Annotated in this window: 51 protein-coding genes and 2 tRNA genes (2 of these 53 cut by a window edge); 21 read left to right on the top strand and 32 right to left on the bottom strand. The window is 67.1% G+C overall.

The window, feature by feature from the left end; all coding sequences use genetic code 11:
* From guaA to guaB, 4 genes are all read right to left on the bottom strand, one after another.
* On the bottom strand, positions 1 to 1,470 hold the 5' portion of the coding sequence (gene guaA, locus BXA03_RS04975; protein WP_076504501.1) for a glutamine-hydrolyzing GMP synthase. The gene continues 150 nt to the left of window position 1, outside the view; 1,470 of the gene's 1,620 nt are visible here — the first part of the coding sequence; the start codon lies at positions 1,468 to 1,470; its stop codon lies off the left edge, out of view.
* A gap of 44 nt (positions 1,471 to 1,514) precedes the next feature.
* Positions 1,515 to 1,931, bottom strand: coding sequence for a type II toxin-antitoxin system VapC family toxin (locus BXA03_RS04970; protein WP_076504499.1), 417 nt, complete (start codon positions 1,929 to 1,931; stop codon positions 1,515 to 1,517).
* Entirely contained in the window at positions 1,918 to 2,262 is a 345-nt protein-coding gene (locus BXA03_RS04965) for a type II toxin-antitoxin system Phd/YefM family antitoxin (protein ID WP_076504496.1), read from the bottom strand. The genes BXA03_RS04970 and BXA03_RS04965 overlap by 14 nt, the downstream gene beginning before the upstream one ends.
* 96 nt (positions 2,263 to 2,358) lie before the next feature.
* Positions 2,359 to 3,825: an IMP dehydrogenase gene (guaB, locus tag BXA03_RS04960; RefSeq protein ID WP_076504493.1), complete on the bottom strand. Its 1,467-nt coding sequence runs from the start codon at positions 3,823 to 3,825 to the stop codon at positions 2,359 to 2,361.
* 59 nt (positions 3,826 to 3,884) lie between these two features.
* Between guaB and BXA03_RS04955 the strand changes: the two genes are divergently transcribed.
* Positions 3,885 to 4,367 (top strand): DUF4124 domain-containing protein, encoded by a 483-nt coding sequence (locus BXA03_RS04955; RefSeq protein WP_076504491.1) that lies wholly within the window; start codon positions 3,885 to 3,887, stop codon positions 4,365 to 4,367.
* Positions 4,368 to 4,437: 70 nt separating this feature from the next.
* Here the strand turns inward: BXA03_RS04955 and BXA03_RS04950 are convergent, their stop codons facing one another.
* Both BXA03_RS04950 and BXA03_RS04945 read right to left on the bottom strand, forming a co-directional pair.
* On the bottom strand, positions 4,438 to 4,767 hold the full coding sequence (locus tag BXA03_RS04950; protein ID WP_076504489.1) for an RnfH family protein: 330 nt from the start codon (positions 4,765 to 4,767) through the stop codon (positions 4,438 to 4,440).
* The gene (locus tag BXA03_RS04945) at positions 4,764 to 5,222 is read right to left on the bottom strand and encodes a type II toxin-antitoxin system RatA family toxin (protein ID WP_076504487.1); all 459 of its coding nucleotides are present in this window, start codon (positions 5,220 to 5,222) and stop codon (positions 4,764 to 4,766) included. Before BXA03_RS04945 ends, BXA03_RS04950 begins: the two co-directional genes overlap by 4 nt.
* Before the next feature lie 62 nt (positions 5,223 to 5,284).
* Here BXA03_RS04945 and smpB point away from each other — a divergent pair, with 62 nt between their 5' ends.
* The 4 genes from smpB (at position 5,285) to BXA03_RS04925 (ending at position 7,659) form a co-directional block, all read left to right on the top strand.
* On the top strand, positions 5,285 to 5,764 hold the full coding sequence (smpB, locus tag BXA03_RS04940; protein ID WP_076504485.1) for an SsrA-binding protein SmpB: 480 nt from the start codon (positions 5,285 to 5,287) through the stop codon (positions 5,762 to 5,764).
* Positions 5,765 to 5,894: 130 nt separating this feature from the next.
* A complete protein-coding gene (locus tag BXA03_RS04935; RefSeq protein ID WP_076504483.1) occupies positions 5,895 to 6,419 on the top strand; it encodes a sigma-70 family RNA polymerase sigma factor in 525 nt (174 codons plus the stop codon).
* A 16-nt stretch (positions 6,420 to 6,435) separates the two neighbouring features.
* Positions 6,436 to 7,164 (top strand): anti-sigma factor family protein, encoded by a 729-nt coding sequence (locus tag BXA03_RS04930; protein ID WP_143476210.1) that lies wholly within the window; start codon positions 6,436 to 6,438, stop codon positions 7,162 to 7,164.
* A gap of 93 nt (positions 7,165 to 7,257) precedes the next feature.
* Positions 7,258 to 7,659, top strand: coding sequence for a COG4315 family predicted lipoprotein (locus tag BXA03_RS04925; RefSeq protein ID WP_369822394.1), 402 nt, complete (start codon positions 7,258 to 7,260; stop codon positions 7,657 to 7,659).
* Positions 7,660 to 7,770: 111 nt separating this feature from the next.
* Here the strand turns inward: BXA03_RS04925 and BXA03_RS04920 are convergent, their stop codons facing one another.
* The 12 genes from BXA03_RS04920 to BXA03_RS04865 all read right to left on the bottom strand — a co-directional run bounded on the left by BXA03_RS04920 (position 7,771) and on the right by BXA03_RS04865 (position 24,061).
* Positions 7,771 to 8,706: a DMT family transporter gene (locus tag BXA03_RS04920; protein WP_076504481.1), complete on the bottom strand. Its 936-nt coding sequence runs from the start codon at positions 8,704 to 8,706 to the stop codon at positions 7,771 to 7,773.
* Positions 8,675 to 10,501: a translational GTPase TypA gene (typA, locus tag BXA03_RS04915; protein ID WP_076504479.1), complete on the bottom strand. Its 1,827-nt coding sequence runs from the start codon at positions 10,499 to 10,501 to the stop codon at positions 8,675 to 8,677. Before typA ends, BXA03_RS04920 begins: the two co-directional genes overlap by 32 nt.
* Entirely contained in the window at positions 10,498 to 11,490 is a 993-nt protein-coding gene (gene truB / locus BXA03_RS04910; RefSeq protein WP_076504477.1) for a tRNA pseudouridine(55) synthase TruB, read from the bottom strand. Before truB ends, typA begins: the two co-directional genes overlap by 4 nt.
* 4 nt (positions 11,491 to 11,494) lie before the next feature.
* Entirely contained in the window at positions 11,495 to 11,866 is a 372-nt protein-coding gene (gene rbfA / locus BXA03_RS04905) for a 30S ribosome-binding factor RbfA (RefSeq protein WP_017760210.1), read from the bottom strand.
* Positions 11,867 to 11,890: 24 nt separating this feature from the next.
* On the bottom strand, positions 11,891 to 14,884 hold the full coding sequence (gene infB, locus BXA03_RS04900) for a translation initiation factor IF-2 (RefSeq protein WP_076504475.1): 2,994 nt from the start codon (positions 14,882 to 14,884) through the stop codon (positions 11,891 to 11,893).
* Positions 14,885 to 14,907: 23 nt separating this feature from the next.
* The gene (nusA, locus tag BXA03_RS04895; RefSeq protein WP_076504473.1) at positions 14,908 to 16,395 is read right to left on the bottom strand and encodes a transcription termination factor NusA; all 1,488 of its coding nucleotides are present in this window, start codon (positions 16,393 to 16,395) and stop codon (positions 14,908 to 14,910) included.
* A gap of 25 nt (positions 16,396 to 16,420) precedes the next feature.
* Complete coding sequence (rimP, locus tag BXA03_RS04890; protein WP_076504471.1) at positions 16,421 to 17,035, bottom strand: ribosome maturation factor RimP; 615 nt, start codon at positions 17,033 to 17,035, stop codon at positions 16,421 to 16,423.
* A 316-nt stretch (positions 17,036 to 17,351) separates the two neighbouring features.
* On the bottom strand, positions 17,352 to 18,488 hold the full coding sequence (locus BXA03_RS04885) for a YbfB/YjiJ family MFS transporter (protein ID WP_076504868.1): 1,137 nt from the start codon (positions 18,486 to 18,488) through the stop codon (positions 17,352 to 17,354).
* Positions 18,489 to 18,553: 65 nt separating this feature from the next.
* Positions 18,554 to 20,170, bottom strand: coding sequence for an ABC transporter ATP-binding protein (locus tag BXA03_RS04880; protein WP_076504468.1), 1,617 nt, complete (start codon positions 20,168 to 20,170; stop codon positions 18,554 to 18,556).
* 3 nt (positions 20,171 to 20,173) lie between these two features.
* Positions 20,174 to 21,217: an ABC transporter permease gene (locus BXA03_RS04875; protein ID WP_076504466.1), complete on the bottom strand. Its 1,044-nt coding sequence runs from the start codon at positions 21,215 to 21,217 to the stop codon at positions 20,174 to 20,176.
* Positions 21,218 to 21,219: 2 nt separating this feature from the next.
* Positions 21,220 to 22,254, bottom strand: a complete 1,035-nt coding sequence (locus BXA03_RS04870) for a microcin C ABC transporter permease YejB (RefSeq protein ID WP_076504464.1) — start codon at positions 22,252 to 22,254, stop codon at positions 21,220 to 21,222.
* 10 nt (positions 22,255 to 22,264) lie between these two features.
* The gene (locus tag BXA03_RS04865; protein WP_076504462.1) at positions 22,265 to 24,061 is read right to left on the bottom strand and encodes an extracellular solute-binding protein; all 1,797 of its coding nucleotides are present in this window, start codon (positions 24,059 to 24,061) and stop codon (positions 22,265 to 22,267) included.
* A gap of 37 nt (positions 24,062 to 24,098) precedes the next feature.
* Here BXA03_RS04865 and fabI point away from each other — a divergent pair, with 37 nt between their 5' ends.
* From fabI to BXA03_RS04850, 3 genes are read left to right on the top strand one after another with little or no spacing between them, the layout of a single operon-like run.
* The gene (fabI, locus tag BXA03_RS04860; protein WP_076504461.1) at positions 24,099 to 24,893 is read left to right on the top strand and encodes an enoyl-ACP reductase FabI; all 795 of its coding nucleotides are present in this window, start codon (positions 24,099 to 24,101) and stop codon (positions 24,891 to 24,893) included.
* Positions 24,894 to 24,921: 28 nt separating this feature from the next.
* Entirely contained in the window at positions 24,922 to 25,758 is an 837-nt protein-coding gene (locus BXA03_RS04855) for a DNA ligase (protein WP_076504867.1), read from the top strand.
* Between the two features lie 5 nt (positions 25,759 to 25,763).
* Positions 25,764 to 26,189 carry a YbaN family protein gene (locus BXA03_RS04850; RefSeq protein ID WP_076504459.1) on the top strand — a complete coding sequence of 142 codons (426 nt, stop codon included), beginning with the start codon at positions 25,764 to 25,766 and terminating at the stop codon, positions 26,187 to 26,189.
* A gap of 88 nt (positions 26,190 to 26,277) precedes the next feature.
* Here BXA03_RS04850 and phnX read toward each other — a convergent pair whose 3' ends face one another.
* From phnX to BXA03_RS04825, 5 genes are read right to left on the bottom strand one after another with little or no spacing between them, the layout of a single operon-like run.
* Positions 26,278 to 27,096: a phosphonoacetaldehyde hydrolase gene (phnX, locus tag BXA03_RS04845; protein WP_076504457.1), complete on the bottom strand. Its 819-nt coding sequence runs from the start codon at positions 27,094 to 27,096 to the stop codon at positions 26,278 to 26,280.
* Positions 27,097 to 27,116: 20 nt separating this feature from the next.
* Positions 27,117 to 28,250 carry a TIGR03364 family FAD-dependent oxidoreductase gene (locus tag BXA03_RS04840; RefSeq protein ID WP_076504454.1) on the bottom strand — a complete coding sequence of 378 codons (1,134 nt, stop codon included), beginning with the start codon at positions 28,248 to 28,250 and terminating at the stop codon, positions 27,117 to 27,119.
* A gap of 19 nt (positions 28,251 to 28,269) precedes the next feature.
* Complete coding sequence (locus BXA03_RS04835; RefSeq protein WP_076504452.1) at positions 28,270 to 29,970, bottom strand: putative 2-aminoethylphosphonate ABC transporter permease subunit; 1,701 nt, start codon at positions 29,968 to 29,970, stop codon at positions 28,270 to 28,272.
* A 2-nt stretch (positions 29,971 to 29,972) separates the two neighbouring features.
* The gene (locus BXA03_RS04830) at positions 29,973 to 31,139 is read right to left on the bottom strand and encodes a putative 2-aminoethylphosphonate ABC transporter ATP-binding protein (RefSeq protein ID WP_083715882.1); all 1,167 of its coding nucleotides are present in this window, start codon (positions 31,137 to 31,139) and stop codon (positions 29,973 to 29,975) included.
* Positions 31,139 to 32,176: a putative 2-aminoethylphosphonate ABC transporter substrate-binding protein gene (locus BXA03_RS04825; RefSeq protein WP_076504450.1), complete on the bottom strand. Its 1,038-nt coding sequence runs from the start codon at positions 32,174 to 32,176 to the stop codon at positions 31,139 to 31,141. The genes BXA03_RS04830 and BXA03_RS04825 overlap by 1 nt, the downstream gene beginning before the upstream one ends.
* Positions 32,177 to 32,334: 158 nt before the next feature.
* On the opposite strand from BXA03_RS04825, the gene BXA03_RS04820 reads away from it, so the two are divergent.
* Genes BXA03_RS04820 through BXA03_RS04810 form a run of 3 tightly spaced genes read left to right on the top strand, consistent with a single transcriptional unit; the run spans position 32,335 to position 34,498 of the window.
* Positions 32,335 to 33,072, top strand: coding sequence for a phosphonate utilization associated transcriptional regulator (locus BXA03_RS04820; protein WP_076504448.1), 738 nt, complete (start codon positions 32,335 to 32,337; stop codon positions 33,070 to 33,072).
* 8 nt (positions 33,073 to 33,080) lie between these two features.
* Entirely contained in the window at positions 33,081 to 33,635 is a 555-nt protein-coding gene (locus BXA03_RS04815) for a phosphonate degradation HD-domain oxygenase (protein ID WP_076504446.1), read from the top strand.
* On the top strand, positions 33,632 to 34,498 hold the full coding sequence (locus tag BXA03_RS04810; protein WP_076504444.1) for an EamA family transporter: 867 nt from the start codon (positions 33,632 to 33,634) through the stop codon (positions 34,496 to 34,498). The genes BXA03_RS04815 and BXA03_RS04810 overlap by 4 nt, the downstream gene beginning before the upstream one ends.
* A 45-nt stretch (positions 34,499 to 34,543) precedes the next feature.
* Here the strand turns inward: BXA03_RS04810 and BXA03_RS04805 are convergent, their stop codons facing one another.
* On the bottom strand, positions 34,544 to 36,838 hold the full coding sequence (locus BXA03_RS04805) for an arginine/lysine/ornithine decarboxylase (RefSeq protein ID WP_076504442.1): 2,295 nt from the start codon (positions 36,836 to 36,838) through the stop codon (positions 34,544 to 34,546).
* Positions 36,839 to 36,973: 135 nt separating this feature from the next.
* Here BXA03_RS04805 and BXA03_RS04800 point away from each other — a divergent pair, with 135 nt between their 5' ends.
* The 3 genes from BXA03_RS04800 to BXA03_RS04790 all read left to right on the top strand — a co-directional run bounded on the left by BXA03_RS04800 (position 36,974) and on the right by BXA03_RS04790 (position 38,490).
* Entirely contained in the window at positions 36,974 to 37,399 is a 426-nt protein-coding gene (locus BXA03_RS04800; protein WP_076504441.1) for an NfeD family protein, read from the top strand.
* 55 nt (positions 37,400 to 37,454) lie between these two features.
* A complete protein-coding gene (locus BXA03_RS04795; protein ID WP_076504438.1) occupies positions 37,455 to 38,384 on the top strand; it encodes an SPFH domain-containing protein in 930 nt (309 codons plus the stop codon).
* A gap of 15 nt (positions 38,385 to 38,399) precedes the next feature.
* Positions 38,400 to 38,490 (top strand) — tRNA-Ser (locus BXA03_RS04790).
* Positions 38,491 to 38,880: 390 nt separating this feature from the next.
* Here the strand turns inward: BXA03_RS04790 and BXA03_RS04785 are convergent.
* From BXA03_RS04785 to tilS, 3 genes are all read right to left on the bottom strand, one after another.
* A tRNA-Ser gene (locus tag BXA03_RS04785) sits at positions 38,881 to 38,973 on the bottom strand.
* 71 nt (positions 38,974 to 39,044) lie between these two features.
* A complete protein-coding gene (locus BXA03_RS04780; protein ID WP_076504436.1) occupies positions 39,045 to 40,313 on the bottom strand; it encodes an aspartate kinase in 1,269 nt (422 codons plus the stop codon).
* Between the two features lie 96 nt (positions 40,314 to 40,409).
* Complete coding sequence (gene tilS, locus BXA03_RS04775; protein WP_076504433.1) at positions 40,410 to 41,480, bottom strand: tRNA lysidine(34) synthetase TilS; 1,071 nt, start codon at positions 41,478 to 41,480, stop codon at positions 40,410 to 40,412.
* 48 nt (positions 41,481 to 41,528) lie between these two features.
* Between tilS and BXA03_RS04770 the strand changes: the two genes are divergently transcribed.
* Positions 41,529 to 41,810: a DUF1232 domain-containing protein gene (locus BXA03_RS04770; protein WP_076504429.1), complete on the top strand. Its 282-nt coding sequence runs from the start codon at positions 41,529 to 41,531 to the stop codon at positions 41,808 to 41,810.
* A 57-nt stretch (positions 41,811 to 41,867) separates the two neighbouring features.
* Here BXA03_RS04770 and BXA03_RS04765 read toward each other — a convergent pair whose 3' ends face one another.
* From BXA03_RS04765 to cysS, 3 genes are read right to left on the bottom strand one after another with little or no spacing between them, the layout of a single operon-like run.
* Positions 41,868 to 42,848 carry an acetyl-CoA carboxylase carboxyltransferase subunit alpha gene (locus tag BXA03_RS04765; RefSeq protein WP_076504427.1) on the bottom strand — a complete coding sequence of 327 codons (981 nt, stop codon included), beginning with the start codon at positions 42,846 to 42,848 and terminating at the stop codon, positions 41,868 to 41,870.
* A gap of 17 nt (positions 42,849 to 42,865) precedes the next feature.
* Complete coding sequence (locus BXA03_RS04760) at positions 42,866 to 43,516, bottom strand: DNA-3-methyladenine glycosylase family protein (RefSeq protein WP_076504424.1); 651 nt, start codon at positions 43,514 to 43,516, stop codon at positions 42,866 to 42,868.
* Positions 43,517 to 43,542: 26 nt separating this feature from the next.
* On the bottom strand, positions 43,543 to 44,922 hold the full coding sequence (cysS, locus tag BXA03_RS04755; RefSeq protein WP_076504421.1) for a cysteine--tRNA ligase: 1,380 nt from the start codon (positions 44,920 to 44,922) through the stop codon (positions 43,543 to 43,545).
* Between the two features lie 202 nt (positions 44,923 to 45,124).
* On the opposite strand from cysS, the gene BXA03_RS04750 reads away from it, so the two are divergent.
* From BXA03_RS04750 to BXA03_RS04730, 5 genes are all read left to right on the top strand, one after another.
* Entirely contained in the window at positions 45,125 to 45,715 is a 591-nt protein-coding gene (locus tag BXA03_RS04750; protein WP_076504418.1) for a tetratricopeptide repeat protein, read from the top strand.
* A gap of 85 nt (positions 45,716 to 45,800) precedes the next feature.
* Complete coding sequence (locus tag BXA03_RS04745) at positions 45,801 to 46,388, top strand: peptidylprolyl isomerase (RefSeq protein WP_076504862.1); 588 nt, start codon at positions 45,801 to 45,803, stop codon at positions 46,386 to 46,388.
* A gap of 39 nt (positions 46,389 to 46,427) precedes the next feature.
* Positions 46,428 to 46,940 carry a peptidylprolyl isomerase gene (locus tag BXA03_RS04740; RefSeq protein WP_076504416.1) on the top strand — a complete coding sequence of 171 codons (513 nt, stop codon included), beginning with the start codon at positions 46,428 to 46,430 and terminating at the stop codon, positions 46,938 to 46,940.
* A gap of 81 nt (positions 46,941 to 47,021) precedes the next feature.
* Complete coding sequence (locus BXA03_RS04735; RefSeq protein ID WP_076504414.1) at positions 47,022 to 47,792, top strand: UDP-2,3-diacylglucosamine diphosphatase; 771 nt, start codon at positions 47,022 to 47,024, stop codon at positions 47,790 to 47,792.
* Positions 47,793 to 47,803: 11 nt separating this feature from the next.
* Positions 47,804 to 48,610, top strand: coding sequence for a M90 family metallopeptidase (locus BXA03_RS04730; protein ID WP_200803331.1), 807 nt, complete (start codon positions 47,804 to 47,806; stop codon positions 48,608 to 48,610).
* An 8-nt stretch (positions 48,611 to 48,618) separates the two neighbouring features.
* Here BXA03_RS04730 and BXA03_RS04725 read toward each other — a convergent pair whose 3' ends face one another.
* Together BXA03_RS04725 and BXA03_RS04720 are read right to left on the bottom strand one after the other, a co-directional pair.
* Positions 48,619 to 51,315, bottom strand: coding sequence for a DUF349 domain-containing protein (locus BXA03_RS04725; protein ID WP_076504411.1), 2,697 nt, complete (start codon positions 51,313 to 51,315; stop codon positions 48,619 to 48,621).
* A gap of 151 nt (positions 51,316 to 51,466) precedes the next feature.
* Positions 51,467 to 55,282 (bottom strand): DUF748 domain-containing protein, encoded by a 3,816-nt coding sequence (locus BXA03_RS04720; protein ID WP_234983592.1) that lies wholly within the window; start codon positions 55,280 to 55,282, stop codon positions 51,467 to 51,469.
* A gap of 588 nt (positions 55,283 to 55,870) precedes the next feature.
* Here BXA03_RS04720 and BXA03_RS04715 point away from each other — a divergent pair.
* A protein-coding gene (locus BXA03_RS04715; protein WP_076504406.1) for a lytic transglycosylase domain-containing protein crosses the window boundary here: on the top strand, positions 55,871 to 55,918 show its beginning. The gene runs 846 nt beyond the window's last position; only the first 48 of its 894 coding nucleotides appear in the window; the start codon lies at positions 55,871 to 55,873; its stop codon lies beyond the right edge, outside the window.

Here is a 55,918-nt window from a genome sequence, read left to right as displayed (position 1 = left end):
CTGCACGGCGCGCAGGGCCACGACGTAGTCGTAGGTGCGGCCATCGCCCATCACGCCCACGCTCTTGACCGGCAGGAAGACAGTGAAAGCTTGGCTGGTGAGGTCATACCAGCTCTTGCCCGTGGCCTCATCGCGGAAGTTGCGCAGCTCTTCGATGAAGATCGCGTCCGCGCGGCGCAGCAGGTCGGCGTATTCCTTCTTAACCTCGCCCAGGATGCGCACGCCCAGGCCGGGGCCCGGGAAGGGATGGCGGTACACCATCTCGGGCGGCAGGCCCAGAGCCACGCCCAGCTCGCGCACCTCGTCCTTGAACAGGTCGCGCAGTGGCTCCAGCAGCTTCAGGCCCAGCTGTTCGGGCAGGCCACCGACGTTGTGATGGCTTTTGATGGTGACGGCCTTCTTGCTATTGGCGCCGCCGGACTCGATCACGTCCGGATAGATGGTGCCCTGGGCCAGGAAGGTCGCGCCCTTGTGGCCGCCGGTGCCGGCCTTCAGCTTGGCGGCCTCGGCCTTGAACACCTCCACGAACTCGCGGCCGATGATCTTGCGCTTCTGCTCCGGGTCGCTCACGCCCTGCAGATGACCCAGGAACTGTTCGCTGGCATCGACGTGGATCACGCGCGCATGCAGCTTGCCGGCGAACATCTCCATCACCATCTTGCCCTCGTCCAGGCGCAGCAGGCCGTGGTCGACGAAGACGCAGGTCAGCTGGTCGCCGATGGCGCGGTGGATCAGCGCTGCGGCGACGGACGAATCGACTCCGCCCGACAGGCCGAGGATCACCTCTTCATCGCCCACCTGCTGGCGGATGGCCTCCACCGCCTCGGCGATGTGGTCCTTCATGACCCAGTCGGGCTGGGCCTGGCAGATGCCGAGCACAAAGCGCTCCAGGATGGCCTTGCCCTGCTGCGTGTGGGTGACCTCGGGATGGAACTGCACCGCGTAGAACTTGCGGGCCTCGTCGGCCATGCCGGCGATGGGGCAGCTGTCGGTGCTGGCCATCAGCTTGAAGCCGGGTGGCAGTTCGCTCACCTTGTCGCCGTGGCTCATCCAGACGTTGAGCATGCCGTGGCCCTCGTCGGTGGTGAAATCGGCGATGTCGCGCAGCAGTTCGGTGTGGCCGCGGGCCCTCACGGCCGCGAAACCGAACTCGCGCTTGTGGCCGCCTTCGACCTTGCCACCCAGCTGGTGCGCCATGGTCTGCATGCCGTAGCAGATGCCCAGCACCGGCACGCCCAGCTCGAACACGGCCTGGGGCGCCTTGTCGGTGCTCTCTTCGTACACGCTGGCATGGCTGCCCGACAGGATCACGCCCTTGAGCGAACCATCGGCCGCGTATTGGCGCACCCATTCGTCGGTCACGTCGCAGGGATGCACTTCGCTCAGCACATGGGCTTCGCGCACGCGGCGGGCGATCAGCTGCGTGACCTGCGAGCCGAAGTCGAGGATGAGGATCTTGTCGTGTTGCATGGTGGGCTCCGAAAGAAGGGAGACGCGGGCCGTTCGGCGCCGCATCAGGTCAGGTCGGTGATGACGGGATGGTCCAGTTGAAGGCAGGCACGATGAAGCGCAGGCGCCATGGTGACCAGGGGCGCCTTGAGGTCGACGGCCAGCTTGAGATAGGCCGCATCGTGAGGACCGAGCTGCATCGACTCTGCCCAGGTCCAGAACTCCAGCGGCGAGATGCGCATGGGCGCCAGCGCCACCGGCAGCCGGCTCAGCAACCGCAGCACGTGCTGATGGACAGCGGTCGTGAATCTACCCGTGGCGAGTGCGCAGCCGGTGGCCTGGAGCACGTCCAGCGGGAAGGTGGCGGCGCTGGTCGCGCTCTCTTCCTCGGTCATGACACGGATCAGCGCCTGCGACACACGGTCGCTGCCTTCGGACGGGAAGGCCCAGCGGGTGAAAGCCGAGGCATCAATGACCAGCATCGTCGTCCTTCGGCTGCCCGGCCGTGGGAAGGTCGCTCTTGACCCATGACCCCGTGCGCGCTGACTGGGCGGCCTCGTGCTGCTGCCACAGCAGGTCGAATCCGGCGCCCTGTTCCGAAGCCGTCGCGGCCACCTTGGCGCGAAGTGCCTGCAGTTCCGCCACGATCGCCTGCCGACGCGCCTCAATGCTGGGCTGCACCGACTCGGGCTCCTTGATCAGCCGGATCACCCGCTTGCCGTGGCGCGTCAGCACGACCTCCTCACCGCTCTCGACAGTGCGGATCAGTTCGGAAAGCTGGCTTTTGGCTTGGTGAATCGGGACGGTGTGCATGTCGAATCTGGCCCGTCTATGGGAAATTCGGACCATATTCTAACCAGCAAAGAAAAAAGGGCCAGAAAAATCTGGCCCTTTTAGCACGCAGCTGGATCACTCGGCCCGATAGTTGGGCGCTTCCTTGGTGATCTGCACATCGTGCACATGGCTTTCGCGGATGCCGGCTGCCGTGATTTCGACGAACTCGGCATTCGCCTTCATCTCGTCGATGGTGGCGCAGCCGCAATACCCCATCGAAGCGCGCAGGCCGCCAGCCATCTGGTAGACGATGGACAGCATCGACCCCTTGTAGGGAACACGGCCTTCGATGCCTTCGGGCACCAGCTTGTCGGCATTGGGGTTGCCGGTGCTCGACTCCTGGAAGTAGCGGTCGGCACTGCCCTGCTGCATCGCACCGATGGAACCCATGCCGCGATAGCTCTTGTAGCTGCGGCCCTGGAACAGGATGATCTCGCCCGGCGCCTCTTCGGTGCCGGCAAACATGCCGCCCATCATCACGGTGCTCGCCCCGGCCGCGATGGCCTTGGCGATGTCGCCCGAGTAGCGGATGCCGCCATCGGCGATCAGCGGAATGCTGTCGCCCAACGCCGTAGCCACGTTGTCGATGGCCATGATCTGCGGCACGCCCACGCCAGCCACGATGCGGGTCGTGCAGATGGAACCCGGGCCGATGCCGACCTTGACCGCATCCGCGCCCGCCTCGGCCAGCGCCTTGGCGGCGGCGCCGGTGGCGATGTTGCCGCCGATCACATCCACCTGCGGATAGTTCTGCTTGACCCAGCGCACGCGCTCGATCACGCCCTTGCTGTGGCCATGGGCGGTGTCGACCACGATGGCGTCCACGCCGGCCTTGACCAGGGCCTCGACACGTTCTTCGGTGCCCTCGCCCACACCCACGGCCGCCCCCACGCGCAAGCGGCCCGATGCGTCGCGCGCCGCGTTCGGGAAACTGGTCTGCTTGGTGATGTCCTTGACGGTGATCAGGCCCTTGAGCTCGAAGTCGTCGGCCACGACCAGCAACCTTTCGAGCTTGTGCTTGTTCAGCAGCGCCTTGGCCTCGGCGGGCGAGGTGCCCTCGCTCACCGTGATGAGCTTGGCCCGTGGCGTCATGATCTCGGTGACGGGCACGTCGTAGCGGGTCTCGAAGCGCAGGTCACGGCCGGTGACGATGCCGACGACCTTCCCGCCGTCGATCACCGGGAAGCCGGAAATGCCCAGCTCTTCCGAGAGTTGCAGCACCTGCAGAACCGTGTGCTGGGGCGTGATCACGACCGGGTCGCGCAGCACGCCCGATTCATAACGCTTGACCTTCGCCACCTCGGCCGCCTGCTGCTGGGCCGTGAGGTTCTTGTGCACGATGCCGATGCCGCCTTCCTGGGCGATGGCAATCGCCAGGCGGGCTTCGGTCACGGTGTCCATCGCCGCCGAAACCAGGGGCAGGTTCAGCTGAATGTTGCGGGAAAGGCGGGTCTTGAGGGAGGCGTCCTTGGGCAGGACCTGGGAGAACGCAGGCACCAGCAACACATCGTCGAAGGTGAGCGCTTTGCCGAGAAGGCGCATGGTGAAGCTCCAAAAGAAGGATTGTAACGAGGCGCCACCGCGGCCACTACACTGGCCGGATGAGACCCGCAACCTGCGTCCTGTTGGCCATGCTGGCGCTGCCGCTGGCCGCCCAAGCCCAGTGGCAATGGATCGATAGCAACGGACGAAAGGTCTTCAGCGACCGGCCGCCGCCCCCGGGTGTTCCGGCGCACAACATCGTGGGACGTCCGGCGGGCAGCAGCCTCCCGATGTCTGCACCGCCCGCGCCAGCCCCGGCTCCCACCGCGTCGGCACCGCGGGTCGACAGGTCCCTGGAAGAAAAGGCTCGCCAAGCCGAGGACGCCGAAAAGGCAAAGCGGGCCGAGGCCGAGGCGAAAGTCGCGAAGGCCAGACAAGACAACTGTGCACGTGCCCGCCAGGGGCTGGCGACGCTCGAGAGCGGCATCCGGGTCGCGCGGGTCAACGGCCAGGGCGAGCGCGAAATCATGGACGATGGCGCGCGCGGCGCGGAGCAGCGTCGACTGCAGGCCGTCGTACAGAGCGACTGCGGCGCACGCTGAGGCCGGTTCCTTTCTCAGCGCGAACCCGCGGACAGATCGGGGACCGACCAGGCGAGCCGTCGGGCGACGGTCAATAACCTGCCTTGGACCCCTGTCGACGCTTGGCAAACAGCCCAGCAGCCCGGGAGCCCTGTCGCTGGAAGCGCTGCCGTCGCGCCACCTTCGGGTCAGCCTGCAACGGGCGGCAGAGTTCGACCCTGTCACCATCGCGCAGGCAGGTGTCCCAAGCCGCCGCCCTTCCCCAGAGCCCAGGACTCGCCTCATGCGCCCAGGCGGGCCATCGATATGCAATTTCACTGGCCGCGACCGCCTGTCGCAGCGTGGTGCCTTCAGCGAGTCGAAGCACCTGCTCGCCCACCTGACGTTCCGCAGCCGACCAACTGACGACCACCTCGATCATGCAGCGGGTCCGCCTTCGCCATAGACCTGTTCGGCACGCTTGACGAAAGCCTCGACCAAGGTCGACGCAATCTTGTCGAACACGGGACCGACGAGCGCCTGAAGGGCGAAATTGTCGAAGCCATAGTTCAGGTCGAGCGTGACGCGGCAGGCCCGCTCGCCCTCCTGGCCCACCGGCGCGAACTTCCAGATGCCTTCGAGTTGGGAGAACGGCCCCTTCACCAGTTTGAGTTGAACCTCACGGCCGGGGATATGGGTATTGCGTGTCGTGAAACTTTGCCGGATGCCCCCAAACGCCAAGCCCACTTCCGCGGTCATGCCGGCGGCGTCCTGTTCGATGACCTGGGCCCGGTCGCACCACGGCAAAAATTCCGGGTATCGGGCGACATCGGTCACCAGGTCGTACATCTCAGCAGCGCTGTACCAGATCAGGACGGACTTATGGACACTTTTCATAGAATCTGCACGTGTGTGCGAGCCGATTGTAGGAATGCCATGCGCCCCCAAATGGAATCCACATGGCCAACAAAAAGCAGGACAACACCAATCCCCGTATCGCCGACAACAAGAAGGCGGCGTACAACTACTTCTTCGAGGAGCGCTATGAGGCCGGCATGGTGCTCGAGGGCTGGGAGGTCAAGGCGCTGCGCGAAGGCAAGGTGCAGTTGACCGACGGCTACGTGCTGATCCGCGATGGCGAGATGTTCATCGTGGGCTGCCAGATCAACCCGCTCAAGAGCGCGTCCACCCACGTCAACCCTGACGCCATCCGCACCAAGAAACTGCTTCTGCACAAGGAAGAGATCCGGCGCCTCACCGGCAAGGTCGAGCAGAAGGGCTACACGCTGGTGCCGCTCAACCTGCACTGGAAGGCGGGCAAGGTCAAATGCGACATCGCGCTGGCCAAGGGCAAGGCCGAGCACGACAAGCGCGACACCATCAAGGATCGCGAAGGCAAGCGCGAGGTGGAGCGGGCGCTCAAGACGCACAACCGCTGAGCGCGGCAATCCGGCCTCGACCGACGCGAGCACGCTTCATCATGGCGCAGTGCGCGCGCGGGCCCGGTAGCCTGCGAATTTTTTCGACCTGCAGGGAATAAACGCGACTCGGGCAGCGTTCATGCAGTCAATGAGCGCGCCCCACGCCATCGTTGGTCAGATACCCGCCCTTCGGCGCTACGCCCGCGCCCTGACGGGCGACGCCTGGGCCGCTGACGACCTCGTGCAGGACACGCTGGAGCGCGCATGCCACAAGTGGTCGCTCTGGACGCCAGGCACCGACCTTCGCGCGTGGCTGTTCACCCTCATGCACAACCTGCACGCCAGCCAGGTGCGGCGCACAGCCGTGCAGACCATGGACATCGACGCGCTGGGAACCGAACCTGCCGCCTTGCCGGCCACGCTCGATGGACCGCTCGACCTGCAGCGCTGCCTGCTGCTTTTGCCCGAAGACCAGCGCGCGGTTCTGCTGCTGGCCGCGTTGGAAGACCTCTCCTATGCGGAGATCGGCCGTGTACTCGGTGTGCCGGTGGGCACGGTGATGTCGCGCCTTTCGCGCGCACGGGAGCGGCTGCGTCGGCTGATGGACGGCAGTCCGCCCGAACGCAGCGAAGCCGGCCCGATTGGCCGCCCTGCCCTGCGCCGACTCAAGTGAGCTCCCGAGACGTGCCATGAATCGCCACGACCCGCCATCGCCGCACCATTCATCCGACGATGATTGGGATCGCCTGCGCAGCCAGTTACGGCAGTTGCATGGACAGGTGCTCGAAGAGACGCCACCGGCCGGGCTCCACGCGGCCGGCGTGGCGCTCGAAGCGACCATTGCGCGCGCGCGCCGACAGGCACGCACCCTGCGTTGGGCGGGCATGGCCGCCGCCATCGTTCTGGCTTTTGGATCGGGCTGGTGGGCCAGTGGCCTGCAAAGCGGCGCACGAGCAGTGGTGGCCCGGACCCAGCCACCGCCACTGCACGGCTTCGTGCGCGAGGCAAAGGTGGCATACAGCCTCTACACGCCCGAGAAGCGCCACCCCGTCGAAGTCGGGGCTGCGGAAGAGCAGCACCTGGTGCAGTGGCTGTCGCGTCGACTCGATCGGCCGCTCAAGCTCCCGGATCTGGCATCGCAAGGCTACGCCCTGGTCGGCGGGCGGCTGCTGCCAGGCTCGGCCGGTGCACGAGCGCAGTTCATGTACCAGAACGCCGAGGGACATCGCCTGACGCTCTACCTCGGCCAGCTGGAAGCCGACAAACCCGAGGCGAATGGCGCTGCCTTCAGCTTCGAGGCAGGCCCCCAGCTCTCGACGTTCTACTGGGTGGAAGACGGCTTCGGCTATGCCTTGAGCGCTCCACTCGACCGCGACCGCCTCCTGGCGCTTGCGCGTTCCGTCCATGGGCAACTATGAGTCATGCACCGAATTCGCCCTGCGCCTACGTGCCTGGCACCGGGCCTCTTCCTAAACTCTTTCCGCTGTCTTTCGTTCAACCAGGAGAAATGCATGATCGCCATGAAAAAGACCACCCTGTTCGGCGCCCCCGCCCTCGCACTGGCAGCACTGCTGGCCGGCTGTGCCACCACCCCCGCGCCTGACACGCCCACCCGCACCGTCGACGGCGTGTTGATCGGTCCGAGCGGCAAGACGCTCTACACATTCGCCCGCGACGCGCAGAACAGCGGCAAGTCGATGTGCAACGGCCAATGCGCCACCAACTGGCCGCCTCTGATGGCCCCCGCCGACCCGAAGCCGATGGGCGGCTACTCCATCGTGATGCGTGACGACGGCAGCAAGCAGTGGGCCTACAACGGCTGGCCGCTCTACTACTGGTCCAAGGACGCCAAGCCGGGCGACCGCACCGGCGAAGGCATGCTCAACGGCGCGTGGAAGGTGGCCCGCCCCTGAGACGCCGCTGACAGGCGCCGCGGTCCGCTCGACGGGCGGAAAGGCGCCAAAGGCACGAAGGGGGCACATGCCCCCTTTTCTTTTGCATTGCGCCAGCGCGGTCCGAAGTGCTCAGCGCGACATACGCGCCGCGCGCCAGCCCAGCCATTCGTTGACCGCCAGCGCGCCGATCACCAGCAGGCCGCCGCTGAACACCGTCGGCGCCGGCACCTCGCCTGCACCGACCCAGGCCAGGGCGATGCCGAAGAGCACTTCCAGCAGGGCCAGCAACGCCACCTCGGGCGCTTTCAGGACCCCTGCCACCAGCATCGACAACATGCAGGGAATGGCTAGCTGGAATACGCCCAGAAAGCCCAGCAGCGCCAGATCGCGGCCGCTGGCCGTGAAGGGCAACGCCAGAGGCAACGTGCAGGCGGCCGACACGGCGGCTCCGATGAGCACGGCCGGCAGCAGATCGACGTCGCCCCCGCTGGCATGGGCCTGCTGCACGTTGGTCCAGTGGCAAGCCCCGGCGATGGGCACGCACAGGGCGACCAGCGTGCCCGCCAGCGCGCCGTCATCACCAATCTGCGCGCCATACATCCAGGCGATGCCCGCGCCCGCCACGGCAATGGCCGCCCAGGTGCGCGCCGGCAGGCGGTGGCCGATGAAGAAGCGCGCCGCCAGGGCCGCGAGCAGCGGCCCGGTGGCCAGCGTGACGAGCACATTGGCCGTCGTGGTCAGCGTGAGTGCCACCATGAAGGCGGTGAACATCACGCTCCAGCACGCGCCGGAGATCCAGAGGTGACGTCCGCCGTCGCGCAGACTGCGCCACAGCCCCAGGCCGCGCCATGCACCGAGGATCAGCACCATGGCCAGCAGCGTGAACACGCTGCGCCAGAAGGTGACCTCGAAGCTGGCCGCCCGCTCCAGCTGGCGGGTGACGACGCCGGCCGTCGCCCACATGAGCGTGACCAGCACCATCAGGGCGACGGCACGGCCATGCGTGAGGCCGTGCCGCGCCGAGCGCGCAGGATCAGGCTTCGCGGCTGGCGCGCTTGCGCTCATGTTCCTTCAGGAAGCGCTTGCGCAGGCGGATGCTCTTGGGCGTGATCTCAACCAGTTCGTCGTCCTCGATGAACTCGACGCCGTATTCGAGCGTCAGGTCGATGGGCGGCGTGATCTTGATCGCGTCTTCCTTGCCGCTGACGCGGAAGTTGGTCAGCTGCTTGGTGCGCGTTGCGTTGACCACGAGGTCGTTGTCGCGGCTGTGGATGCCGACGATCATGCCTTCGTACACCGGATCGTTCGCCTTCACGAACATGCGGCCGCGGTCATCCAGCTTGCCCAGGGCGTAGGTGAAGATTTCACCGTCGTCCATGGAGATCAGCACACCGTTCTTGCGGCCGCCGATGTCGCCCTTGTGCGGCTCGTAGCTGTCGAAGATGTTGCTGATGAGGCCCGAACCGCGCGTCAGGTTCAGGAACTCGTTGGTGAAGCCGATAAGACCACGGGCCGGAATGCGGTATTCCAGACGAACGCGACCGCGGCCGTCCGGTTCCATGTTGACCAGCTCGCCCTTGCGCTCGCCCAGGGCCTGCATCACGCCGCCCTGGTGGCCTTCCTCGATGTCGGCCGTCACCAGCTCGATCGGCTCGTGACGCTCGCCGTCGACGGTCTTGAAGACCACGCGCGGCTTGGAGACGGCCATTTCGTAGCCTTCGCGACGCATGTTCTCCAGCAGGATGGTCAGGTGCAGTTCACCGCGGCCCATGACCTCGAACACACCTTCCTCGTCCGTCTCGTTCACGCGCAGCGCGACGTTGTGCTGCAGTTCCTTCTGCAGACGGTCCCAGATCTGGCGGCTGGTCACGAACTTGCCTTCGCGGCCGGCCAGCGGGCTGGTGTTGACGCAGAAGTTCATGGTCAGGGTGGGCTCGTCCACCTTGAGCATCGGCAGCGGCATCGGGTTGGCCGGGTCGGTCACGGTCACGCCGATGCCGATGTCGGCGATGCCGTTGATCAGCACGATGTCGCCCGGGCCGGCTTCGGTGGCCTGCACGCGGTCCAGGCCCTGGAAGGTCAGCACCTGGTTGACGCGGCCCTTGTAGCTCTTGCCGTCCGGGCCTTCGCACACGAGCACGTCCTGCATGGGCTTGAGCGTGCCCTGGCTGATGCGGCCCACGCCGATGCGGCCGACGAAGGTGGAGAAGTCGAGCGCCGAGATCTGCAGCTGCAGCGGTGCGGCCGGGTCACCCTTCTGCGAGGGCACGTGCTTGAGCACGGTGTCGAACAGGGCCGACATGTCGGGGCCCCACTGCTCGCCCGGCGCGCCTTCTTCCAGCGAGGACCAGCCATTGATGCCCGAGGCGTACACCACGGGGAAGTCGAGCTGCTCGTCCGTCGCGCCCAGCTTGTCGAACAGGTCGAAGGCGGCGTTCACCACCTTGTCGGGGTTGGCGCCAGGCTTGTCGACCTTGTTGACCACGACGATGGGCTTGAGGCCGAGGGCCAGCGCCTTCTTGGTCACGAAGCGCGTCTGCGGCATCGGGCCTTCCTGCGCATCGATCAGCAGCAGCACGCCGTCCACCATGGACAGCGCACGCTCCACCTCGCCGCCGAAGTCCGCGTGGCCGGGCGTGTCGACGATGTTGATGTGGGTGCCCTTCCAGCTCACGGCGCAGTTCTTCGCCAGGATGGTGATGCCCCGTTCCTTTTCGATGGCGTTGTTGTCCATCACCGTGTCGACCACTTTCTCGTGGTCGGCAAAGGTGCCGGACTGGCGCAGCAGCTGGTCCACCATGGTGGTCTTGCCGTGGTCGACGTGGGCGATGATGGCGATGTTGCGGATCTGTCGGGTCATGGTGTCGTTACCTCCTGCGAGGGCTCAAGTGACTTTGAATGGGTTTGCAATAGGGTCTGCTGGATTTCGAGCGGGCTCAGCAGTCGCCCGGGAATCAGTTCGCCGGCCTTCACATGGGCACTACCCAGGAAGGCTTCCGGCTGTGCGCCGAAGACCGCCACCGCCTCGGCGTCGGCCCAGTGGCCGCGCCGGCGCATGCCGGACAGGAAGCGACCAGCATCCTCCGTGCCCAACGTGACGGGCACATGGCCGCCGACGAGCGCTTCGGTGGGCAGCAGCGCTTCCAGGCGCTGCACGTCGTCCATGGCCTCCAGCGCCTGCAGCGACACGCACTGCGGCGCCGAGAACGGCCCGGTGCGCGTGCGGCGCAAGGCCTTCAGGTGGCCGCCGCAGCCCAGCGCCGCGCCGATGTCGGCGCCCAGCGTGCGGATGTAGGTGCCCTTTGAACACTGCACCGCCAGGCGCAGGAAGGGCTCTGGTCCCGCCAGCTGTGCTTCGAGCAGCGTCAGCGCATGGATCACGACCGCACGCGGCTCGCGCTCCAGCACGATGCCTTCGCGGGCGTATTCGTAGAGCGCCTTGCCGTCCTTCTTGAGGGCGCTGTGCATGGGCGGCACCTGCGAGATGGGGCCACGGAAGCGCGTCAGCACCGCCTGCACCTGCTCGGGCGTGCAGTCGACCGGCTGCTCGCTGGTCACCTCGCCCTCGGCATCGGAGGTGCTCGTCGTCCGGCCCAGGCGGACCGTGGTCTCGTAGCACTTGTCGGCGTCCAGGTGCAGCTGACTGAACTTGGTGGCGGCACCAAAGCACAGCGGCAGCACACCGGTCGCGAGTGGATCCAGCGTGCCGGTATGGCCGGCCTTCTCGGCGCGCAGCAGCCATTTGGCCTTTTGCAGCGCCTGGTTGCTGGACAGGCCCAGCGGCTTGTCGAGCAGCAACACCCCGTGCACAGGGCGCCGCTGCACCCTGACACGGGATGGCGACGTCATCGGTCTATTCGTCTTTCGAGCGCGAGGACACCGCCTTGGCAATCAAGGCGTTCATGTCCGCCGCACGCTCGGTGGTGCGGTCGAACACGAAATGCAGCGTCGGCACGGTGTGGATGTGCAGCCGCTTGAACAGGCCGTTACGCAGGAAGCCGGCGGCCTGGTTCAAGGCCTCCTGCGTCTCCTGCGGATCGCCCACCAGCAGGCTGAAAAAGACTTTCGCGTGGGCATAGTCGGGCGTGACCTCGACGGCCTGCAGGGTGACCATGCCCACGCGCGGATCCTTCAGCTCGCGGGCGATCAGCTCCGACAGATCGCGCTGGATCTGGTCCGCGACCTTGAAGCCGCGGTTGGGGACGGATGACTTCTTCGCTGGCATGGCGTGGGGACCTCTGGCTGACGCTTACAGCGTCCGCGCGATTTCCTTGATCTCGAAGAGCTCCAGCTGATCACCCTCGCGGATGTCGTTGTAGTTCTTGAGCTTGATACCGCACTCGAAGCCTTCGCGCACTTCCTTGACGTCGTCCTTCATGCGCTTGAGCGAATCGAGCTCGCCGGTGTAGATCACCACGTTGTCGCGCAGCAGTCGGAAGTGGGCGTCGCGCTTGACCACGCCGTCCAGCACATACGAGCCGGCCACCGTGCCGATCTTCGTGGCCACGAACACCGTGCGGATCTCGGCATGGCCGATGATCTCTTCACGACGCTCGGGCGCCAGCATGCCGGCCATCGCGGTCTTCAGCTCGTCCACGGCGTCGTAGATGATGCCGTAGTACTTGATGTCCACGCCATTGCCTTCGGCGAGCTTGCGCGCACCGGAATCGGCACGCACGTTGAAGCCGATGACGATGCCCTTCGAAGCGATCGCCAAGTTGACGTCCGACTCGCTGATGCCGCCGACGCCGGCGTACACCACCTGCACGCGCACCTCGTCGTTGCTCAGCTTGAGCAGCGACTGCGACAGCGCTTCCTGCGAGCCCTGCACGTCTGCCTTGATGATGATCGGCAGCGTCTTGACCTCACCGGCCGTCATGTCGGAGAACATGTTCTCCAGCTTGGCTGCCTGCTGGCGGGCCAGCTTGGTGTTGCGGAACTTGCCGGCACGGTAGGTGGCGATCTCGCGCGCACGGCGCTCGTCGACCATCACCATGAACTCGTCGCCCGCCTGCGGCACTTCGGTCAGGCCCTGGATCTCCACCGGGATGGAAGGGCCGGCCGACTTGGTGTTCTGGCCGTCCTCGTCCGTCATGGCGCGGACACGGCCGAAGGTCGCCCCTGCCAGCACCACGTCGCCGACCTTGAGCGTGCCCGACTGCACCAGCACCGTGGCCACCGGGCCGCGGCCCTTGTCCAGCTGGGCTTCGATCACCAGACCCTTGGCGGCGGCATCCACCGGCGCCTTGAGTTCCAGCACTTCGGCCTGCAGCAGCACCTGCTCCAGCAGAGCGTCGATGCCCTTGCCCGTCTTGGCCGAGACCTCGACGAAGGGCGAATCGCCGCCGAATTCTTCCGGCACCACTTCTTCGGCCACCAGCTCGCTTCGCACGCGCTCGGAATTCGCATCGGGCTTGTCGATCTTGTTGATCGCCACCACGATCGGCACCTTTGCCGCCTTGGCGTGCTTGATGGCTTCCTTGGTCTGCGGCATGACGCCGTCGTCCGCCGCCACCACCAGGATGACGATATCGGTGGCCTGCGCACCACGGGCACGCATGGCCGTGAAGGCCTCGTGGCCCGGGGTGTCCAGGAAGGAGATCATGCCGCGCGGCGTCTCGACGTGGTAGGCGCCGATGTGCTGCGTGATGCCGCCAGCTTCGCCCGCCGCCACCTTGGTGGTGCGGATGCGGTCCAGCAGCGAGGTCTTGCCATGGTCCACGTGGCCCATGACGGTGACCACGGGCGCGCGAGGCAGCGCGTCGGCCGCTGCGGCCTGCACCTCCTCCTCGGTGAATGCCTCGGGGTCGTCCAGCGCGGCCACGACCGCCTTGTGGCCCATTTCCTCGACGAGGATCATGGCCGTGTCCTGGTCCAGCGACTGGTTGATGGTCGCCATCTGGCCCAGCTTCATCAGCTGCTTGATCACCTCGGACGCCTTGACAGCCATCTTGTGCGCCAGCTCGGAGACGGTGATCGTCTCGGGCACGTGCACTTCGATGATGCGCTGCTCGGCGGGTGCTGCCTGCTGGTGCGAATCGTCGCGGTCATTGCCGCCACGACGACTGCGCGGTCCGCTGCGCCAGTTGTTGCGACCCACGCCGCCACTGGCGTCGCCACGGGTCTTGATTTCCTTCTTCTTGGCGTTGTCGTTGGCCCAGCTCGAGGACAGCTTGGCCGACTTGACTTCCTTGCCTGGCCCGGCAGGTGCCGCGGCGGCGGCGCCAGCAGCGCCAGCCGGACGCGTGCCCGTGCCGGTGGCCGGCTTGTGCAGCGTGCCCTTGACGGCGGGCTTGGCCTCGACCGGCTTGGGCTCTTCCTTCTTGGCCACCAACACGCGCTTGGGCGCGTTCATCATCTGACGGATGGCCTCGGCCTCGGCAAGTGCCTTGCGCCGGCGCTCGTCCAGATCGCGAGCGCGGGCGGCCTCGGCGTCGGCGGCAGCCTTGGATTCGGCCGCGGCCTTGGCGCGGGCCTCTTCGCGCGCTTCCTCACGTGCCTTCTCGGCGGCAGCGCGGTCGGCGGCAACCTTGTCGGCACTGGCCTTTGCGGCAGCGACGGCATCGGCCTCGGCCTGGGCGCGGGCACTGGGCGACGAAGCCACGCGGGCCTGATACGCGGCAGCGTTCAACGCAGCAGCTTCGGCGCGTGCACGCTCGACCTGCACCTCGCGCTCGCGGCGGGTGCGATCCACGGAGTCCACGGCATCGGCCTTGGCACGCGCGGCCGCCTCTTCGGCGTCCTCGCGGGCCTGTCGCTCGCGCTCGGCGGCCTCGGCCGCTTCGCGCTCGGCGCGCTGACGCGCCAGCTCTTCTTCCTGCCGGCGCAGCGCCTCGGCGGCCTGACGGGCCTCTTCCTCGCGGCGGGCCAGCTCGGCCGCGCGGCGGGCGAGTTCAGCCTCTTCTTCCTCGCGGGCGGCGGTGTTGTCTGCTGGCACATCGTCGCGCTGCATGAAGGTGCGCTTCTTGCGCACCTCCACCTGGATCGTGCGCGCACGGCCCAGGGCGTCGGCCTGCTTGATCTCGCTGGTCGACTTCTTGGTCAGCGTGATCTTCTTGCGCTCGGCAGGCACGGCAGTGCCATGGCTCGCCTTGAGATGGCTGAGCAGGCGCTGCTTGTCGCCCTCGGTAAGGGCATCCGAAGCGGCAGACTTGGCCACGCCGGCGCTGCGGAGTTGGTCAAGCAAGGTTTCGGGCGTCTTCTTGAGTTCCTGTGCGAACTCTGCAACGGTGGTGCTGGACATAAGATCTGGTGCCTCCCATCACATCACTCTTGCGCGCCGTCGAACCAATGTTCGCGTGCCTTGAGGATGAGGGACTTTGCTTCGTCGGCGGTCTGGCCGGTGATTTCGGTGAGTTCGTCGACGGCGAGGTCGGCCAGGTCGTCGCGGGTGTGGATGCCGGCTTCCGCCAGCTTGCCGATCAGTTCGGGCGTCAGGCCTTCCAGGTCGCGCAGGTTCTGCGACACGGCCTCCACCTTCTCCTCGCGGGCGATCTCCATCGTGAGCAGCACGTCCTTGGCACGGGCGCGCAGTTCGTTGACGGTGTCTTCGTCGAAGGCCTCGATCTCGAGCATCTCGGCGATGGGCACGTAGGCCACTTCTTCCAGGCTGGAAAAGCCTTCCTGGATCAGGATGTCGGCGATCTCTTCGTCGACGTCCAGCTTCTCCATGAAGAGCTGGCGCGTACCGGCGGTTTCCTCGGCCTGCTTCTGGGCCGATTCGTTCGCGTCCATGATGTTGATCTTCCAGCCGGTCAGCTCGGAAGCCAGGCGAACGTTCTGGCCGCCGCGGCCGATGGCGATGGCGAGGTTTTCCTCGTCGACCACCACGTCCATGGCGTGTTTTTCTTCGTCGACCACGATGGACTGCACGTTGGCCGGGGCCAGCGCACCGATGACGAACTGGGCCGGATCGTCCGACCACAGCACGATGTCCACGCGTTCGCCGGCGAGCTCGTTGGTGACGGCGTTCACCCGGGTGCCGCGCACGCCGACGCAGGTGCCGATGGGGTCCACGCGCTTGTCGTGGCTCAGCACGGCGATCTTGGCGCGGCTGCCCGGGTCGCGGGCGCAGCTCTTGATCTCGAGCAGGCCCTGCTCGATCTCGGGCACTTCATTGCGGAAGAGCTCGATCATGAACTCGGGCGCCGAGCGCGACAGGATGATCGGCGCGCCGCGCAGCGTCAGGTCGACCTCCATGATCATGGCCCGCACGCGGTCGCCGTTGCGCAGGTTTTCCTTGGGGATCATCTCGCCGCGGCGCAGGCGACCCTCGACACGACCGGACTCGACGATGATGTCGCCCTTGTCCATGCGCTTGACGGTGCCGGTGAAGATGCGCTCGCCGCGCGACATGAAGTCGTTGAGCAGCATCTCGCGCTCGGCATCGCGGATCTTCTGCAGGATCACCTGCTTGGCGGCCATGGCGCCGATACGGCCGATGGGCAGCGACTCGATCGGCTCCTCGATGTATTCGTCGACCTCGATGTCGGCCACTTCTTCCTTGGCTTCGAACAGCAGGATTTCCTGGTCGGGCAGTTGCAGGCCGGCTTCGTCGGGCACGACGTGCCAGCGGCGGAAGGTTTCATAGGCGCCGGTGTCGCGGTCGATGGCCACACGGATGTCCACATCGCCCGGATACAGCTTTTTGGTCGCCTGTGCCAGGGCGGACTCCACGGCGGCGAAGACGACGTCGCGCTCGACGTTCTTCTCGCGCGAGATCGCGTCCACCAGCATCAACATTTCGCGATTCATTCGATGACCCTACTGTTCGTTCTTGTCACTGCGGCGTCGCCGCGCCGCTCTTGGGCTTGCGCCCTTTGAAATCCACGAGGGGAGCGAGTCGCGCCTCGCGCAGCTCGTCCAGAGTGAAGCCCAGCGCCTGCAGCGTGGCAGGCGGGCGCTTCTTGCTGATCTTCTGACCCGGCTTGGCAGGCGTCGGCTCGTCGCTCCAGACGATCTGCCAACCGTGACTGCCGTCGGCCGCATCCACGCGCTCGAGCGTGCCGCGAAACTTCTTGCGACTGGCACTGACCTGGCCTGCCGCAGCCTGGCCCATGGGCGCCTTCAGCACGATGTCGATGACTTCGCCGGCAAAGCGCTCGAAGTCGCGGTCATGACGAAGCGGACGGTCGATGCCTGGGGAGGAGACTTCCAGCCGCTGGTAGTCGACACCCTCGACCTCGAGCGTGTACTGAAGCTGGCGGGTGACCTTTTCGCAGTCCTCGACGGTCACGAAGGCTTCTTCGACACCCTCGGCAACGGGGCCGGCCCAGGGCAGATCGATCGTCACGCGCAGCAGCCCACCGGCCGAGCGCTCGATCTCCACCAGGTCGTAACCCAGCCCAGTCACTGTCTGGGCTACCGTTTTTTCTACCGTCTGCTGCAATGCCACCGTTCGCGTGCGTCCTTCTGACTGAAAGCCCTGGCCGACCCTTTGGCGCCGCACCAGAACCGAAGGCCTGCCGGACGGCAGTGCATCCGGCGGGCCTGAAAATCAAGTACCCGAGGCGGCGAAGAAGGGGGACAACCAAAAAAAAAGGGCGGTGAGTACCCGCCCGTTTGGTCGTGAGCCTTCGATTATAGGGAATTTGTGTCGCGATTGCACCTGCTGCGCGTCAATGCAAGCCGGCACGTCGGCACGACAGTCGAATTGCGGCCACAGTGCAACGCTTTCTCTTCCTATGCGCCAGTCGATTGAGCACCCGGATTCAGCCGCCTGACGGCCTGGATGCCGTGCGGCGCCAGACGACCACGAACAGTATCGCCCCCAGCATCAGCGCCACCGCGGCGACCCACAGCGCAGGCGCAAAGCCGCCCCAGCGCTGCGCCACCGGTGCTGCGAAGAGCGGCCCCACGATCTGGCCCAGGCCGTAAGAGGCCGTGGCATAACCGATCAGTCCAGCCGCGGCATTGCCACGCAACCGGCGCGCCTCTCGCACCGCGAACAAAGTGATCGCGGTGAAAGGCAGGCCCAGGAGCATGCTGCCAACCGCGAACCCCGTGATCGTCGGCCAGGCCACGGACAGCAGGACACCGATCGCCTGCATGACATAGCCGCCAGCGAGCAGCAGGCGGTTGTCCCAATGCTGCGGTGCCCGCCCGCCGATCAGCACCCCCGGCACCACAGCCAACCCGAAAAGCGGCCAGAAGAGGTCGGGCCACGTCGAGCCCGGCAACGCCTGCCGGGCGATGACCGGAAGGAAGGTCGCCGTGATGATGTAGCCGAAGCCGGCCAAGCCATAGAGCCCGACCAGCCAAGCCGCTTCAGGGCCGACGCCGGCCGCCGCCGGCGGCATGGGTGAAACGGCCGCAGCAGCAGGCATGCCCTCGCGTCCGTCGTCGAAGATGCGCCAGACCAGCGCAGTCAGGGCCAAGGCCAGGACGCCATACACGCACCAGGCCGTCGAAGCGCCCCACCGCCCTGCCGGACCACCCAGGAAGCCCGTCAGCGCAATGCCCAGGCCGGGCCCCGCATAGATGACGCCACCCAGTCCGGGCGCATGCGCCTCCGCCAGACGCCGCGCCCCCCATCCGCTGGCAAAGACGAAGACCCAGGCGCTCGCGAGGCCAGCCGCAGCGCGCAAGGTGGCCCAGGCGGCAAAGCCATGCAGCAGCCCCATGCCGACCAGCAGCACGGCCGTGGCCACCAGCCCCCCGCGCACCAGCGTGCGCGCCGGCGCACGCACCCAGGCGCTGGACAAGGCGCCGACGAAATAACCCAGGTAGTTGAGCGAGGCCAGCAGCCCGCCTGCCTGCAGGTCGACCTGCCCCTCGCCGAGCATGACCGGCAGCATGGGCGTGAAGGCGAACCGGCCGAGACCCATGGCCACCGCCAGTGCCACCATGCAGCCCAGGGCCGCGCGCCAGGCCTGGGCGCTTTCGGAGCGTGTGCCGCCCTGACCGGCGCCATTCACGTGGGATGCCCCACCAGCGCCGCGGAGACGAGCTGACGGGTATAGGCATGGACCGGTGCGCCGAGGACGGCATCGACCGGCCCCTGCTCGACGATGCGCCCATCCTTCATGACGACCACGCGGTGGGCCATGGCCTGGACGACCTCGACGTCGTGCGTGATGAGGAGGTAGGCCAGCCCCTGCTCTCGCTGCAGTCGCTGCAACAGGGCCAGCACCTGCTTCTGGATGGTGACGTCGAGAGCGCTGGTGGGCTCGTCCAGAACCAAGAGGCGCGGCTGCACGATCAGCGCACGGGCGATGGCGATGCGCTGGCGCTGGCCGCCCGAGAACTCGTGCGGATAACGCGAAAGCAACTGGGGAAACTGCGCCTCGCCCAGACCGACCTCCGCCAACGCCTGGACGACCCGCGCGTGCCGTTCGGCAGGCGGCAGTCCAGGCGCATGGACCGACAGGCCCTCCCCCACGATCTGCGCCACCGTCATGCGCGGCGACAGCGACGAAAATGGATCCTGGAATACGGCTTGCACCTGCCGCCGCAGCGCGCGGTCGGCCTTGGCGCCGCGGCGCCAGGCCTGGCCCGTCACCCGCATGTCGCCGGCGAAGGGCAGCAGGCCCAGCGCGGCCAACGCCAAGGTCGACTTGCCGGAGCCCGACTCGCCGACCACGCCCAGTGTCTCGCCCGGCGCGATCTGCAGGTCAGCGCCCTGCACCGCGACGAAACGATCGCGGGCGAACCAGCCCCGCAGGCCCGGCCGCGGGACCGGATAGCTGACGGCGACCTCGCGGGCCGCCAGCACCGGCGTGTCACCGCTCCCCGAAGCGGCCGCTGCCACGTGTCGCTCGGGACGACTGTCGATCAGCTTGCAGGTGTAGGGATGGCGCGGCGCATCGAAGACCTGCCGCACGCTGCCCTGCTCCACCAGCCGCCCGTGCTCCATGACCGCCACGCGGTCGGCAAAGCGGCGCACGAGGTTCAGGTCGTGCGTGATCATCAGCACGGCCATGCCATGGCGCTGCTGGAGCGTGTCGAGCAGGTCGAGGATCTGAACGCGCAGCGTCACGTCCAGGGCCGTGGTGGGTTCGTCGGCCAGCAGCAGCCGCGGCTTGCAGGCCAGCGCCATGGCGATCATGGCGCGCTGACGTTGCCCACCAGAAAGCTGGTGCGGAAAGGCCCGCACCCGACGCCCTGGCTCCGGCACGCCGGTATCGGCCAGCAACTGCACCGCTGCCTCGTGCGCACTGCGGGCATCGAGGCCTTCGTGCAACCGCAGCACCTCGGCGATCTGGTCGCCCACCGGGTAGAGCGGGTTCAGGGCCGTCATCGGCTCCTGGAAGATCATGGCGATTTCACGGCCGCGGATGCTGCGCAGTTGCCGTTCGGGAAGGGCCAGCAGATCGCGCGGCGCATCGCCGCCGAGCCACGCTTCGCCCGTCACCTGCGCATCAGGGACGAGACGCAGCAGGCTGAGGGCCGTGACCGTCTTGCCCGAGCCGGATTCGCCGACGAGCGCCAGCTTTTCGCCGGCGGCCAGATCGAAATCGACGCCGTGCACTACCGGCTTGCCGTCGAAGGCGATGCGCAGGTCCTTCACGCGCAGAAGAGGCTGTGTCATGGGTCAGGCCTTCCGCGGATCCATGGCGTCGCGCAGCGCGTCGCCCATGAAGGTGAGCAGCATCAGCGTGACTACCAGCACGCCAAAGGTGGACAGCGAGATCCACCAGGCGTCGATGTTGGCTTTGCCCTGGTTGAGCAGTTCGCCCAGGGAGGGCGTGCCGGGCGGCACGCCCAGGCCCAGGAAGTCGAGCGAGGTCAGCGCCAGGATGGCCGCGCTCATGCGGAAGGGAAGGAAGGTCACCACCGGCACCAGGCTGTTGGGCAGGATGTGGCGCCACATGATGGCCAGGTTGCCCACGCCCAAAGCGCGCGCCGCACGCACATAGTCCATCTGCCGGTTGCGCAGGAACTCGGCCCGCACGTAGTCCGACAGCCCCATCCAGCCGAACAGCGACAGCAGCACCAGCAAGAGCGCCACGCTCGGCGCGAAGATGGCGCTGAAGATGATCAGCAAGTAAAGCTCGGGCATGGAGCCCCAGATCTCGATGAAGCGCTGAAAGGCCAAGTCGGTCTTGCCGCCGAAGAAGCCCTGGATGGCGCCGGTGATCACGCCCAGCACCACGCCGATGACCGTGAGCGCCAGCGCGAACAGCACGCTCACTCGGAAGCCGTAGATCAACTGGGCAAGCAGGTCACGACCACGGTCGTCGGTGCCCAGCAGGTTCTCAGAGGAAGGCGCTGCGGGATTCGGCCGGCTGGCAAAGTAGTTCAGGGTGCGGGGCCCATACGGGTTCGGTGCGTACAAGGCCCAGTTGCCACCCTGCGCGATGCGCTCGCGGATGAAGGGATCGAGGTAGTCTGCCGGTGTCTCGAAGTCGCCGCCAAAGGTCTTCTCGGAATAGTCGGTCAGCACCGGAAAGTAGAGCTGGCCGTCGTAGCGCACCACCAGCGGCCGGTCGGACGACAGCACCTCGGCGAAGAGGCTCAGCACTACCAGCACGGTGAACAGCACCAGGCTGACGAAGCCCAGCCGGTTGCGGCGAAAGCGCCGCCAGGCCCGGCGGCCGGGCGACAAGGGAACGGAAGGCGCGGAGGTGTCGCTCATGCTCAGTCGAACTTGACGCGCGGATCCACCCACACGTAGCAGAGGTCGCTGATCAGCTTGGTCACCAGGCCGATCAACGTGAAGAGGTAGAGCGTGCCCAGCACCACCGGATAGTCCCGGCGGATCACGCTCTCGTAGCTGAGCAGGCCCAGGCCGTCGAGCGAGAACAGTGTCTCGATCAGCAGCGAGCCGGTGAAGAAGGCACCGATGAACGCGGCCGGAAAGCCCGTGATGATCGGGATCAGCGCATTGCGCATGACGTGCTTCCACAGAATCTGCTTCTCGCGCAGACCCTTGGCGCGGGCCGTCAGCACGTACTGCTTGCGGATCTCTTCGAGGAAGGCGTTCTTGGTCAGCATGGCCGTGACGGCAAAGCTGCCCAGCACCATGGCCGTGATGGGCAGCGCGATGTGCCACAGGTAGTCGACGATGCGCGCGCCCCAGGACATCTGCTCCCAGTTCGCCGAGGTCAGCCCGCGCAACGGGAACCACTGCAGTTGCCCGCCAAAGATCACCAGCAGCGCGACGCCCAGCACGAAGCCCGGAATCGCATAGCCCACCAGCACGAGCAGCGTGGTCACGAAATCGAAGCGCGTGCCGGCTCGCACAGCCTTCGCCACGCCCAGTGGCACGGCGATGAGGTAGCTGATGAAGAAGGTCCACAGTCCCAGGCTGATCGACACCGGCAGCTTTTCCTTGACCAGGTCCCACACCGCCTTGCGCTGGTAGAAGCTCTGGCCGAGGTCGAAGCGCACGAAGGCCTTGAGCATCTGCCAGAAGCGCTCGGACGCCGGCTTGTCGAAGCCGTACAGCGCCTTGATGTCAGCGACCTGCTGCGGGCTCAGGCCCTGCCGCCCGCGGTAGGCGGAGCCCCCAGCCGAAGGCCCCTCGCCACCGGCCGAGCGGCCCTGCAGCTGCGAGACCATCTGCTCGACCGGACCGCCCGGCACGAACTGGATGACCGCGAAGCTCACGAGCAGCACGCCCAGCAGGGTCGGCACCATCAGCAGCAGACGTTTGAGGATGTAGATGGGCATGCCGCGCGGCCTACTTGTTGCTGGAGGAAGCCCACCACGTCGCCGCGGCCCAGCTGTCGGGTTCGTAATAGGGAGGGATGCTCGGCGGCAGGACGAAGCCCGCCGGCCGGTAGCCCACCAGGAAGCTGCTGCTGTACCACTGCGGGATGCCGTAGTAGCCGTTGGTCAGCACGCGGTCGAGCGCACGCATGGCCGCGCCCAATTCGTCGCGCGTGGTGGCGGCCAGCACGCGCCGGATCAGCGCGTCCACGGCCGGATCCTTCAGGCCCCAGTAGTTGGCCGAACCATGGGTGCCGGCGGCTTCCGAGCCGAAGTATTCGAGCAACTCGCTTCCCGGCGTGGTGCGTGCCGGGATGCGGATGCTGCCAAGCTCGAAGTCGAAGTCGTCCATGCGTTGCTGGTAGAGCGCGCCATCGACATTGCGCACCGTCAGCTGGATGCCCAGCTTGGCCATGGCGGCCTGCATCGGCAACACCAGTCGCACGCCAGAAGGCTGGGCGTTGAGGTATTCGAGCGTGAAGGCCTCGCCCCTGGCATTGCGCAAGGCGCCGTCGCGATAGGTCCAACCCGCCTGGGCGAGCAGGTCGCGGGCCTTGCGCAGGTTCTCGCGCAGGCTGGATGGCGGCGCAGTACTGGGCGACAGCGGCGCGGGGCCGAACACCTCCGGCCGAAGTTGCGCGCGCAGCGGCTCCAGCAGGGCCAGCTCATCGGGGCCTGGCAGACCCTTGGCCTGGAACGGGCTGTTGGGATACCAACCCTGCACCCGCGTGTAGATGCCGTAGAACATCTGGCGGTTGAGCCATTCGAAATCCATCGTCAGGGCCAGCGCCTGCCGCACGCGCACGTCCTGCAGCTTGGGGTTGCGCAGGTTGAAGATGTAGCCCTGGTAGTCGCCCGGCGCGCCGCTGGGAAAGACCTGCTTCTTGACTTCGCCGCGGTCGAAGGCGCGGCCCGTGTACTGGCGCGCCCAGTTGCGGGAGATGAACTCGCGCTTGAGGTCGTATTCCCCCGCCTTCAAGCCTTCGAACCGGGCCGTGTCATCCAGGTAGAGCTTGTAGGTGATGCGGTCGAAGTTGTACTGCCCGCGGCGCACCGGCAGGTTGCGACCCCAGTAGTTGTTGTCGCGCACGTACGTGATGTCGCGCCCCAGCCGGCCACTGGATGGCCGGTACGGGCCGGAGCCGATGGGCAGTTCGGTGATGACCTGATCGAAGGGCTTGCCCTGCCCCCAGCGCTGACTGAACACCGGGATGCCGCCGGCCAGCAGGGGAAGTTCGCGGTTGTCCGAATCGAAGTCGAAGCGCACCACGCGTTCGCTCAAGGCCTTGACGCTGCGGATGCCCGCGAGCAGCGTGCGGAACTGCGGCGCCGCCTGCTTGCTGATGAGCGTGCGCCATGAATGCACGACGTCTTCGGCCAGCACTGGCGTGCCATCGCTGAAGCGCGCCGCGGGCCGCAGTCGGAACACGGCGGAGCGATGGTCGGGCGCCACCTCCACGTCCTCGGCCAGCAGGCCGTAGGCGGTCGAGGGCTCCTGCAGATTGCCCACTAGCAGTGACTCGAACACCAGGTCCGTGAGGCCTGCGGGCGCCGTGCCCTTGAGCGTGAAGGGATTGAACTTGTCGAACTGCGTGACCGCGATCGGCGGCACCAGCCGGATCTCGCCGCCCTTGGGCGCGTCCGGGTTCACGTAATCGAAGTGGGTGAAGCCGGCGGGGTACTTGATGTCGCCGAACTGGGAATAGGCGTGCGCACCCCAGGCGGGCAGCGCCGCAACCAGAAGGGCCGGGAGCAGCCAGAGTCGCATGCGAGAATTCTGCCCAAGTTTTTCTCAAGGCAGACCCATGGGCTTTCTCAGCGGCAAGAAACTTCTGATCACCGGCGTCCTTTCCAATCGTTCCATCGCCTACGGCATCGCCAAGGCCTGCCATGCACAAGGCGCCGAGCTCGCCTTCAGCTACGTGGGCGAGCGCTTCAAGGACCGCATCACCGAGTTCGCTGCCGACTTCGACTCCAAGCTGGTCTTCGACTGCGACGTGGGCGACGATGCCCAGATCGCCAAGCTGTTCGAGGACCTGTCGCAGACCTGGCCCAAGTTCGACGGCTTCGTCCACAGCATCGGCTTTGCGCCGCGCGAGGCCATCGCCGGCGACTTCCTTGAAGGCCTCTCACGCGAGGCGTTCAAGATCGCGCACGACATCAGCGCCTACAGCTTCCCGGCCATGGCCAAGGCCGCCCTTCCCTATCTCAACGACCAGGCAGCGCTGCTCACCCTGACCTACCTGGGCGCCGTGCGTGTGGTGCCCAACTACAACACCATGGGCCTGGCCAAGGCCAGCCTGGAAGCCTCGGTGCGCTACCTGGCTGGCTCGCTGGGCCCCAAGGGCGTGCGCGTCAACGGCATCAGCGCCGGCCCCATCAAGACGCTGGCGGCCAGCGGCATCAAGGGATTCGGCAAGCTGCTGCCTGCCGTGGCGGCCGTCTCGCCCATTCGCCGCAACGTGACCATCGACGACGTGGGCAATGTGGCGGCCTTCCTGCTGTCCGACCTGGCTGGTGGCGTGACGGCCGAGATCACCTACGTGGACGGCGGCTTCAGCAACGTGGTCGGCGGCATCGACGAGCCGGCCGAAGGCTGAGCCACTTTTTCTTTCCCTTGTGATGAACATGCGCCGTCGCGGTCTTCTGCTGACGGCGCTTTCGTTTGCGCTGAGCGTGCCGGCCCGGGCCGCGCCGCCCGCGCTGATGCTGGCGGAGGTCTGGCGCCCGGGCATGCCGCTGGAAGGCTACTGGGTCAGCGAGAAGTACGACGGCGTGCGCGGCTTCTGGGACGGGCAGACGCTGTGGACACGCGGCGGCGAGCGCATTGCCGCGCCGGCATGGTTCACGGCCGGCTGGCCGCAGCAACCCATGGATGGCGAGCTATGGGCCGGCCGCGGGCGCTTCGAGCATGCCTCGGGCACGGTGCGCAGCCAGGCGCCCGACGATGCGGCCTGGCGTGCCATGCGCTTCATGGTCTTCGACCTGCCCGCAGAACCGGGCGACTTCGACCACCGGCTGCAGGTGCTGCAACGGCTGCTGCCGGTCGAGGCCACCCCCTGGCTCGAACCGGTGCGGCAGGAACGCGCCACCACGGCCGAGGCGCTCCGGCGGCAACTCGACGCCACGGTGCGGGCCGGCGGCGAAGGACTGATGCTGCATCGAGGCAGTTCGCTCTATGGCGCCGGCCGCAGTGCGGACCTTCTCAAGGTCAAGCCCTACGACGATGCCGAGGCGGTGGTGCTCGCGCACCTGCCGGGCCAGGGCCGGCATGCGGGCCGGATGGGCGCGCTGCAGGTGCGCACGCCCGAAGGTGTGGTGTTCAAACTGGGCGGCGGCTTCACCGATGCACAGCGCGACGATCCGCCGCCTGTGGGCAGCACGGTCACCTACCGCTACAACGGCCTCACGGCGCAGGGGGTGCCGCGCTTTGCGCGCTTCATGCGCGTGCGCACGGATCGCTGAGTCACGTGGAGCGCACGCCGCCCCCAACGCCCGCCGTTCAGCCGCAGGACGCGGCACCTCGGCGCCTGCGCGGCCCGGCGCGCTGGCTGATGATGGCACTGGCCGTGGTGGCGTTGGCCCTGGCCGTGGCCGGTGTCGTCCTGCCGGGCCTGCCGACCACGCCCTTCGTGCTGCTGGCCGCCTGGGCGGCCGCCCGCAGTTCGCCCAGGCTCGCGGGCTGGCTGGAAAGGCACCCGCTGTTCGGGCCACTGATCTTGAACTGGCGCGCCGGCGGGCGTGTCAGCCGACGGGCCAAGCGCAGCGCCGCAGCGGCCATGGCCGTGTGCGCCGTCGTGCTGATCTGGCTGTCGCCCTCCCGCTGGGGTGCCGCTGCAGGAATCGGCGCCATGGCCTGCGTGCTGATCTGGCTCTGGCGGCGGCCGGAGCCTTAAGGCTCGGATCGCGGCAGCGGCCAGTGGGTATCGAGGCGGATGGCCGCGGCGGCGGCACGACAGGCGCGCGTCGCGCGCTGGCAAAGGTTCAGGCCGACGGCCGTTCGCCGCGCGCCATCCGCGCGTCGATGTCGTCCAGCACCGGCATCAGGTCCGCCACGCTGTCGATCACGTAGTGCGCCCCGGCGCTCTTCAACTCGGCCGTGGCACGGGCGCGCACCTGCGCCTGGCCGGCGGCATCGAGCGCCTGCCACTCGGCCAGCGTGAGACCCGCTGCATTGCCGCTGATCGCCAGCCCCACGGCCCAGGTGCCGGCATTCAGGCCCTCCTGCACGCCCACGCCGGTGTCGTCCACCTTGACCACCGAATGGGCCGGCCACACGCCCAGGTCGGCAAAGCAGCGGTACATCATCAAGGGCGAAGGCCGGCCGGCCGCCAGGTCGCCCGCGCAGACGAGGTTATCCGGCACATAACCGCCCTTGGCGGCGATGGGCGTCACCACCTCCATGATCGGCCGGTTGTAGCCGGTGGTGGAGCCGATGCGCAGGCCGCGCGCACGCACGGCGGCCACGGTGTCGAGCGCGCCCGGGACGAAGTCGCAGAAGTCGGGCACCACGGCCGCGTTCATCGGCGTGAACACCTCGTAGAGCTCGTCGATGTCGGCCCGCGTGAAGCCGCGGCCGAAGCGCGCCTCCCATTGGGCCGCCACGCGTGGCAGCTGGCTCAGCGCATGGATGTGGTCCCACTTGGCCACGCCCATGGGACCGCGCGCCTCGGCGATGCTGAGGTCGATGCCGTAGCGCTCGAACAGGCGCACGAAGGCGCCCATGGGCGCGCAGGAGCCGAAGTCGATGATGGTGCCGGCCCAGTCGAAGACGACGGCCTGGAGTTTTTGCGGGTCAGTCATGTGATATGCGGTGGGTCGGCCTACCAGCCGGCGAAGACTTCTTCGGCGATGCCGAAGGCCGTGCTGGCACCGGTGCCGCTGGTGACGATCACCAGGCGCGTGGCATCGTCCGGCGCGTCGATCAGGCAGTCGGTGTCGGGCGACGAGGGATAGGTGCCCACCCAGCGCTGGGTGACGGTGTAGTCGGGCAGGTGCAGCGCCTCCTGCATGTGACGCAGCATCAGCGCGTCGACCTGCGTGTCGGCGAAGGGTTCGAGCACCGGGCCGTAGTGGTGGGAGTCCCCCACCACCAACGAGCCGTCGGCGCTCTGCACCACGATCAGGTGGATGCCGTGGGCCAGCGACTCGCCCTCCTCCGCCTCCAGCTGGGCCCGTAGCGCCTGCGCCGCCGGCAGCTTGCTGTAGCCGTGGTAGCGCACCAGGCTCAGGTCGGCCATGACCGAGCCGGGCAGCTTGAAGCCCTCCGGCGGGCGCACCCGCAGCATGTGCAACTGGCACAGCTGCAGGCGATGCGGCGCCAGCCGCTCGGCAAACAGGCCGTTCAGTTCGATGTTGGTGCAGACGGCCACGCGCTGGGCGTGCAGCGTGGCGCGGGCGGTGCGCACGCGCGGCGTGGCCACCTCCAGCACCTGTTCGCTGAAGCGGAAGACCACGCCGTGCGCCTCGGCCAGCCAGGCCGCCAGCAGGCCGATGGCGGTGCGCGACTCCACGCGCGCCTCGTGCGGGCTGTAGAGGACCGCCCGGGCCGGGCCTTCGGGCCCGTCCAGCCGCAGCGTCGGTGCACGCCGTGCGGCCTCGGCCACGTCCAGCAACTCGCAGCCTTCGGCCATCTCGGTGTCCATGAATTGCTCCAGCACCGCCAGCGCCTTGTCGCGGAAGGCCGTGAGGTAGAGCCCCTGGTGGACGACCTCGATGCCCGCCTGCGGCGCCACTTCGCCCCACACCTCGCGTGCGCGCCGCGCGCGGCGCCAGGTGTCGCCGGCGCCCTGCCCCGTCACAGTCACGAAGCCGAAGTTGCGGATGGACGCACCGATGCAGGCGGCGTCCTTCTCGATCACGCAGACCTTGAGGCCGCGCCGTGCAGCGGTATAGGCATGGGCCAGGCCGACGATGCCGGCACCGACCACGATCAGGTCGAAATGGGTGTTGCTCATTCGTGGGAATCCCCTTGGCTCATCGCAGCCGCCAGCGCTGGGTGCGGCGGTCCACCCAGCGGCCGAGCAGCAGGTACAGCACGTTCACGATCGCCGAGGTCCCGGCGATCAGCACCGCCATGGCGGCGGCAGCGCCGATCTCGCCGGCCTCGTCGAGGTTGAGGATGGCGACCGAAGCCAGGCGCGTCTCGGGCGAGTACAGGAAGACGACTGCCGAGATGGTGGTCATCGCGTTGATGAAGAAGTAGCGCGACACGTCCAGCAGCACGGGCAGGCAGATCGGCAGCGTGACGCGGCGCACGGTGGTGAACACCGGCACCTTGAGCGAGGCGGCGACGGCCTCGAACTCGCCGTCGATGGCCTTCAGCGCCGTGACCATGGTCAGGTGGCCCGTCGTGTAGAAATGCACTACCGTGCACAGCACCAGCAGGCCCATGGTCTGGTACAGGCCATTGAGTGGGTTCCACGGCGCGTTGAAGAAGAAGATGTAGCCCAGACCCAGCACCAGTCCGGGCACCGCCATGGGCAGCATGGCCATCAGCCGGATCACAGGGCGCAGCACGTCCAGGCCGCGCGTCTTCTCCAGCAGGTAGGCGCCGCAGAACACCACCGCCGTGCCGACCACGGACGTACAGGCCGCCAGCAGCAGGCTGTTGAGCACCGCGCCGCCCAGCTCGGCGTCGACGATGCCGGCGACGTAATGGTCGAGGCTGGGCGTGAGGTTGTAGGGCCACAGCTTGGCAAAGGAAGCGAAGACCGCCATGCCGAACGTCGCCACCATCAGTGCGCAGACGAGCAGACAGTAGGCGGTCATGGCCGCATCGAAGCCCTTGGCCGGCCGGGGCGTCAGCGCCACTGCGCGCGCCGTGAGCATGGCCGTCTGCTTGCGCTGCACCAGGTGATCGACCGTGAAGGTGAGCAGCGCGGGTGCCAGCAGCAGCAGGGCCACGACGGCGCCACGCTGGAAGTCCTGCTGGCCGATCACCAGCTTGAACACGTCGGTGGCGAGCACGTTGAAGTTGCCGCCGACCACCTTGGGGATGCCGAAATCGGTGATGACCAGCGTGAACACCACCAATGCCGCGGAAATCAGCCCGTACTTCGCGCCCGGCAGCGTGATGGTGAAGAAGCGCCGCAGGGTTCGCGTGCCCATCGCATCGGCGGCTTCATAGAGCCGCGCGTCGGCCAGCGACAGCGCCGTCACCAGAACCATCAGCGCATGCGGGAAGGTGGCGAAGCATTCCGCGAGCACGATGCCCGGCGCGCCATAGATGCTCTCGAAGCCCAGCGCCTGCCACAGCCCCTTGGCGGCGCCCTGGTTGCCGAACCAGTAGATCAGCGAGATGGCCGACAGCAGCGAAGGCGCCAGCAGGGGCAGCAGCGTGATGCTGCGCAGCAGGCCCTTGGCGGGCATGCAGCTGCGCGTGAGCGCATAGGCGAAGCCGAAGGCCAGCGGGATCACGAGGGTCGTCACCAGTGCGGACACCCACAGGCTGTTCCAGAGGCTGCCCAGCAATGCGGGCGATGCGAGGTAGGCGCGGAAGTGGCCCCAGCCGGAGCGCTCCTCGGTCTGCTGCAGCGCCTGCGACAGGATGGCCCCCAAGGGCAACAGCAGGCCGATGACCAGCAGCAGCGCCACGGCCACCAGCAGCAAGTGCGCCGCACGGTCGCTCCAGTGCACATGCAGCCGGACGGCCGGCAGGCGGATCGCGGTCTGCATGGTCAGGCCTCCGCTGCGGGGAAGGCGCGCAGACGGTCCAGCCGCAGCGCGAAGCGCAACCGACGGCCCTGCTGCACGCCGAACTCGTCCATCTGGTTGAGCGAGAACTGCAGCTGCAGCGGCTCGGGCAGCCCCTCCACCACCAGCTCGGCCAGGCAGTTGCCACCGAGGAACTCGATGTGCGCCACCGTGCCCGTGCACAGGCCCGGATGGTCGGCATCGAAGCCGGTCATCGCGCGGTCTTCCGGACGCAGGTAGAGCATCACCTCGCGGCCCGCGCGGTACTCCGCACCATGGCCGGGCTCGACCTGCCAACGTCGGTCGCCGCAATGGAACCAGCGCCCGCCCTCGGCCACGGCGGGCAGCCGGTTGACCTTGCCGACGAACTCGGCCACGAAGGGCGTCGCGGGCTCGCGGTAGACCTGCAGCGGCGTGCCCACCTGCTCGATCACGCCGTGGTTCATCACCACGATGCGGTCGGCGATGGACAGTGCCTCTTCCTGGTCGTGCGTCACCATGATGGTGGTGACGCCCAGCCGCCGCTGCAGCGCACGGATCTCGTTGCGCAGGTGCACCCGCACGATGGCGTCGAGCGCCGACAGCGGCTCGTCCAGCAACAGCAGGCCCGGCGAGGCGGCCAGTGCGCGCGCCAGCGCCACCCGTTGCTGCTGGCCGCCCGACATCTGCGCCGGGTACTTGCCGCGGCTGCCGGGCAGGCCCACGAGCTGCAGCAACTCATCGACACGCGCGGCGATGTCCTTGCGCGGGCGCCGCTGGTTGACCAGCCCGTAGGCCACGTTGTCCGCGATGCTCAGGTTGGGAAAGAGCGCATAGGACTGGAAGACGATGCCGTAGTCGCGCTGGGCCGGCGGCAGGCGCGAGATGTCGGTGCCGCTCTGCCAAAGCTGGCCGCCCGTCTGCACTTCCAGCCCCGCGATGATGCGCAGCAAGGTGGTCTTGCCGCAGCCCGAGGGGCCCAGAAAGCACACCAGCTCGCCCTGCGGAATGGTCAGGTCGATGGACTCCAGCGCCGTGAATGCGCCGAAGCGCTTGTGCACGCCCTGCAACCGCAGGTAGTCGGGCTGAGGCACGCTTTCGACCAGGGACAGCGGCGCCGGCGCAGCACCCACGCTGCGGTCGGCCGCATAGGCATGCGCCGGCGCGGTCATCACTTCTTCGCCTCGCTCTTGGCGTCGTAGCGGCGCGTCCACTCGGCCAGAGTGCGCTCGCGGTTGGCGGCGGACTTGTCGAAATCCATCTTGATCAGGCGGGCCTCGTAGTCGTCCGGGATGCCGGCCAGCTTGGGCGCCACGCCCGGCTGTGCGGTGAGCGCGAAGTTCTTGCCGTACAGCAGCATGGCGTCCTTGGACGTTGCCCAGTTCGCCAGCTTCTTGGCAGCGTCCAGCTTCTTCGTGCCCTTGTAGATGCCGACGGCCTCCAAGTCCCAACCCAGGCCCTCCTTGGGGAACACCAGCTCGATGGGCGCGCCCTTGGCCTTGTTGGTGTAGCCGCGGTATTCGAAGGAGATGCCCGCCACGTACTCACCGGAGGCCGCCATGTTGCAGGGCTTGGAGCCGGAGTGCGTGTACTGGGCGATGTTCTCGTGCAGCGCGTCCATGTACTTCCAGCCGCCGCCCTTGCCGGCGTCGTCGCCCCACAGTTGCAGCCAGGCCGCCACGTCGAAGTAGCCGGTGCCGGACGAGGCGGGGTTGGGCATCACCACCTGGCCCTTGTACTCGGGCTTGGTGAGTTCCTTCCAGGTGGTGGGGACAGGGATGTTCTTCTTCTTGGCCTCGACTGTGTTGAAGCACACGACGGCACCGAACACGTCCATGCCGACCCAGGCGGGCGGGTTCTTCTTGTCGCGGTACTGCGGCATCACTGCGTCCAGGTTCAGCGGCGCATAGGGCTCGAGCATGCCCTGCTTGTCGAACAGCGCCATGCTGGAGGCGGCCACGCCCCACACCACATCGGCCTGCGGATTGGCCTTCTCGGCCAGCAGCTTGGCGGTGATCACGCCGGTGGAGTCGCGCACCCACTTGATCTCGATGTCGGGCTCGACCTTGTTGAAGGCGCTCTGGTAGGCCTTGAGCTGGTCGGTCTCCAGCGCGGTGTAGACCGTCAGCTGGGTCTTCTGCGCGAAGGCCGCGCCGGTGGCGGCCAGGCCGATGAGGGCGGTGGCAATGGTCTTGACGGAAAAGTGCATGGGCAGGCTCCTCGATGAAATGACCGGGCGAATGTGCCGCCGCGAAACGACATCTTCGTGACACGGTCGCCAAGCAAAATCGGGGCCTGCTCCACCTCTTTGTCTATTGTTATTTGTAGATCGTAGACAATCTACGCTCTCGAACCTACCATCGCGCCATGCCTGCCGCCCCTGCCAAGAAGGTCTCTCCCCATCCCGTCATCGCACAGCTTCAGTGCCATTCGCTGGCGAATGTGGTGCAGGCAGAGATCGAACGCATGATCCTGGACGGTGAGCTTGGCCCGGGCGCCAAGCTCACCGAGGCCACGCTGGCCGACCAGTTGGGCGTCTCCCGCGGGCCGGTGCGCGAGGCCTTCCGCATGCTGGAGGAAGGCGGCCTGGTGCGCACCGAAAAGAACCGCGGCGTCTTTGTGCGCGACGTGCCCATCGAGGAGGCGCTGGAGATCTTCGAGGTGCGTGCCGTGATGGACCTGTACGTAGGCCGCAAACTGGCCGAGACAGCGACCCCCGCCCAGGTACGCGAGCTGCGGCAGCTGGTCGAGGCCATGGACCAGGCGGTGAAGGCGGGCGATGCCAAGGACTACCACCGCTTCAACCTCGCCTTCCACGACCGCCTGCTGGAGCTGGCCGGCAATGCCAAGCTGGTGGCCACCTACCGCAAGCTGGTGAACGAGCTGTCGCTGTTCCGCCGGCAGAACCTGACCAACGAATCGATGGCCGCCTACTCCCGCGAGCATCGCGCCATCCTCAAGGCCATCGCCTCAGGTGACCCGGATGCCGCGGGCCAGGCCATGTACCAGCATGTGATGAATAGCCGCGAGCGCACGCGCCTGAATTGGGAGAAGCAGCGCGGTTCGACCACGGGCAGCAATGCTGCCTCGGTCGCCACGCCGTGAGGCTCGCCATGTTGATCCTGCACGACATCGAGAACCTCTTCGCGCGCCGCGGCGCCGAGCAGTACAGCGGCGAGCCCGTGACCCAGTTGGAACATGCGCTGCAGAGCGCTTGGCTGGCCGAGCAGGACGGTGCCGACGACGCGCTCGTCACGGCCGCCCTGCTGCACGACATCGGCCATCTGCTCAACGACCAAGGCGAGACGCCCACGCTGCGCGGCATCGACGACCGGCACCAGTTCCACGCCCTCCCCTTCCTCCGCGGGCTCTTTCAGGATCGGGTCCTCGACGCCATCGCCTGGCACGTCGATGCCAAGCGCTATCTGTGCGCGACCCGCCCGGACTACTGGGCCGCCCTCTCGGACGACTCCAAGCGCAGCCTGGTTCTGCAGGGCGGCGTATTCACCGACGAAGAAGCCATGCGCTTCATGCAGCGCCCGCACGCCCAGGAGGCGATCCGCCTGCGGCTGTGGGACGACACGGCCAAACAGGCCGACCTTGCCACCCCCGACCTGCCGCACTACTTGGCGCGCGCGCGTCGCTGCATGCTGGCCACGGACGCATGACGCTGACGGGCCCTGTCGCGCTGGCCGTGCTGTTCGGCGCGGTGCTCCATGCCAGCTGGAATGCGCTCATCAAGTCGGCGCCGGACAAGTCGCTGGACACGGCGCTGATCCACAGTCTTGGACTGTTCATCGCGTTGCCCATCCTGGCCTTCACTGGCCTGCCGGCCGCGGCTTCGTGGCCTTATCTGGCGGCCTCGGTGGTGATCCATGTGGGCTACTACGTGGCCCTGGCCGGCGCATACAAGCACGGTGACCTGGGGCTGGCCTATCCGGTGATGCGCGGCAGCGCGCCACTGCTGGTGGCCCTCAGCAGCCTTGCCGTGATGGGCGAGCGTCTCTCGGGGCTCGCGTGGTTCGGTGTGGCCGGCAGCTGTGCGGGCGTGCTCACGCTCGGTCTTTCACCCGGTCATCTGCACACGTCAGGGCACCGCGGCAAGGCCCTGGGTTTCGCGCTGGCCAATGCCTGCATCATTGCGCTCTATACCGTGATCGACGGCCTCGGCGTGCGGGCCAGCGGCAACGCCGCCGCCTACGTCGCCCTGCTCTTCGTCTTCGATGGCCTGCCCTTCATGCTGCTGGTGCTGTGGCGGCGCGGCCCGCAGGGGCGGCGTGATGCTCTCGCCTACATGCGGGGCCGACTGGGCGTGGCGTGGCTGGGCACGGCGGCCTCGCTGGCCAGCTATGGCATCGCGCTCTGGGCCATGACGCGGGCGCCGGTGGCCGTGGTGGCGGCACTGCGCGAGACCTCGGTGCTTTTCGCCGCGCTCATCGGCACTCTGTGGCTGCGGGAGCGCTTCGGCCGGCAGCGCGCCCTCGGCACCGCCGTGGTGGTCTGCGGCGTGATGGCGCTGCGATTCGGGTGACGGGGGCGCGCAGCGCACCAGGGCTGCGCGCAGTCAAGCGCAGGCTCAGCGCTTGACGCAGTCCGCGTAGTAGCGCTTCTTGCCCTTCTCGTCCACGCGGGCCACCAAGCCATGGATGTCGGTCTCGAAGCCCGGGCACTCCAGGTTGAACTGGCGCGCAAACTTCAGGTAATCCACGATCTTCTTGTTGAAGACCTCGCCCGGGATCAGTAGCGGAATGCCGGGCGGATACGGCGTGATCAGGCTGGTGGTGATGCGGCCTTCGAGGTGGTCGATCTCCACGCGCTCGGTCTTGCGGTGCGCGATGTGGGCGAAGGCCTCGCTGGGCTTCATGGCCGGCTCCAGGTCCGACAGGTACATCTCGGTGGTCAGCCGGGCGATGCCGTACTTGGCATACAGCTCGTGCACGCGCTGGCACAGGTCGCGCAGGCCCATACGCTCGTAGATGGGGTGCTGCTGGCAGAACTCCGGCAGGATCCGCCACATGGGCTGGTTGCGGGCGTAGTCGTCCTTGAACTGCTGCAGCGCCGTCAGCAGCGTGTTCCAACGGCCCTTGGTAATGCCGATGGTGAACATGATGAAGAAGCTGTAGAGCCCCGTCTTCTCCACGATCACGCCATGCTCGGCCAGGAACTTGGTGACGATGCTGGCGGGGATGCCGGTGGGCGCGAACTTGCCGTCGAGGTCCAGGCCGGGCGTCACGATGGTCGACTTGATCGGGTCGAGCATGTTGAAGCCATCCGCCAGCTTGCCGAAGCCGTGCCAGTTGCGCGCGCCGTTCTTCTTGCCGCCGTTGCCGGCGCGGGTCTCGCCCTTGATGATCCAGTCGTCGGCGCGACCGATGCCTTCGTCGACCAGGTGCTCCGGGCCCCAGACCTTGAACCACCATTCGTCCTTGCCGAACTCGTCTTCCACCTTGCGCATGGCGCGGCGGAAGTCCAGCGCTTCGAGGATGCTCTCTTCCACCAGCGCGGTGCCGCCGGGCGGCTCCATCATCGCGGCCGCCACGTCGCAGCTGGCGATGATGGCGTACTGTGGGCTGGTGGACGAATGCATCAGGTAGGCCTCGTTGAAGAGGTCCCGGTCCAGCTGCCGGTTCTGCGAATCCTGCACCAGCACGTGGCTGGCCTGGCTGATGCCGGCCAGCAGCTTGTGCGTGGACTGCGTAGCGAACACCAGCGATTCCTTCGGCCGCGCACGGCGCTTGCCCATGGCGTGATACGGGCCGTAGAACGGGTGGAAGGCCGCGTGCGGCAACCAGGCCTCATCAAAGTGCAGCGTGTCGACGTAACCGTCGAGCATCGTCTTGATGGTCTCGGTGTTGTAGATCACGCCGTCGTAGGTGGACTGCGTGAGCGTGAGCACGCGCGGCTTGACGGTGTCGGCGTCCACGTCCTTGAGCAGCGGGTTGGCGCGGATCTTGGCCTTGATGGCCTCGGGCTCGAACTCGCTCTTGGGGATGGGGCCGATGATGCCGTAGTGGTTGCGCGTGGGCTTCATGAAGACCGGGATCGCGCCGGTCATGATGATCGCGTGCAGGATGGACTTGTGGCAGTTGCGGTCTACCACCACCACATCGTCCGGCGCCACCGTGTGGTGCCACACCATCTTGTTGGAGGTGGACGTGCCGTTGGTGACGAAGAAGCAGTGGTCGGCATTGAAGATGCGCGCTGCATTGCGCTCGCTGGCCGCCACGGGGCCGGTGTGGTCGAGCAGCTGACCCAGTTCCTCCACCGCGTTGCAGACGTCGGCCCGCAGCATGTTCTCGCCGAAGAACTGGTGGAACATCTGGCCGATGGGGCTCTTGAGAAAGGCCACGCCGCCGGAGTGGCCCGGGCAGTGCCAAGAGTAGGAGCCGTCTTCCGCGTAGTCGATCAGCGCCTTGAAGAAGGGAGGCTGCACCGTCTCGAGGTAGCTCTTGGCTTCGCGGATGATGTGCTTGGCCACGAACTCCGGCGTGTCCTCGAACATGTGGATGAAGCCATGCAGCTCACGCAGGATGTCGTTGGGCAGGTGCCGGCTCGTCTTGGTCTCGCCGTAGATGTAGATCGGCACGTCGGTGTTCTTGCGCCGTACCTCGCCGATGAAGGTGCGCAGGTTCAGCACGGCCGGGTCGAGGTCCGGGCCGATGGTGAATTCCTCGTCGTCGATCGACAGGATGAAGGCACTCGCCCGGCTCTGCTGCTGCGCGAACTGCGACAGGTCGCCGTAGCTGGTCACGCCCAGCACCTCGAAGCCTTCGCTTTCGATGGCCTGGGCCAGGGCGCGGATGCCCAGTCCGGAGGTGTTCTCGGAGCGGAAGTCCTCGTCGATGATGACGATGGGAAAGCGGAATTTCATGGGCTGTCGGGCTCCGGCTTTTGGGGGGTGCGCAAAGAAGGCGCGAAGTGTAAGGAATTCAAATGACGGTCGCGCCGCGCCGTGTGCCCCAGAATGTGGGGCTCTCTGCCACCTCTTCGCTGTAGGAACTCATCCATGGCTCAATCGACGCTCTGGTGGTTGTTGGCCGGTGCGGCCATTGCGCTGGAACTGGTCACCGGCACCATCTACCTTCTTCTGACGGCAGTGGCCTTCGCAGCGGCGGCCATCGCGGCCCATCTGGGTGCCGCGCTGCCGGTACAACTGGTGGTGGCGGCGGTGGTCGGGGTCGCCACCGTGGGCGCCTGGTTTCTCAGGCAGCGCGCCCGCCCTGCGGGTCCACCGCCGCAGGCCAGTCCCGACATGAACCTGGACATCGGCGAGCGCGTGCAGGTCGAGTCATGGCTGGCCGACGGGACGGCGCTCGTGCGCCATCGCGGAGCGCAGTGGACGGCCGTACTGCGCGCGGGAGCCCATGCCCAGTCCGGCGCGCACCGCGTGGTCGAACTTCAGGGCAATCGCCTCGTTCTCGAGCCGCTCTGAAGGCCGGTCGGCCCGAAGCGCGCGGAACCTTTCACTCTCACTTCATCGAACCGCCATGGAAATCGCCGTCGTCATCCTCGTCATCGCAGTCATCTTCATCTGGCAGTCCATCAAGTTCGTGCCCCAGCAGAACGCCTGGGTCCGCGAGCGACTCGGCAAGTACCACAGCACGATGACGCCCGGGCCGAACTTCCTCATTCCCTTCATCGACCGGGTGGCCTACAAGCACAGCCTCAAGGAAATCCCGCTCGATGTGCCCAGCCAGATCTGCATCACGCGCGACAACACGCAGTTGCAGGTGGATGGCATCCTGTACTTCCAGGTGACCGATCCGATGCGCGCGAGCTATGGCTCGTCCAACTACATCGTGGCCGTGACCCAGTTGGCCCAGACCTCGCTGCGCAGCGTGATCGGCAAGCTCGAACTCGACAAGACCTTTGAGGAGCGGGACATCATCAATGCCCAGGTCGTGGCGGCGATCGACGAGGCCGCGCTCAACTGGGGCGTGAAGGTGCTGCGCTACGAGATCAAGGACCTCACGCCGCCGGCAGAGATCCTGCGCGCCATGCAGGCGCAGATCACGGCTGAGCGCGAGAAGCGCGCCCTGATCGCTGCGTCGGAAGGCCGCCGGCAGGAGCAGATCAACATCGCAACGGGCGAGCGCGAGGCCTACATCGCCCGCTCCGAGGGCGAGAAGCAGGCGGCCATCAACAACGCACAGGGCGAGGCCGCCTCCATCACCGCGGTGGCGGAGGCCACGGCACTTGCGATCGAGCGCATCGCGGCCGCCATCCGGCAGCCAGGCGGCGATCAGGCCGTGCAACTCAAGGTGGCAGAGCGTGCCGTCGATGCCTACAGCAAGGTCGCAGCCGACGCGAAGACCACCTTGATCGTGCCAAGCAACATGACCGACACCGCAGGCCTCATCGCTTCCGCGATGCAGATGGTGCGAGCTGGTCGCGGAGGCGGTGTAAATCCGGGTTAGAATCTTGGGCTCCACGGAGCGGTGGATGAGTGGTTTAAGTCGCACGCCTGGAAAGCGTGTGTGGGTTAATAGCCCACCGCGGGTTCGAATCCCGCCTGCTCCGCCAGACCATCAATGAAAACGGGCCTTTTGGGCCCGTTTTCATTTCTAGTCATCAACAAGCCTCTTGGTGGGAAAGAGGCTTTTCAGCAGCGCAAACCCGCTATCGTGGTTTGCGTTGGCGTCCGACCAAAGCCCACTCCCTGCAGCACTAAGCGTCAGCGGTCACTGGCGGATAGGCGCCTCGAGCAGCCGCCCTAGACCCGATTCTGCGGCGTCATCTGCACGGTCTCAGCGTTCATGGGCCATTGACGCGGTTCAAGATTGGCGAGTTGAAGCCCCGAGGCCGGAGGCGGTTCACCGGTCACAACACCACTGCCAACTTGGCGCCATCAGCAAAAACAAGCGCACAAATGAAAAAAGCCGTTGAAGATCAACGGCTTTTTATGCAAGGCATTGGCGGAAACGGAGGGATTCGAACCCTCGATGAGGCTCTACACCCCATACTCCCTTAGCAGGGGAGCACCTTCGGCCACTCGGTCACGTTTCCACTGCGCTAGGCAGACAGCAATTATGCCATCAAATCTGCCCCGTTCGGCCCTGAAGGCCGCGCGTTGCGCATTAATTTGCAGGCTGGTCCAGGTCGAAAGCCTTGTGCAGCGAGCGAACGGCCAGCTCCATGTACTTCTCGTCGATCACGACCGAGGTCTTGATCTCGCTGGTGGAGATCATCTGGATATTGATGCCCTCTTCGCTCAGCACACGGAACATCTTGCTGGCCACACCCACATGGCTGCGCATGCCGATGCCGACAATGCTTACCTTGCAGATCTTGGTGTCGCCGACGATGTCTGCGGCGCCCAGGCTGGGCAGCACCTTGGTCTTCAGCAGGTCGACGGTGCGCGCAAACTCGGCGCGGTTGACCGTGAAGCTGAAGTCGGTCTTGCCGTCCTTCGACAGGTTCTGGATGATCACGTCCACCTCGATGTTGGCGTCGGCCACCGCGCCCAGGATGTGGTACGCGATGCCCGGCTTGTCGGGCACGCCCAGGACGGAGATCTTGGCTTCGTCGCGGCTGAAAGCGATGCCGGACACGACGGCTTGTTCCATGTTTTCGTCTTCCTCGAAGGTGATCAGAGTGCCCGACACGGCCTCTTCGTTGATGTCGATGTCCCAGGGCGTGAAGCTGGAGAGCACACGCAGCGGCACGCGGTACTTGCCGGCGAATTCCACCGAGCGGATCTGCAGCACCTTGGAGCCCAGGCTGGCCATCTCCAGCATCTCCTCGAAGCTGATCTTGGCCAGACGGCGCGCATCGGGCTCGACGCGCGGGTCGGTGGTGTAGACGCCGTCGACATCGGTGTAGATCAGGCACTCGTCGGCCTTCATGGCCGCGGCGATGGCGACGGCCGAAGTGTCACTGCCGCCACGGCCCAGCGTGGTGATGTTCCCCAGCTCGTCCACGCCCTGGAAGCCGGTGACGACCACCACGCGACCCGCGTCCAGGTCAGCCCGCACGCGCTCGTCGTCGATGCGCTCGATCCGGGCCTTGGTGTAACTGCTGTCGGTCTGCACACCCATCTGCCAGCCGGTATAGCTCACGGCGTCCACGCCTTCGCTCTGAAGCGCGATGGCCAGCAGCGCCGATGAGGCCTGCTCCCCGGTCGAAGCCAGCATGTCCAGCTCACGGTTGTAGGGAGTCGTGGGCTTGGCCGGGGCCAGCTCCTTGGCCAGGCCAAGCAGGCGGTTGGTCTCGCCGCTCATGGCGCTGGGGACCACCACCATGCGATGGCCCGCGCGCGCCCATTTGGCGACGCGCTTGGCGACATTGCGGATGCGCTCGGTCGAGCCCATCGACGTGCCGCCGTACTTGTGAACGATCAATGCCATGGGTGAGATGTCGGAAGAAAAGTGAGTCGCCTTGTCGGCGTCGCCGGCAACAGCAGGCCTCGGGAATGGCCTGCACGGTGGCAGCCCGGATGCCAGTCAGCGCGGTGGCTTCGGCAAGGGCGCGCCATTGTACCAACGCAGGGTGTCGCCCTCGCGCACCACCTGGCCGTTGCCAGCCTTGAGGTGGATACGGTGGCCGCGCGTTGTGCACACGGCGATCTGGTCCAAAAGTTCGTCGATCTGCCGGGCCGCCGGCGCGCGGCCGGAGACCTCCGCCAGCCAGGCCCGCAATGCATTGGCCTGCCGGCTTCGCGGCAGCGACTGCAGCGCCCTGATGCGGGGCGGCGTGCCCGTCTGCTCCAGATCGGAGCGGGCGAGGTCGGCCAGCAGGTCCTGCGCCTGGGCGGCGTGGCGCGCGCTGCGGGCGAAGGTCTGGCGGAACTGCGGAAAGGCGGCCGCCAACGCGGGCAGCACCTGCTGGCGGATGCGGTTGCGGGTGTAGCGCGCGTCGGCATTGGTGGGGTCGTCGATCCAGCCTTCGCCAAGGGTGCGCAGCCAGACACGCAGGGTGTCGGGCGGAAGTTCCAGAAACGGCCGGTGCCAGCGCAGGCCGCCCCGCTCGGCCATGCTGGGCATGGCCGACAAGCCCGGCAAACCGGCTCCGCGGGACAGGGCGAGGATCATCGTCTCGATCTGGTCGTCGGCGTGGTGGCCCAGCACGATGTCGTGAACTGCGCCGAGTTGCTCGCGCGTCGAGGCTACGTGCACGATCTGGCCTTCGCCCGACGCGTTTCCGTCCGGATTGCCCCCCGCCCTGGCCAGTTCGGCCAGCGCCCGGTAGCGGCCCAGCCGCGCCGCCTCTTCAGGACTTTCGCCGGCCTGCGCACGCGCATCGATCCGGCCCACCCGGAGTGGGACCTGCCAACGTTCACAAAGTGCGGTGCAATGGCGCTCGAAGGTGTCCGCCGCGGCCTGCAGCCCGTGGTTGACGTGCAGCGCCACCACCTGGCCCGGCCAGCGGCGTGCACAGGCCACCAGCAGCGCCGTCGAATCGGCGCCGCCGCTCAGGGCCACGCCCAGCGGCAGGCCTGGCTTCAGCGCGTCGATGCTCGCATCGACCACCTCCGGGGGAACCCGTGCTGCACCCGGCGCTCCAACCCCGCTCATGGCCGACGCATTTCAGCGCCGGCTACACCCAGACTGAGGAGTTGCCGCATGTGGAAGTTGGGACGACTGTGGTGGGCCATGCGCAAGGAGCTTCTGCTGGCCTGGGCTGTCTTGCGAGATGGCCGCTCACCCTGGGGCGCCAAGTTGGCCGTGCTGGCGGCTGCGGCGTATCTCATCAGCCCGCTGGATCTTGTCACGGACGCCATCCCGGTGTTGGGATGGCTGGACGACGGCATCGTCGTATTCCTGCTGCTGAAGCTCTCGCAGAAACTGCTGCCGCCGGGTCTGGCCGATGCACTCAGGGCGCGCAAAGCCCGATATCGTCGGTAAAGCACGCGACGCGGCCCGGGCCGAGCCCCCAGGGCATGGCAACCCGCCGTCCAGGACTCAGCGGGCGGCGTCGGCCTTGGTGTCGGCGAAGCGGCCGTAGCTCTGGATGCGCTCATAGCGCCGGTCGACCAGCTCGCGGGTCTTGAGGTCCACGACCTGGCGCACCGCCTCGGTCAGCGCACGCTTGAGGAAGGACGCCATCTGTCGATGGTCGCGGTGCGCCCCGCCCACCGGCTCGTTGACGATCTTGTCGACCAGGCCCAGCGCCTTGAGCCGGTGCGCCGTGATGCCCAGCGCGTCGGCGGCGTCCTGCGCCCGGTCTGCGGTCTTCCAGAGGATGGAGGCGCAGCCCTCGGGGCTGATGACTGAATACACCGAGTACTGCAGCATCAGCACCTGGTCTGCCACCGAAATGGCCAGGGCGCCGCCGGAGCCACCCTCGCCGATGATGGTCGTGATGATCGGAACCTCCAGCTGCGCCATCTCGAAGATGTTGCGGCCGATGGCCTCGGACTGGCCGCGCTCCTCCGCATCGATGCCCGGATACGCGCCCGGCGTGTCGACGAAGGTGAAGACCGGCAGCTTGAACTTCTCGGCCGTCTTCATCAGGCGCAGCGCCTTGCGGTAGCCCTCGGGCTTGCTCATGCCGAAGTTGCGCGCCGTGCGCTCCTTCGTGTCGCGACCTTTCTGGTGACCCAGCACCATGCAGGGCATGCCATTGAAGCGGGCCAGGCCCCCAACGATGGACAGGTCGTCCGAGAAATGCCGGTCGCCGTGCAACTCCACAAAGTCGGTGAACATCTCGTTCACGTAATCCAGCGTATAGGGCCGCTCGGGGTGGCGCGCAATCTTGGTGATCTGCCAGGGCGTGAGGCTGCTGTAGATCTCCTTGGTCAGCTGCTGGCTCTTCTTGCCGAGCTGGTCGATCTCTTCGGAGATGTCGACCGCCGATTCGCTCTGCACATAGCGCAGTTCTTCGATCTTGCTTTCGAGTTCGGCAATGGGTTGCTCGAAGTCGAGGAAGCTACGTTTTGCCAAGATCTACTCCTGTGAAGTCAATAGGCCACGGGCAGGGGCTCGAGCGAGCGCCAAATGTACCAAGTGGCCACACTGCAATAAGGGGCCCAGGCGACGGCCACTTCGCGCGCATCGCTGCGGCTGACGGGGTCGCCCGAGAAATACTGCTGGCTGATGCCGGCGATGAGGCTGGCGTCGTCCAGCGGCAGGATGTTGGGTCGAAGCAGGTGGAAGATGAGGAACATCTCTGCAGTCCACCGGCCGATGCCGCGGATGGCCACGAGCTCCGCAATGATCATCTCGTCGGCCATGTCCTTCCAGGCCTCCACGTGCACGGTGCCGGCATCGAAATGCAGCGCCAGGTCGACGAGGTACTCCACCTTGCGCGCGGAAAGGCCCGCCGCGCGCATGTCGTCGACCTTCAGCTTGAGCACGTTGGCGGGCGTCATGCGGCGGGGCAGCTTCTCGAAGCGCTCCCACACCGACTGCGCGGCCTTCACCGATATCTGCTGGCCCACGATGCTGCGCGCCAGGGTGGTGAACGCATCCCCGCGCGACTGCAGCCGCGCATCGCCGAACTGCGGGATCAGCCGACGCATCACGCGGTCCTTCTTGACCAGATGGCGGCACGCTTCCTCCCAATAGTCGGGCGTGATGAAGTCCGGATCCTGTGCGCGCGATGGAGCCATGGGCAACGTTGCCGTCTGTCTACCGTTTACTGGGCCGCAGCCCAGGTGGTGCCCGCCGGCCCATCCTTGAGCACGATGCCCTGGGCGAGCAGGTCGTTGCGGATGCGATCGGCTTCGGCAAAGTTCTTCGCCGCCTTGGCTGCGGCGCGCTCGGCGATGCATGCCTGGATGGTGGCCTCGTCGAGCCCCGCACCCGCCTGAAGAAAGACGCGCGGTTCGGCTTGCAGCAAGCCAAGCGTACTGGCCAGCGCCTTGAGCAAGCCGGCGGTCTGGGCGGAACGGGTACGGTTGGCCTCCGCAGCCAGTTCGAAGAGCACGGCGACCGCTTCGGGCGTGCCAAAGTCTTCGTCCATGGCTGCCTTGAAGCGCGCGGCATGCGGCTGTTGCCAGTCGATCTCGGCCAACGGCGCCGGGGGCACGCTGTCGAGCGCGGTGTACAGCCGGCGCAGCGCGTTGCGTGCGTCGTCCAGGTGCACGTCGCTGTAGTTGAGATCGCTGCGGTAGTGCGCGCGCACGATGAAGAAGCGAAGCGTCTCGGCGTCGTACTTCTTCAGCACATCGCGGATGGTAAAGAAGTTGCCCAGGCTCTTGGACATCTTCTCGTTGTCGATGTTGATGAAGCCGTTGTGCATCCACTTCATCGCGAAAGTCTGGCCCGTGGCGCCTTCGCTCTGCGCGATCTCGTTCTCGTGGTGCGGAAACTGCAGGTCGGCACCACCGCCGTGGATGTCGAAGGTTTCGCCCAGGAGGTCGCAGGCCATGGCCGAGCATTCGATGTGCCAGCCCGGGCGGCCGGTGCCGAAAGGGCTTTCCCATTTGGCCTCGGCGGGCTCGGTCGGCTTGGCGCGCTTCCAGAGCACGGGGTCGAGGGGGTCTTCCTTGCCCTCGGCAACGGCCACGCGGTTGCCCGCGTGAAGCTCGTCGAGCGACTTGCCGGAGAGCTTGCCGTAGCCCGGGAACTTGCGCACCGCATAGTTCACGTCGCCATCGGCCGAGCGATAGGCCAGGCCCTTTCGTTCCAGCGTTTCGATCATCGACAGCATTTGGGGGATGTAGTCGGTCGCACGAGGGTCGTGCGTCGGGCGCTCAACGCCAAGCGCGTCGGTGTCCTCGTACATCGCGTCGATCATGCGCCGGGTGAGAGCCTTAAGCGTCTCGCCGTTCTCCACCGCGCGACGGATGATCTTGTCGTCGATGTCGGTGATGTTGCGCACGTAGGTCACGCGCCATCCGCGCGCCTTGAACCACCGCTGCACCACATCGAAGGCGATCATCGACCGGGCATGACCCACGTGGCAGAAGTCGTAGACCGTGATGCCGCACACGTACATCCGTACGTGGCTCGCCTCCAGCGGCGAAAACTCCTCCAGTGCACGCGTGAGCGTGTTGTAGATACGCAGGGTCATGAAACTTGGAATGGGCGCCGTTGAAAGGTGGCGCCGGCCTGGGGATCGATCATGCGCCGCCGCGGGCGCGCTGCCAAGAGCTTCGCCGAAGCCGTGGCTACAATCCGATGAGTATAAACGGCCCCCGCGCAGCGCCCATCCCGGTGGGCCCGCCGCAACCAACCATGCCGGGGCGCACGCGCGGTCCGGCCTCATTCGCTCAATGACGCACGCCGCTTCTTCCGTCGCCCGCTCCCTGATCCGCGCTTCCGTGGCCTGCCTGTTGGTTGCCGGCGCTGGCGCGGCTCTGGCCGATGACTACGCCGACGTCAATGCCCTGCTGCGCACGGGCAAGGCTGCCGAGGCCCTGGACAAGGCTGACCGGTACATCGCTGGCAATCCGCGGGACCCGCAGATGCGTTTTCTGCGCGGCGTGATCCTCAGCGAACAAGGCAAGCCTCAGGACGCCGCCGACACCTTCGTCAAGCTGACGCAGGACTATCCCGAGCTTCCCGAGCCGTACAACAACCTGGCCGTCATCTATGCAGCGCAGGGGCAGCTCGACAAGGCGCGCGACGCGCTCGACAACGCGCTTCGTCTGAATCCCAACTACGCCGTCGCCCACGAAAACCTGGGCGATGTCTACGTGCGTATGGCCGCACGCCAGTACAACCGCGCGCAGTCCTTTGCGTCGACGAGTTCCAGCGTGGCGCCCAAGCTGGCGCTCGTGCGCCAACTGGTGGACAGCACCGGCAACGCAGCCAACGGCAAGTTGCCGGCGGCTACGCCTGAACAGCGCCGCATCGTCCGCTGAGCCAAACCCGCGACCCGTGCGGAACCGCCGGGGCACCGGGCGCTCCTATTCCCATTCCGTCGACTTCGCAGGGAGTTTTTGCGTGATCCCATTTCGTTCCACCCTTCTCACTCGCCGCTGGCTGCTCGCGCTGGCCACTGCTGCGGCCGTGCCGACCGCCGCCTGGAGTCAGGTCGCCGCGCCACGCGTCAAGTTGACCACCAGCGCCGGTGACATCGTGCTGCAGCTCGAACCCGCCAAGGCACCCAAGACGGCCGCCAACTTCCTGCAATACGTTCAGGAGAAGCACTATGACGGCACCGTGTTCCACCGTGTCATCGACGGCTTCATGATCCAGGGCGGCGGCTTCACGCCAGACCTGCGCCAGAAGCCCGCGCGTGCGCCGATCGCGCTGGAGGCCGACAACGGCTTGAAGAACGACCGTGGCACCATCGCCATGGCCCGCACCAGCGACCCGAACTCGGCCACGGCCCAGTTTTTCATCAACGTGAAGAACAACGACATGCTCAATGCCCCGAACCCGGACGGCCACGGCTACGCCGTGTTCGGCAAGGTCGTGTCGGGCATGGAAGTGGTCGACAAGATCCGCGCCGTGCCAACCGGCGCCCAGGGTCCGATGCGCGACGTGCCGGTCGACCCCGTCATCATCCGCAGCGCCACGGTGCTGAAGTAAACGCGCCCACCGCCCCCTCCCCTTTCTCCAGGAGCCCCCATGAGCAATCCAAAAGTCGAACTCACCATCAAGGACCACGGTCCCATCGTCATCGAGCTGGACGCCGAGAAGGCGCCCAAGACGGTCGAGAACTTCCTGGCCTACGTGACCAAGGGCCATTACGACAACACCGTCTTTCACCGCATCATCGACGGCTTCATGATCCAGGGCGGCGGCTTCGAGCCCGGCATGAAGCAAAAGCCCACCGGTGCCGAGATCACCAATGAAGCCAACAACGGCTTGAAGAACGACATGTACACGGTCGCCATGGCCCGTACCAGCGCGCCCCACTCGGCCACGGCGCAGTTCTTCATCAATGTCGCCAAGAACGACTTCCTGAACCACACCGCGCCGTCGCAGCAGGGCTGGGGCTATGCCGTGTTTGGCAAGGTCGTCTCGGGCACCGAGCTCGTCGACAAGCTGCGCAAGGTCAAGACGGGCCGTCGCGGCTTCCACGACGATGTGCCGGCCGAAGACGTGGTGATCGAGAAGGCCACCATCCTCGCTGAGTGATCGCAGGGCGGCATGCGGCCATCCGGGTTGTACCCGAATTGCCCCGCCCGCGTGGCGGGTAGGCGGGCCATTGCCTGAACGATGACCCTGCAGACCGCCTTCACCGAATTCGTCGCGCCTCCCGAGTGGCGCACGGTCGACCTGCTCTCCGACCTCCACCTGGATCCTGCCGAGCCGGACACGCTCCTGACGTGGCGCCAATATCTGCAGACCTCGCCTGCCGACGCCCTGTTCATCCTGGGCGACCTGTTCGAAGTCTGGGTCGGTGACGATGCAGCATCGGAACCCGGCTTCGAGGCCGACTGCGCCGCCTGGCTCAAGGAGGCTGCAGCGCGCCGGCCGATTTTCTTCATGGCCGGCAACCGCGACTTCCTGCTCGGCCAGGGCTTTGCCGCCCAGGCCGGCATCCAGCGCCTGTCCGATCCGCTGTTGCTCGTGCTGCATGGCCGGCGCTGGTTGCTCAGCCACGGCGACCTGCTTTGCCTGGAAGACCATGAATACCTAGCGTTCCGGGCCCAGGTGCGCAGTTCCGAGTGGCAGCAGGAATTCCTCGCGAGACCTCTGCACGAGCGTCGCGCAATTGCCCGCCACATGCGCGAACACAGCGAATCCCGCAAGGCCGACCCGCGGGCGGTGTGGGCCGACGTCGATGCCGACGCCGCCGCGGGCTGGCTGCGCAGCGCCCATGCAACGACCCTGATCCACGGTCATACGCACAGGCCGGGGCATCATGACCTGGGCGAGGGCCTGGAGCGATTGGTGCTCAGCGATTGGGACGTGGCGGCTTCTCCGCCTCGCGCCCAGGTGATGTGCCTCACCGCGGCGGGCGCGCAACGCGTGGATCTGCGCTGAGACTTTTCAAGATGCTTGGACGCTGGCTGCGCGGATTGCGCCCCCCGCCAGAGATTCCTGAAGCCGCATGGCAGCGCGTGCTCGGGGCTCTGCCCTTCCTCGCTTGGCGAACGCCAGAAGAACGCGCTCGGCTGCGCGGGTTCAGCGCTCGCTTCCTTCAGCGCAAGGAGTTTCACGGCGCCTTGAGCTTCACGATCACGGACGAGGTTGCATTACTGATTGCCGCCCAGGCGGTGCTGCCGCTGCTTCATCTGCCGGGCGACCTCGACTGGTACGACGACTTCGTCGGCATCGTCGTCGTACCCTCCGAGGTATCGACGAGACGCACGTTGGTGGACGAGGCTGGCGTGGTACACGAATACGACGAGTCCATCATCGGCGAAGCGCGTGAGCACGGCCCCGTGATGCTGAGCTGGCCACATGTGGCAGAAGCAGCCGCAGGCGTGCATGAAGGCCCGATCCTGAACGTGGTGATCCACGAGTTCGCGCACAAGATCGACATGCGCGATGGCCAGATCGACGGCTGCCCACCGCTGCCTGTCGGCTTTATGGGCAGCGCGACGGCCCTTCAGGCCCGCGAACGCTGGTTGGCGGAACTGGAGCCCGCCTACGATCGGTTTCGCGAGCAAGCCATCGTGGCCGAGCGCTTCGGCGGCGAGCCGCCCTGGCTGGACGACTACGCCGCCTCATCGCTGGCGGAATTCTTCGCAGTGGCCTGCGAGGCCTACTTCGTCGACCGCGCCCGCTTCACGCAGGAGTTCGGCGGTCTGGCGACGGCCTTCGACGCATTCTTCCTTTCGCAGCGCGGCAAGGCCTGAGGCCCCGCTCAGCCCTTACGCAGCAGTGGCTTGAGCGCGCTTTGCAGGCGCCGCGCGGTCGTGGGCTCGTGCGCTGACGCCAACACCCGAGCCGCGTCCTGCGCCCATGTTTCGGCCGGACCCGGCTCGTTGCGCTTGGTCAGCAGTTTGAGCTGCAGTGCGCGACGGGCATCCAGCTGTTCCGGCGGCGTTGGCACTTCGGCAGCCATCTCCAGACGCAACAGCGCTTCGGCGGGTTCGCCCGAGGGTGCCGAGGACAGCGACTGCACCCACTGGTTGCGCACCGAAGGCGAGACGCGCCCCAGTTCTTGCGCCGGCGGCACCGCGGCAGCGTCCCGCTTGCTCCACGCGTCGAGCAGTTGCGTCACGGCTTCACCATGGGCCTGGCTCGCCAGCTTGCGCAGCGCGGCCTGGGCATGCTCCATGGCGTCACGCTGAGCGCGGAAGGCCGTGTCGCCCAGACGCGGGCCACGGTCTTCACGCGGCGGACGGTCGCCGCGCATGTCGCCGGGACGGCCGGGCCGGTCGCGGCCAAAGCGGTCACCGTTGCGGTCGCCGCCACGTGGGCCGCCCCGACCGTCGCGCGCATCGCGGCGATCACCGAAACGACCTGCGGGGGCCGCAGCCGGACGTGCCGCGCCAGGGCGGTCATCGCCGCGCACGGCCACCACGGGGCGGGGTGCGGCCTTGGACGCAGGTGCGGGTGCAGGCGCAGACGTCTCCCCACCCTCGGCACCGCCGTCCTGGGTCGAGACATCGGTCGGCGCCACAGTGGCATCGGCCGAACCCGCGTCCGTCGCGTGCGTGTCGCCCGCAGGCGCCGCAGCTGCGGGAGCCGTGCCGGCCGGCGCAGCGGCCTCCCGACGGCCACGCAATGCGCCTTCCAGCGCCGTCATGGCAGCGCGGATCTTCTGGGCATCGCCGGTAGCATTGGCTGCCTCCAGCGCCCTCGAGGCCTCGAGCACCGCACGGTCGTGTTCACCCATGGCTTCGGTCTGGCGCTCGCGCTCGGCGCTCTTGCGCTGGAACGCGTCGTCGATGGGCTTGCGAAAGGCGTCCCAGAGCTTTTGCTCCTGGCGACGCTCCAAGGGCACCGCCTGCGCTTCCGCCTGCCAGCGCTGCTGCAGCGCCTTCACGGCATCAATGCGCAATTGCGGCGCAGCGCCGAGTTCCGTCGCTTCGGCAATCATCTGCTGGCGGCGTTCGATGCTCGCCTTCTGCGAGGCCTCCAGCGGACCGCGGGCCTCGTTCATGGCCGCACTCCACAGTGGCTGCAGTTCGGCGAACACCTTCTCGCTCACATGACCGCCGTCGCGCCAGCGATCGGAAAATTGGTGCAGGGCGCGGTTGCGCGCCTTGAGGTCGGCATCACTCGCGTGTTCGGTGGTCCATGCGCGCAATTCCTCGATCAAGGCAAGGCGCTGTGCGCGGTGCTCGGCCGCTTCGGCCCGGACCTTCTCCAGCCAGGCTTCGACCACCTTGTGCGCCTTGTTGCAGGCTTCATCGAAGCGGCGCCACAGACCATGGTTGGGCACGCCGCCCTGGTCGGCCTGCTTCCACTGTTCGCGCAGGGCGCGAAGCTGTTCCTGCATCTTGCGGCCACCCAGGGCCTGGCCCTCGGGACGGTTGAGCAGGCCTTCGGCCTTGGCCACCAGCTCTTCGCGCACCTTGTCGGCGCCCCAGCGCTGCCAGCCTTCAAGTTCGCCGGCGGCAACCAGCGCCGCATGCACGCGGGCCTCCAGCGCGTTGCCCACAAGCTTGCCATGCTCCTTGAGCACGGCGCGTAGCGCATTGGCCGCGGCCTGGCTGCTCTTGCCCTGGCCTTGGGCCGTGGCTTCTTCGAGCTTGGTCAGCGAGGCTTCGACGGCGCTTTCGGCGGCAGCACGCTGCGCCGGGTCCACCTTGGGGGCAGGCGGCGCGGCGGGCGCCGGAGCGTTCTCGGGCGGCAGCCCCCGGGCGGCACGCAGCTCGTCCGCCCAGACGGGGACGGGGGGCAGGGGCGCCTGGGCATCGGCAGCGGCGGAAACGGCCTGGGCCAGCGCGCTGTGGAAGGCCTCGGACACGACCTGCAGCTGGGAGCGCGACGCATCGAGCTGCAGCGCGAAACGGGCGTCCAGGCTGGCCCAGTTCGGGTCCTGCGTGATTTCGTCGGCCTGGGTGGTCCAATGGGCCACGTCGGCGCGAAGGCCCTCTTCTGCGGCTTGCGCGTCCTGCCATCCCTTGGTGGACAGCACTTCGAAGCGTTGCGCGAGCAACACGGCGGCCTCACGGTGGACCTGGGCGCGGTGCTGCAGGTCTTCCACACCCTTCACGCGTTCAGCAAGGTTCGCCTTGAGGCCGGCGAGCGGCTCGCGCGACAGCGGCGCACCCGCCTTGGCGGCATCGCGCTGCCACGCCATGGCGTCGGCAATGTTCAGACGGGGCTGGTCGAGCAGCGAGCGGGCCTTCTCGGCCCATTCGGCGGCAATCACTTCCTGGCCCTTGGCACGCTTGATTTCGTCCAGGCGTTCACGCAGTGCGCGAGCGGCGCCCTTGTCGCGGCCGCTGAGTTCCTTGAAGACTTCCTGCATCAACTCGGGCGAGGGATTGCCTGCGAGCCAGTCGCGCACGCGCTGCGCCCGTTCGCCGGAGGTGGCAGCGGTGAAGACGCCCCCGGTGAGCTGGTCGAGGGTGGGAAGATCGTGTTTGGTCGTGGCTTGAGTCACTGCGCCAGAGTCGTGGTAAGAGATCGGAGGGGGTGGGCCGGCAGGCTGCCGGTCATCCAAGCAAAGGCGCCGGCAAGGCCGGCGCGTCCCGCATTGTCGCCCAGGAGCGCCTGCGCCTGGAATACCGGGGCAGGCGGTTGAGAAATCCTTCTCAACGCATCTCCAGCGTCAAGGCGGTGCCGGGCTTCCATTCGGCGTCATCCGCGCGGGTGCGCACGGCGCCGAGGAAGATCCGGTCTCCCGCCAGTTTGCGCTGGAGCAGATAGTCGCGCACGGTTGCCGCCCGGGCAATGGCCAGCTCACGGATGGACTGTTCGTCCACCACGATGGTTGGCAGCAGCAGTTTCTCCATCTCGGCGACGGACTGCGACTTGGCCATGCCGATGAAGTTGCGTGGCTTGGGAATGTCGGCCCGCTTGTACACGGCCTCCAGCAGCGCTGGATATTCCTCGTCCGTCACGGGCGTGACGTCCGCCGGGTCGGTACCGGCACGGACGGCCGCACGGCGCTTTTCGGCCTGGGCCATGCGGCGCAGGCGCTCGCGCTGCAGTGCGTCACGTTCACGCTCCAGGCTCGCTTGGCCGACGAGGGTCAACCGAAGGCCCTCGCGCTGATTGATCGCCTTTTCCACCTTGTCCAGGTTTTGCCGAGCCGCGTCGGACAGCATGTCGCTGCCCGGCGCGAAGGGCACGACGCTCGATTCGCTGCTGCCGCCACCCAGCCCGCCGGTGAGCAGGCTGAATGGCGACGTCACCGCCTTCGCGATCAGGTTGAGGAGGCCCTTCCAGATCAGCGGGCCGATGCTGAACTGCGGATCATTGAGGGAACCGGACAGCGGCAGTTCGACGTCGATGACGCCGTTGCGGTCGGCCAGCAGCGCTACGGCCAGGCGCACCGGCAGGCTATTGGGTGCGTTCTTGACTTCGTCACCGAACGCCAGTTGATTGAGCACCAGCTTGTTGGTGGCGGTCAGGCGGCCATCCGGCGCAACTTGGTAGCGGACGTCCACGCTCATCTTGCCGCGCTCGATGCCGTGGCCCGCATAGCGGATCGAATAGGGCGACAGCGGGGCCAACTCCAGGTCGCGCACCTTGGCCGCGATGTCCAGTTCCAGCGGTTTGGCCAACGGGTTCAGCTTGCCGAGGATCTCTAGCGACGCCGTCTGCTGCGCCTTGCCGCGCAGTTCCAGGTCGGCGAGGGCCGGGCGGCCCCCATCGGCGGGCTCGGAGGAGAAGGCGCTGAGCCGGCCGGTCAGTTCGGTCAGGTCTGCCGAATAGTTCGGCTGCACAAACAGGTCCGAAAAGTCCACGCGCGCATTGACGACGCTGATCGGGCCGAAGCGGACGACGGGCGCTGGGCCCGCCGAGGCCTCCGCCGCCACAGGTGGGGCCGTCGGCGGCGCGGCATCCCCGCCCCCCGCGTTGGTGGACGCACTGGCGCCGCCAGCCGCAGCCGCTGTCCGTGCCGCCGGCCGCTCGGCGGCGGCACGCTCGCTCTCCTGCTGACCCTTGCGGGTGATCGCCTGTAGGTTCAGGCGACCGGACGGCTGCACGATGATCCGCGCGAACGCATCGGTGAGCGTGGTCTCGCGCACATCGAGCCGGAGCGCCGAGCGCGGGCGCTGGTCGAGCTCGAAGCCGCGCAGCGCCAGGGTCTTCCAACGCAGCAGACGTTCGCCGCGTGCCGCCTGGGGCGCTTGCGTGGTCGTGGGACTGCCAACGGTCAAGGCCATGCTGTCCACCCGCAGGTCGTCGACGGACAGGTCGCCGCTCAGCTTGGCCTGGACGCCCGTGGGCTGCACCGCAGCCGAAACCGTTCCGCGATAGGAGGCAAAGGCACGCCGCACATCCACATTGAGCGACTGACCGTAATAGGGCTGGAAGGCATGGACCGGCAACCCTGTGGCCTCCAGCCGGCCGGCCAGCGCCACCGGTGCCAGGGCAAGCGTGCCCTCGAAGTCGAAGCGGCCGGGCTCCGCCCGCGTCCCCGCCATGATGCGGCCCGCCAATTCGAGCGGTGAAGCAGCGGCAGAAGCAGGATCGACATCGCGCCCTCGCAGGCGCAAGTCTGCGAGCTTTACCTCGACCAGCGCACCGACCTGAGCGCGGTCGACGAACTCGACATCGCCGCCGTCGACAGACAGCGCAGCGATGCGCAATTTCCACGGTGGGGGCGGTTCGCCCTGCGGCTGCCGCGGCTGGGCCACTGGCGCCGCGGCGGCATCCGGCGTGCGCAACCAGCGCTGGTACATCCAGCGCTGTTCTTCGTCCCGCTCCACCCGCACCCGCGGCTGGGTGGCCGCCAGGCTGCCGATATCCAGCGCCCGTGCCTTGAGGTCCACCCGCGCATCCCGCACCTCGAAGTGGCCGACTGCAGCCAGAGCGGTCTTGCCATCGGTCAGCGACAGACTGTCGAGCGTCACACGTTCGGCCGTGAGCAGCAAAGCATCGGGCGACCACTGCAGACCGAGCCGGCCGCCCAGACGCCCGTCGACCGCCGGATTGAGCGTCGATGCCAAATAGGGCGCCGCCAGCGAAAGGGGAATGTCGTTCGCCTCAAGTTGCGCCCTGACTGCCGTGGGACTGCCCTGCCCCTCGAAGCGCAACTGCCCACGCGCCACCCGCATCTCTCCTGCAAACTTCGCGGGTTGCGCCGCAGGCCACGCTGCATCGTCGACCGTCAGGCCCAGGTGGGTGACGTCGACAACCGCGGCCGGCGCCACGGAATCGTCGTGCCAGGCCACATGGCCTTCGCGCACCGCGACGTGGTCGACGCGCACCGCCCACCCGGGCGTCGGCGCGGCTGCCGTGCTGGGCACGGGCGCGGATGCGGCCGGCGTAGGCGTTCGCGCGGTCCGGGCGGTCTCCGGTGCCGGCGTGCGGCCGTCGGTGAGCAACAAGTTGATGCGGCCCTGCGCATCGCGCCGCGCCGCCAGCGTGGGCGCATCGACCTCGACCGACGACAGGTGCACCTGCCGCTCCAATGGCCGGACGTCGGCCAGCACCACCTTCAGCCCGTCGAGCCTGATCAGTTCCGCGCCACGGGCATCCGCCGCCCTGGCGCCTTTGACCTGCACGGACCCGGACAGCCTGAGCGAGGCATGGTCGGACCTTTCGAAGTCGGCCCGCAGGTCCAGATCCACGACGCCCGACTGCAAGCTCACCGGCAGACCCGGTGGAACGTAGGCAAGGTACGGGGCGAGGTCCAGACCGGCGACATGCAGCTGCACCGCCGTCTTCCGGGAGGCGGCAAAGGGCTGTGAAGCCCCCGACGAGTCGAAGCGGCTGCCATTGAGGGTGAAGGCCAGCCGCGGCTCGACTTCCACCTCGCGCTTGGAGGCCAGGCTGCTGAGGAAAGGCACGTCGACATCCAGCCCGTCGATCACGTGCTGCCGCTTGGCCAACTGGTCGTCCAGGTCGACGTGCCCGCCCTGGATCGCCAGGTTGTAGAGCACGAAGCGCGCGGGCTCGCCCGGGGGCTTGGCCTGCGCGGGCGAGCTCAGCTTGCGCACCACGTCCTCAATGTCCAGTGTGCCGTCCTCGCGCCGGGTCAGGCGAAGCACGGGCTGCTCGATGCGCAATGCGTCGATCACCGGTGCCAGGCGCACGAGCGACTGCAGTTCGGCATCGGCGTAAAGCCGCCTCACGCTCAAGAGTGGCTGCGCGCCGTCAGTGCCGGCGATCACCACGTCCGACAGCGACAGTTCCAGCGTCCACGGGCGGAACCGCACGGCGCCCACTGTGACATCCCGCCCCAACAACGAGGATGCCTGCTTCTGCACCTGCCATTTCAGCAGCGGCGGCACGGCTGCCCAGAGCAGCAGCCAGAGCAGCAACACCCCGGCGACAGCCGCGCCCGCCCGCTGCAGCCAGCGGCCGCGCTTGATTGCGGAAAGATTCATGGCTGGAGTGTGCCGCAATGGCTGGCAGCTCCAGCGCACCACGGCCCCTGTCACGCTGCAGCGCATCGGCCTGCAGCGCTGAGCGCCCACCGCGACGGCGCCCCAAAGAAAAAGCCCGGGGGCCGCTTGCGCAGGCCCACCGGGCTCGACGGTGGGCCCCAGGCCGCTTCCGTCTTTTTGGCGCGGGAAGAAGATGGTTCCCAGCGCACGGGCGGCAAGAGATTGCCGCCAAAGAGGCCGGGGCACCCCGCGGGACGGAGTCCCGCGCGAGCACTTCCGGCGGAGCGTCTGCGATGCAGACGGCTGCAGATTAGGCCGCGAGGCAGGCCATGGCAAATGAAGTCGAACGATGAATCAGGTGAGCGCCATAGGTGGAGTCTTAAGGCGCTCTTTAGCATAAAGAACTAAAACGATATTCTTGACCGTGTATTTGACGGTTCCTAGAATGCGCGCTGCCCGGGCTCCCGCAGTCCTACTACCCGGGCCCTCTTCCGGACTTCCCAGGTCCGGCCTCTCTGGCGAAGTCAGGACGCCCGTGCACCTTGTATCCATGCACGGACCTGTTCCTCGCCGCTTCACGCGATCGTTCGAGGCAGTCGGCACATCGGTGCACGACTCGCAGCCTTGGAGTTCGCAGAGAAAGGAAAGTAGCGAATGAATCAGGTCTTGCGGGCTGGCATGCAGGGGTTGCGAACCTTTGCC

Origin of the sequence: Pseudacidovorax sp. RU35E, from assembly GCF_900156165.1 — a bacterium.
GTDB lineage: Bacteria > Pseudomonadota > Gammaproteobacteria > Burkholderiales > Burkholderiaceae_C > Xenophilus.
This window is presented reverse-complemented; position numbering and strand designations above follow the sequence as displayed.

Bases quoted from the DNA above. Each gene is read 5' to 3' on its own strand.
- BXA03_RS04760 (WP_076504424.1), bottom strand. From the start codon at position 43,516: ATGGCTCCATCGCGCGCACAGGATCCGGACTTCATCACGCCCGACTAT.
- smpB (WP_076504485.1), top strand. From the start codon at position 5,285: ATGGCCAACAAAAAGCAGGACAACACCAATCCCCGTATCGCCGACAAC.
- BXA03_RS04885 (WP_076504868.1), bottom strand. From the start codon at position 18,488: ATGGTGGCACTGGCGGTGGCCATGGGTCTCGGCCGGTTCGCCTTCACG.
- BXA03_RS04805 (WP_076504442.1), bottom strand. From the start codon at position 36,838: ATGAAATTCCGCTTTCCCATCGTCATCATCGACGAGGACTTCCGCTCC.
- BXA03_RS04880 (WP_076504468.1), bottom strand. From the start codon at position 20,170: ATGACACAGCCTCTTCTGCGCGTGAAGGACCTGCGCATCGCCTTCGAC.
- BXA03_RS04795 (WP_076504438.1), top strand. From the start codon at position 37,455: ATGGAAATCGCCGTCGTCATCCTCGTCATCGCAGTCATCTTCATCTGG.
- BXA03_RS04945 (WP_076504487.1), bottom strand. From the start codon at position 5,222: ATGAAAAGTGTCCATAAGTCCGTCCTGATCTGGTACAGCGCTGCTGAG.
- truB (WP_076504477.1), bottom strand. From the start codon at position 11,490: ATGACGTCGCCATCCCGTGTCAGGGTGCAGCGGCGCCCTGTGCACGGG.
- BXA03_RS04730 (WP_200803331.1), top strand. From the start codon at position 47,804: ATGCTTGGACGCTGGCTGCGCGGATTGCGCCCCCCGCCAGAGATTCCT.
- BXA03_RS04830 (WP_083715882.1), bottom strand. From the start codon at position 31,139: ATGACCGCGCCGGCGCATGCCTATGCGGCCGACCGCAGCGTGGGTGCT.
- BXA03_RS04865 (WP_076504462.1), bottom strand. From the start codon at position 24,061: ATGCGACTCTGGCTGCTCCCGGCCCTTCTGGTTGCGGCGCTGCCCGCC.
- BXA03_RS04870 (WP_076504464.1), bottom strand. From the start codon at position 22,254: ATGCCCATCTACATCCTCAAACGTCTGCTGCTGATGGTGCCGACCCTG.
- BXA03_RS04815 (WP_076504446.1), top strand. From the start codon at position 33,081: ATGTTGATCCTGCACGACATCGAGAACCTCTTCGCGCGCCGCGGCGCC.
- tilS (WP_076504433.1), bottom strand. From the start codon at position 41,480: ATGAGCGGGGTTGGAGCGCCGGGTGCAGCACGGGTTCCCCCGGAGGTG.
- BXA03_RS04925 (WP_369822394.1), top strand. From the start codon at position 7,258: ATGATCGCCATGAAAAAGACCACCCTGTTCGGCGCCCCCGCCCTCGCA.
- BXA03_RS04720 (WP_234983592.1), bottom strand. From the start codon at position 55,282: ATGCGCTGCAGCGTGACAGGGGCCGTGGTGCGCTGGAGCTGCCAGCCA.
- BXA03_RS04930 (WP_143476210.1), top strand. From the start codon at position 6,436: ATGAATCGCCACGACCCGCCATCGCCGCACCATTCATCCGACGATGAT.
- BXA03_RS04970 (WP_076504499.1), bottom strand. From the start codon at position 1,931: ATGCTGGTCATTGATGCCTCGGCTTTCACCCGCTGGGCCTTCCCGTCC.
- BXA03_RS04780 (WP_076504436.1), bottom strand. From the start codon at position 40,313: ATGGCATTGATCGTTCACAAGTACGGCGGCACGTCGATGGGCTCGACC.
- cysS (WP_076504421.1), bottom strand. From the start codon at position 44,922: ATGACCCTGCGTATCTACAACACGCTCACGCGTGCACTGGAGGAGTTT.
- BXA03_RS04920 (WP_076504481.1), bottom strand. From the start codon at position 8,706: ATGAGCGCAAGCGCGCCAGCCGCGAAGCCTGATCCTGCGCGCTCGGCG.
- BXA03_RS04770 (WP_076504429.1), top strand. From the start codon at position 41,529: ATGTGGAAGTTGGGACGACTGTGGTGGGCCATGCGCAAGGAGCTTCTG.
- BXA03_RS04955 (WP_076504491.1), top strand. From the start codon at position 3,885: ATGAGACCCGCAACCTGCGTCCTGTTGGCCATGCTGGCGCTGCCGCTG.
- BXA03_RS04835 (WP_076504452.1), bottom strand. From the start codon at position 29,970: ATGCAGACCGCGATCCGCCTGCCGGCCGTCCGGCTGCATGTGCACTGG.
- guaB (WP_076504493.1), bottom strand. From the start codon at position 3,825: ATGCGCCTTCTCGGCAAAGCGCTCACCTTCGACGATGTGTTGCTGGTG.
- infB (WP_076504475.1), bottom strand. From the start codon at position 14,884: ATGTCCAGCACCACCGTTGCAGAGTTCGCACAGGAACTCAAGAAGACG.
- rbfA (WP_017760210.1), bottom strand. From the start codon at position 11,866: ATGCCAGCGAAGAAGTCATCCGTCCCCAACCGCGGCTTCAAGGTCGCG.
- BXA03_RS04825 (WP_076504450.1), bottom strand. From the start codon at position 32,176: ATGCACTTTTCCGTCAAGACCATTGCCACCGCCCTCATCGGCCTGGCC.
- BXA03_RS04820 (WP_076504448.1), top strand. From the start codon at position 32,335: ATGCCTGCCGCCCCTGCCAAGAAGGTCTCTCCCCATCCCGTCATCGCA.
- BXA03_RS04855 (WP_076504867.1), top strand. From the start codon at position 24,922: ATGCGCCGTCGCGGTCTTCTGCTGACGGCGCTTTCGTTTGCGCTGAGC.
- BXA03_RS04810 (WP_076504444.1), top strand. From the start codon at position 33,632: ATGACGCTGACGGGCCCTGTCGCGCTGGCCGTGCTGTTCGGCGCGGTG.
- phnX (WP_076504457.1), bottom strand. From the start codon at position 27,096: ATGACTGACCCGCAAAAACTCCAGGCCGTCGTCTTCGACTGGGCCGGC.
- BXA03_RS04950 (WP_076504489.1), bottom strand. From the start codon at position 4,767: ATGATCGAGGTGGTCGTCAGTTGGTCGGCTGCGGAACGTCAGGTGGGC.
- BXA03_RS04735 (WP_076504414.1), top strand. From the start codon at position 47,022: ATGACCCTGCAGACCGCCTTCACCGAATTCGTCGCGCCTCCCGAGTGG.
- BXA03_RS04800 (WP_076504441.1), top strand. From the start codon at position 36,974: ATGGCTCAATCGACGCTCTGGTGGTTGTTGGCCGGTGCGGCCATTGCG.
- BXA03_RS04740 (WP_076504416.1), top strand. From the start codon at position 46,428: ATGAGCAATCCAAAAGTCGAACTCACCATCAAGGACCACGGTCCCATC.
- fabI (WP_076504461.1), top strand. From the start codon at position 24,099: ATGGGCTTTCTCAGCGGCAAGAAACTTCTGATCACCGGCGTCCTTTCC.
- BXA03_RS04875 (WP_076504466.1), bottom strand. From the start codon at position 21,217: ATGAGCGACACCTCCGCGCCTTCCGTTCCCTTGTCGCCCGGCCGCCGG.
- BXA03_RS04935 (WP_076504483.1), top strand. From the start codon at position 5,895: ATGAGCGCGCCCCACGCCATCGTTGGTCAGATACCCGCCCTTCGGCGC.
- nusA (WP_076504473.1), bottom strand. From the start codon at position 16,395: ATGAATCGCGAAATGTTGATGCTGGTGGACGCGATCTCGCGCGAGAAG.
- BXA03_RS04750 (WP_076504418.1), top strand. From the start codon at position 45,125: ATGACGCACGCCGCTTCTTCCGTCGCCCGCTCCCTGATCCGCGCTTCC.
- BXA03_RS04840 (WP_076504454.1), bottom strand. From the start codon at position 28,250: ATGAGCAACACCCATTTCGACCTGATCGTGGTCGGTGCCGGCATCGTC.
- BXA03_RS04965 (WP_076504496.1), bottom strand. From the start codon at position 2,262: ATGCACACCGTCCCGATTCACCAAGCCAAAAGCCAGCTTTCCGAACTG.
- typA (WP_076504479.1), bottom strand. From the start codon at position 10,501: ATGACCCGACAGATCCGCAACATCGCCATCATCGCCCACGTCGACCAC.